This is a genomic window from Shewanella sp. MBTL60-007 (genome assembly GCF_019654915.1).
Taxonomy (GTDB): domain Bacteria; phylum Pseudomonadota; class Gammaproteobacteria; order Enterobacterales; family Shewanellaceae; genus Shewanella.
Window position 1 is genome coordinate 1 of sequence record NZ_BPET01000016.1, and the last position, 57,671, is coordinate 57,671.

At 44.9% G+C, this 57,671-nt stretch carries 49 protein-coding genes, 1 pseudogene and 1 riboswitch; of the genes and pseudogenes, 34 read left to right on the plus strand and 16 right to left on the minus strand.

From position 1 onward, the window contains the following. Window positions 1-261 precede the first annotated feature (261 nt). From K5Q92_RS07475 to K5Q92_RS07485, 3 genes are all read left to right on the plus strand, one after another. The gene (locus K5Q92_RS07475) at window positions 262-2,097 is read left to right on the plus strand and encodes a sodium:proton antiporter (RefSeq protein WP_220768386.1); all 1,836 of its coding nucleotides are present in this window, start codon (window positions 262-264) and stop codon (window positions 2,095-2,097) included. A gap of 225 nt (window positions 2,098-2,322) precedes the next feature. Beyond that, window positions 2,323-3,633 (plus strand): GGDEF domain-containing protein, encoded by a 1,311-nt coding sequence (locus K5Q92_RS07480; protein ID WP_220768387.1) that lies wholly within the window; start codon window positions 2,323-2,325, stop codon window positions 3,631-3,633. 620 nt (window positions 3,634-4,253) lie between these two features. Next, window positions 4,254-5,546 carry a serine/threonine transporter gene (locus K5Q92_RS07485; protein WP_220768388.1) on the plus strand — a complete coding sequence of 431 codons (1,293 nt, stop codon included), beginning with the start codon at window positions 4,254-4,256 and terminating at the stop codon, window positions 5,544-5,546. Between the two features lie 285 nt (window positions 5,547-5,831). On the opposite strand, the gene K5Q92_RS07490 is transcribed toward K5Q92_RS07485, so the two are convergent. Next, window positions 5,832-6,161, minus strand: coding sequence for a phage integrase N-terminal SAM-like domain-containing protein (locus tag K5Q92_RS07490; protein ID WP_220768389.1), 330 nt, complete (start codon window positions 6,159-6,161; stop codon window positions 5,832-5,834). A gap of 137 nt (window positions 6,162-6,298) precedes the next feature. Here K5Q92_RS07490 and K5Q92_RS07495 point away from each other — a divergent pair, with 137 nt between their 5' ends. From K5Q92_RS07495 to K5Q92_RS07510, 4 genes are all read left to right on the plus strand, one after another. Then, window positions 6,299-6,613: an Imm58 family immunity protein gene (locus K5Q92_RS07495; RefSeq protein ID WP_220768390.1), complete on the plus strand. Its 315-nt coding sequence runs from the start codon at window positions 6,299-6,301 to the stop codon at window positions 6,611-6,613. Window positions 6,614-6,814: 201 nt separating this feature from the next. Further along, window positions 6,815-7,525, plus strand: coding sequence for an HAD family hydrolase (locus K5Q92_RS07500; RefSeq protein ID WP_220768391.1), 711 nt, complete (start codon window positions 6,815-6,817; stop codon window positions 7,523-7,525). Between the two features lie 108 nt (window positions 7,526-7,633). Continuing rightward, window positions 7,634-8,143 carry a ClbS/DfsB family four-helix bundle protein gene (locus tag K5Q92_RS07505; RefSeq protein ID WP_220768392.1) on the plus strand — a complete coding sequence of 170 codons (510 nt, stop codon included), beginning with the start codon at window positions 7,634-7,636 and terminating at the stop codon, window positions 8,141-8,143. 111 nt (window positions 8,144-8,254) lie between these two features. Further along, window positions 8,255-8,557: a hypothetical protein gene (locus tag K5Q92_RS07510; protein ID WP_220768393.1), complete on the plus strand. Its 303-nt coding sequence runs from the start codon at window positions 8,255-8,257 to the stop codon at window positions 8,555-8,557. Window positions 8,558-8,614: 57 nt separating this feature from the next. Here the strand turns inward: K5Q92_RS07510 and K5Q92_RS07515 are convergent. Further along, a pseudogene (locus K5Q92_RS07515) lies at window positions 8,615-9,013 on the minus strand (tyrosine-type recombinase/integrase); the annotation flags it as partial. A 129-nt stretch (window positions 9,014-9,142) separates the two neighbouring features. Between K5Q92_RS07515 and K5Q92_RS07520 the strand changes: the two are divergent. From K5Q92_RS07520 to K5Q92_RS07535, 4 genes are all read left to right on the plus strand, one after another. Continuing rightward, on the plus strand, window positions 9,143-9,526 hold the full coding sequence (locus K5Q92_RS07520; protein ID WP_220768394.1) for a DUF2750 domain-containing protein: 384 nt from the start codon (window positions 9,143-9,145) through the stop codon (window positions 9,524-9,526). A 161-nt stretch (window positions 9,527-9,687) separates the two neighbouring features. Continuing rightward, entirely contained in the window at window positions 9,688-10,011 is a 324-nt protein-coding gene (locus K5Q92_RS07525; RefSeq protein WP_220768395.1) for a hypothetical protein, read from the plus strand. A 217-nt stretch (window positions 10,012-10,228) separates the two neighbouring features. Next, window positions 10,229-10,531 carry a hypothetical protein gene (locus K5Q92_RS07530; protein ID WP_220768396.1) on the plus strand — a complete coding sequence of 101 codons (303 nt, stop codon included), beginning with the start codon at window positions 10,229-10,231 and terminating at the stop codon, window positions 10,529-10,531. A 148-nt stretch (window positions 10,532-10,679) separates the two neighbouring features. Then, on the plus strand, window positions 10,680-11,162 hold the full coding sequence (locus K5Q92_RS07535; RefSeq protein WP_220768397.1) for a cupin domain-containing protein: 483 nt from the start codon (window positions 10,680-10,682) through the stop codon (window positions 11,160-11,162). Window positions 11,163-11,481: 319 nt separating this feature from the next. On the opposite strand, the gene K5Q92_RS07540 is transcribed toward K5Q92_RS07535, so the two are convergent. Beyond that, complete coding sequence (locus K5Q92_RS07540; RefSeq protein ID WP_220768398.1) at window positions 11,482-13,434, minus strand: radical SAM protein; 1,953 nt, start codon at window positions 13,432-13,434, stop codon at window positions 11,482-11,484. 804 nt (window positions 13,435-14,238) lie between these two features. Then, window positions 14,239-16,686, minus strand: coding sequence for an acyl-CoA dehydrogenase FadE (fadE, locus tag K5Q92_RS07545; RefSeq protein WP_220768399.1), 2,448 nt, complete (start codon window positions 16,684-16,686; stop codon window positions 14,239-14,241). A 245-nt stretch (window positions 16,687-16,931) separates the two neighbouring features. Here fadE and K5Q92_RS07550 point away from each other — a divergent pair, with 245 nt between their 5' ends. Further along, complete coding sequence (locus K5Q92_RS07550) at window positions 16,932-17,717, plus strand: class II glutamine amidotransferase (protein WP_220768400.1); 786 nt, start codon at window positions 16,932-16,934, stop codon at window positions 17,715-17,717. 87 nt (window positions 17,718-17,804) lie between these two features. Here K5Q92_RS07550 and K5Q92_RS07555 read toward each other — a convergent pair whose 3' ends face one another. Together K5Q92_RS07555 and K5Q92_RS07560 are read right to left on the minus strand one after the other, a co-directional pair. Then, window positions 17,805-18,590, minus strand: a complete 786-nt coding sequence (locus K5Q92_RS07555) for a DUF3108 domain-containing protein (protein ID WP_220768401.1) — start codon at window positions 18,588-18,590, stop codon at window positions 17,805-17,807. A 21-nt stretch (window positions 18,591-18,611) separates the two neighbouring features. After that, on the minus strand, window positions 18,612-18,965 hold the full coding sequence (locus tag K5Q92_RS07560) for an MGMT family protein (protein WP_220768402.1): 354 nt from the start codon (window positions 18,963-18,965) through the stop codon (window positions 18,612-18,614). A 211-nt stretch (window positions 18,966-19,176) separates the two neighbouring features. On the opposite strand from K5Q92_RS07560, the gene K5Q92_RS07565 reads away from it, so the two are divergent. Beyond that, a complete protein-coding gene (locus K5Q92_RS07565) occupies window positions 19,177-19,848 on the plus strand; it encodes a hypothetical protein (RefSeq protein WP_220768403.1) in 672 nt (223 codons plus the stop codon). A 93-nt stretch (window positions 19,849-19,941) separates the two neighbouring features. Here K5Q92_RS07565 and K5Q92_RS07570 read toward each other — a convergent pair whose 3' ends face one another. After that, on the minus strand, window positions 19,942-21,663 hold the full coding sequence (locus K5Q92_RS07570; RefSeq protein WP_220768404.1) for an MFS transporter: 1,722 nt from the start codon (window positions 21,661-21,663) through the stop codon (window positions 19,942-19,944). Between the two features lie 255 nt (window positions 21,664-21,918). Here K5Q92_RS07570 and def point away from each other — a divergent pair, with 255 nt between their 5' ends. The 5 genes from def to K5Q92_RS07595 all read left to right on the plus strand — a co-directional run bounded on the left by def (window position 21,919) and on the right by K5Q92_RS07595 (window position 29,308). Continuing rightward, entirely contained in the window at window positions 21,919-22,410 is a 492-nt protein-coding gene (gene def, locus K5Q92_RS07575; protein ID WP_220768405.1) for a peptide deformylase, read from the plus strand. A 303-nt stretch (window positions 22,411-22,713) separates the two neighbouring features. Beyond that, window positions 22,714-23,778: a translesion DNA synthesis-associated protein ImuA gene (gene imuA, locus K5Q92_RS07580; protein WP_220768406.1), complete on the plus strand. Its 1,065-nt coding sequence runs from the start codon at window positions 22,714-22,716 to the stop codon at window positions 23,776-23,778. 22 nt (window positions 23,779-23,800) lie between these two features. Continuing rightward, complete coding sequence (locus tag K5Q92_RS07585) at window positions 23,801-25,483, plus strand: DNA polymerase Y family protein (RefSeq protein ID WP_220768407.1); 1,683 nt, start codon at window positions 23,801-23,803, stop codon at window positions 25,481-25,483. After that, complete coding sequence (locus K5Q92_RS07590) at window positions 25,483-28,716, plus strand: error-prone DNA polymerase (protein WP_220768408.1); 3,234 nt, start codon at window positions 25,483-25,485, stop codon at window positions 28,714-28,716. The genes K5Q92_RS07585 and K5Q92_RS07590 overlap by 1 nt, the downstream gene beginning before the upstream one ends. A gap of 64 nt (window positions 28,717-28,780) precedes the next feature. Beyond that, a complete protein-coding gene (locus K5Q92_RS07595) occupies window positions 28,781-29,308 on the plus strand; it encodes a DTW domain-containing protein (RefSeq protein ID WP_220768409.1) in 528 nt (175 codons plus the stop codon). 122 nt (window positions 29,309-29,430) lie between these two features. On the opposite strand, the gene K5Q92_RS07600 is transcribed toward K5Q92_RS07595, so the two are convergent. Beyond that, window positions 29,431-30,126 (minus strand): hemolysin III family protein, encoded by a 696-nt coding sequence (locus K5Q92_RS07600; RefSeq protein ID WP_220768410.1) that lies wholly within the window; start codon window positions 30,124-30,126, stop codon window positions 29,431-29,433. A gap of 333 nt (window positions 30,127-30,459) precedes the next feature. Between K5Q92_RS07600 and K5Q92_RS07605 the strand changes: the two genes are divergently transcribed. The 7 genes from K5Q92_RS07605 (at window position 30,460) to thiH (ending at window position 38,592) form a co-directional block, all read left to right on the plus strand. After that, window positions 30,460-31,566 (plus strand): hypothetical protein, encoded by a 1,107-nt coding sequence (locus K5Q92_RS07605; protein WP_220768411.1) that lies wholly within the window; start codon window positions 30,460-30,462, stop codon window positions 31,564-31,566. 163 nt (window positions 31,567-31,729) lie between these two features. After that, window positions 31,730-31,828, plus strand: a riboswitch (TPP riboswitch). Between the two features lie 144 nt (window positions 31,829-31,972). Beyond that, complete coding sequence (thiC, locus tag K5Q92_RS07610; protein ID WP_220768412.1) at window positions 31,973-33,970, plus strand: phosphomethylpyrimidine synthase ThiC; 1,998 nt, start codon at window positions 31,973-31,975, stop codon at window positions 33,968-33,970. A 2-nt stretch (window positions 33,971-33,972) separates the two neighbouring features. Next, window positions 33,973-35,586 carry a thiamine phosphate synthase gene (gene thiE / locus K5Q92_RS07615; RefSeq protein WP_220768413.1) on the plus strand — a complete coding sequence of 538 codons (1,614 nt, stop codon included), beginning with the start codon at window positions 33,973-33,975 and terminating at the stop codon, window positions 35,584-35,586. Further along, window positions 35,573-36,466 (plus strand): HesA/MoeB/ThiF family protein, encoded by an 894-nt coding sequence (locus K5Q92_RS07620; protein WP_220768414.1) that lies wholly within the window; start codon window positions 35,573-35,575, stop codon window positions 36,464-36,466. Before thiE ends, K5Q92_RS07620 begins: the two co-directional genes overlap by 14 nt. Continuing rightward, complete coding sequence (gene thiS, locus K5Q92_RS07625; RefSeq protein WP_220768415.1) at window positions 36,459-36,692, plus strand: sulfur carrier protein ThiS; 234 nt, start codon at window positions 36,459-36,461, stop codon at window positions 36,690-36,692. Before K5Q92_RS07620 ends, thiS begins: the two co-directional genes overlap by 8 nt. A gap of 1 nt (window position 36,693) precedes the next feature. Then, window positions 36,694-37,461 (plus strand): thiazole synthase, encoded by a 768-nt coding sequence (locus tag K5Q92_RS07630; protein ID WP_220768416.1) that lies wholly within the window; start codon window positions 36,694-36,696, stop codon window positions 37,459-37,461. 24 nt (window positions 37,462-37,485) lie between these two features. Continuing rightward, window positions 37,486-38,592, plus strand: coding sequence for a 2-iminoacetate synthase ThiH (gene thiH, locus K5Q92_RS07635; RefSeq protein ID WP_220768417.1), 1,107 nt, complete (start codon window positions 37,486-37,488; stop codon window positions 38,590-38,592). A 199-nt stretch (window positions 38,593-38,791) separates the two neighbouring features. Here thiH and K5Q92_RS07640 read toward each other — a convergent pair whose 3' ends face one another. Beyond that, a complete protein-coding gene (locus K5Q92_RS07640) occupies window positions 38,792-39,154 on the minus strand; it encodes a two-component system response regulator (protein ID WP_220768418.1) in 363 nt (120 codons plus the stop codon). Window positions 39,155-39,377: 223 nt separating this feature from the next. On the opposite strand from K5Q92_RS07640, the gene K5Q92_RS07645 reads away from it, so the two are divergent. The 3 genes from K5Q92_RS07645 (at window position 39,378) to K5Q92_RS07655 (ending at window position 41,461) form a co-directional block, all read left to right on the plus strand. Further along, window positions 39,378-39,626: a chemotaxis protein gene (locus tag K5Q92_RS07645; protein ID WP_220768419.1), complete on the plus strand. Its 249-nt coding sequence runs from the start codon at window positions 39,378-39,380 to the stop codon at window positions 39,624-39,626. Window positions 39,627-39,885: 259 nt separating this feature from the next. Further along, the gene (locus K5Q92_RS07650) at window positions 39,886-41,256 is read left to right on the plus strand and encodes a diguanylate cyclase (protein ID WP_220768420.1); all 1,371 of its coding nucleotides are present in this window, start codon (window positions 39,886-39,888) and stop codon (window positions 41,254-41,256) included. Further along, entirely contained in the window at window positions 41,240-41,461 is a 222-nt protein-coding gene (locus K5Q92_RS07655) for a hypothetical protein (protein WP_220768421.1), read from the plus strand. The genes K5Q92_RS07650 and K5Q92_RS07655 overlap by 17 nt, the downstream gene beginning before the upstream one ends. Before the next feature lie 217 nt (window positions 41,462-41,678). On the opposite strand, the gene K5Q92_RS07660 is transcribed toward K5Q92_RS07655, so the two are convergent. Genes K5Q92_RS07660 through cmoA form a run of 7 tightly spaced genes read right to left on the minus strand, consistent with a single transcriptional unit; the run spans window position 41,679 to window position 49,407 of the window. Continuing rightward, window positions 41,679-42,764: a DUF3541 domain-containing protein gene (locus K5Q92_RS07660; RefSeq protein WP_220768422.1), complete on the minus strand. Its 1,086-nt coding sequence runs from the start codon at window positions 42,762-42,764 to the stop codon at window positions 41,679-41,681. Beyond that, window positions 42,709-44,469, minus strand: coding sequence for a M3 family metallopeptidase (locus K5Q92_RS07665; RefSeq protein ID WP_220768423.1), 1,761 nt, complete (start codon window positions 44,467-44,469; stop codon window positions 42,709-42,711). The genes K5Q92_RS07660 and K5Q92_RS07665 overlap by 56 nt, the downstream gene beginning before the upstream one ends. Beyond that, window positions 44,435-45,388, minus strand: a complete 954-nt coding sequence (locus tag K5Q92_RS07670) for an alpha-L-glutamate ligase-like protein (protein WP_220768424.1) — start codon at window positions 45,386-45,388, stop codon at window positions 44,435-44,437. Before K5Q92_RS07670 ends, K5Q92_RS07665 begins: the two co-directional genes overlap by 35 nt. After that, complete coding sequence (locus K5Q92_RS07675; protein ID WP_220768425.1) at window positions 45,388-46,896, minus strand: UUP1 family membrane protein; 1,509 nt, start codon at window positions 46,894-46,896, stop codon at window positions 45,388-45,390. The genes K5Q92_RS07670 and K5Q92_RS07675 overlap by 1 nt, the downstream gene beginning before the upstream one ends. A gap of 14 nt (window positions 46,897-46,910) precedes the next feature. Then, window positions 46,911-47,663: an ATP-dependent zinc protease gene (locus K5Q92_RS07680; RefSeq protein ID WP_220768426.1), complete on the minus strand. Its 753-nt coding sequence runs from the start codon at window positions 47,661-47,663 to the stop codon at window positions 46,911-46,913. 23 nt (window positions 47,664-47,686) lie between these two features. Further along, on the minus strand, window positions 47,687-48,679 hold the full coding sequence (cmoB, locus tag K5Q92_RS07685) for a tRNA 5-methoxyuridine(34)/uridine 5-oxyacetic acid(34) synthase CmoB (protein WP_220768427.1): 993 nt from the start codon (window positions 48,677-48,679) through the stop codon (window positions 47,687-47,689). Continuing rightward, window positions 48,676-49,407, minus strand: a complete 732-nt coding sequence (cmoA, locus tag K5Q92_RS07690) for a carboxy-S-adenosyl-L-methionine synthase CmoA (RefSeq protein WP_220768428.1) — start codon at window positions 49,405-49,407, stop codon at window positions 48,676-48,678. The genes cmoB and cmoA overlap by 4 nt, the downstream gene beginning before the upstream one ends. Before the next feature lie 149 nt (window positions 49,408-49,556). Here cmoA and K5Q92_RS07695 point away from each other — a divergent pair, with 149 nt between their 5' ends. The 6 genes from K5Q92_RS07695 (at window position 49,557) to ruvB (ending at window position 57,421) form a co-directional block, all read left to right on the plus strand. Continuing rightward, window positions 49,557-52,367: a diguanylate cyclase domain-containing protein gene (locus K5Q92_RS07695; protein WP_259649518.1), complete on the plus strand. Its 2,811-nt coding sequence runs from the start codon at window positions 49,557-49,559 to the stop codon at window positions 52,365-52,367. Window positions 52,368-52,537: 170 nt separating this feature from the next. Then, a complete protein-coding gene (gene aspS / locus K5Q92_RS07700; RefSeq protein ID WP_220768429.1) occupies window positions 52,538-54,334 on the plus strand; it encodes an aspartate--tRNA ligase in 1,797 nt (598 codons plus the stop codon). 177 nt (window positions 54,335-54,511) lie between these two features. After that, on the plus strand, window positions 54,512-55,255 hold the full coding sequence (locus tag K5Q92_RS07705; protein WP_220768430.1) for a YebC/PmpR family DNA-binding transcriptional regulator: 744 nt from the start codon (window positions 54,512-54,514) through the stop codon (window positions 55,253-55,255). A gap of 7 nt (window positions 55,256-55,262) precedes the next feature. Further along, the gene (ruvC, locus tag K5Q92_RS07710; protein ID WP_220768431.1) at window positions 55,263-55,784 is read left to right on the plus strand and encodes a crossover junction endodeoxyribonuclease RuvC; all 522 of its coding nucleotides are present in this window, start codon (window positions 55,263-55,265) and stop codon (window positions 55,782-55,784) included. Beyond that, window positions 55,781-56,398: a Holliday junction branch migration protein RuvA gene (gene ruvA / locus K5Q92_RS07715; RefSeq protein WP_220768432.1), complete on the plus strand. Its 618-nt coding sequence runs from the start codon at window positions 55,781-55,783 to the stop codon at window positions 56,396-56,398. The genes ruvC and ruvA overlap by 4 nt, the downstream gene beginning before the upstream one ends. A 9-nt stretch (window positions 56,399-56,407) precedes the next feature. Next, window positions 56,408-57,421, plus strand: coding sequence for a Holliday junction branch migration DNA helicase RuvB (ruvB, locus tag K5Q92_RS07720; RefSeq protein WP_220768433.1), 1,014 nt, complete (start codon window positions 56,408-56,410; stop codon window positions 57,419-57,421). Window positions 57,422-57,671 lie beyond the last annotated feature (250 nt).

Here is a 57,671-nt window from a genome sequence, read left to right on the forward strand (position 1 = left end):
CACCTAGCACCTAGCACCTAGCACCTAGCACCTAGCACCTAGCACCTAGCACCTAGCACCTAGCACCTAGCACCTAGCACCTATGTTAGTTCCTTAGCTGCTTGCTGCATTCTTATCCATATGGATTATTTAACGATAATATTGATTTACTTTTCCTAGCCTTATCGTATTTTACTCAGGTTTAGCTATAGTTTTTACACTTGACCGTCTCTTTTAACAAACCAAGATTTCGATTGAAATGATTAGATAAGGATTAAAGGTATGCTTGAGCAGATCACTGCGATGCTTGCTTTGCTAGGTGTTTTATCATTGTTTTGTCAGTGGATAGGCTGGAAACTTCGACTTCCTGCAATTTTACCATTACTCCTGTGTGGTCTATTGCTCGGACCAGGGCTTGGCTTCCTTAAGCCCGATGTGATTTTTGGTGATCTGCTGTTTCCGATTATTTCACTCGGTGTCGCGGTTATTCTATTTGAAGGAGCGTTAACCCTTAACTTCAAAGAGATTAAAGAGCATGGTGTCATGGTAACTCGATTGGTGACATTAGGCACTGTGATTACCTGGGCCTGTATTGCTGTAGGTACCTTTTATCTACTCGACTTTGAATGGTCTATGGCGTTGCTATTTGGTGCGCTGGTGGTTGTGACGGGGCCAACGGTAATCGTGCCCATGCTTCGAAGTGTCAGGCCTAAAACTGAGCTTGCCAGTATTTTGCGCTGGGAGGGCATTGTTATCGACCCTATTGGTGCGCTACTTGCGGTATTAGTATTTGAGTATATCGCGGTGGCTGCGGATCCTACTACCCATGTTTTGCATGCTCTGAGTGCCATGCTGGCTGTAGGTCTAGGTTTTGGTGTGATAAGTGGCTACTTAGTAGGCCTCGTTCTGCGCAACAACCTACTGCCCCATTATCTTCGTAACACCGCTGTACTGACCATAATGCTAGCCGTGTTTGTTGGCTCAAATCTATTACAGGAAGAGGCGGGTTTGCTCTCTGTGACCGTGATGGGCATTTGGCTGGCGAATATGAAGGGCGTCGACATTGCCGATATTCTCGAATTTAAAGAAACCCTTACTGTGCTGCTGATCTCTGCACTGTTCATCTTGCTGGCAGCGCGCCTCAATGCCGACGCCTTGTTAAGTCTAGGCTGGGAAGGCTTAGCACTGTTAGCCGTGGTTATGCTGATCGCAAGGCCATTAAGTATCTGGTGCTGTGGTGTCGGAACCTCATTATCTAATGGCGATAAATGGTTTTTAAGCTGGGTCGCACCCCGAGGTATCGTCGCCGCAGCTGTGTCATCCTTATTTGCCATAAAACTTGAAGCGCTTGGTATTAAAGGCGCCGAGCTTATCGTGCCTTTGGTATTTTTGATTATTATCGGTACCGTGGTGATCCAGAGCCTAACAGCAGGCAGTTGGGCTAAGGTGCTCGGCGTTACCGCAGACTCCTCCCAAGGTCTGCTAATTTTCGGGGCCTCGAAGTTTTCACGCGCACTGGCAAAAACACTGCAAAGCAAAGGTGTGACAGTGCTGCTGGCAGACAATAACTGGGACAATATTCGTCTCGCTCGTATGGATAATATCCCCGTGTATTTTGGTAACCCAGCATCCGAACATGCTGAAAACCATATGGATATGGCGGGAATTGGCCGAGTCCTAGTGATGTCTCCGTACCGTCAACTTAATCCCTTAGTGAACTTCTATTTTCAAGATGTTTTTGGTGAAGAAAAGGTCTATGGCCTTAATAATGGCGATACGTCCAGCGCACGCCACCAACTTTCTGAGTCCTATATGAAGCGCTTGTGTCTATTTGGTGACGCGATCTCATACTCAAAGCTCGCCAGTTTAATGGCCAAAGGTGCCACGATAAAGAGCACCCGTCTGACAGAAAGCTTCAATTACGGCATGTTTATGGAACAGTATTCTCAAGCAGCGATTCCGCTTATTTACCTGCAAGAGGGTAAGGTGAGGGTGATTAGGGGGCAAATGGAGAGTGAGTTACCTGTAGGTGTTGAGCTGATCAGTTTAATTCCGGCCGATGCAATTAAATTGGGTGACAGCAGTGATACGGTAGCCGAAGCGCTAATTGACTCGTGAGGTTGCTAGCAAAGTAGCGATATTTGACCTCCATGGATGGAGGTTATGTTAAATCAACATGGAGTTTTAGTGGCCGTAAAAGTGCATTAGCTTGCTATGAGCTAAACCGTATCTACAATTGATATAGAGCATAACATTATAGTTTCCAGTTGATTACAATGGTTGCCAAATTGTTTTGAATAATGTTGGCATCGAGCTACATAGTTGAATTCAAATGTAGGTACAATGATTAAAGAAAAATCCGAAATCGAAAAGCTAATAGCAGAAAATGAACGTTTAAAAGATGAAAATAAACGTCTTAATTTTATTTTGGATCATATTGGAGCCTGTGTATACACGAATGATACTGATGGGCGATATACCTATGCAAATCATCAGACATGCCAAGTTTTTGGTTACCCAGCAGAAGAGGTTATTGGAGAAACTGATGAAAAGTTCTTCGATCTTAAGGCCTGCGATGAGTTACGCCAAAATGATTTAATTGTCTTACAGACTGGTAAACGTATTGAAAGTGAAGAAAAATCAGTCATTGAAGGCTCTGAAGAAGAGCGCACCTACTGGTCTGTAAAATTACCAATATATGATGAAAATGGTGATATTACGGCCTTATGTGGGATCTCCTCTGACATTACTGAAAATGTTCAGATGAGAAAGGAAATGGAAGAGAAAGAAGAACTCCTTAGCCTTGTGCTAGAAAATATCCCTTCCTGCGTATATATGAAGGACGCACAAGGAAGGTATCAATATATCAATTCCAATGCTGCTTCATTGCTGGGGATAAACGCTGACGACATTGTCGGTAAAAGCGATAAAGAGATAACACTTTCATATATTTCAGATGAGACCATCCGGCTCGACTCCCAAGTGTTGCGAACTGGAGAAAAGATGATAAGCGAAGAGAGTGCCACCGGAGCCCATGGCGAAAAAGTTCATTTTTGGGTTGCTAGGGCACCCTTTAAAGTCAATAACAAAGTTTCTGGTTTAATTAACATCTTTACCGACATCTCAGAGGTTGTATCTCTTAAGAATAAGTTTTTCGAACAAGCACGCACTGACCAATTAACGGGAGTGTTATCTCGTCGATTCTTACTCGACCTCGCACAAGCGCAGTTAAAACAGGTTCATCGAAGTGCGTTACAAATGGCTATTATGGTGATTGATATTGACTATTTTAAGGGAGTAAATGATACCTATGGTCACGTCTTTGGCGATCTTTTACTTCAAGCTTCCGCCAAATCGATGAGCCTAGTGTTACGAGAGAGTGATTTGCTGGGACGGATCGGCGGGGACGAATTTGTGATAGTCCTTAACGGTATTACTGAGGAGGGGATAGGGATTGTTGCAGAGCGATTGCAAGAAGTGATGTCCAAGACTTATCTTAAAGCCTCAGACGGAAAAAGCATACGCGTCTCGGTCAGTGTTGGTATTTCTCTGTCATCGCCTGATTGCACGCTAGACTCGATGATAGAAAAAGCTGACATTGCTCTGTATCAAGCAAAAACAAGCGGTCGCGGATGCTGGCGCTTAGCTAACTAAGCACTAAATATAAGCACTAAATATAAGCACTAAATATAAGCACTAAATATAAGCACTAAATATAAGCACTAAATGATGCGTTGAAGACAAGCATTGCACTGCTACATTCGTCCCAAGAATCGTGAGGCATGTTTGCCAAGTAGCAGGGGAAATATGGCGGTGAGCTCAAGTGTACCTTAGTAGGAGAGTTGCTCCTTTGATTTAGGCAGGGAAACTTCGAATCCCTGTTACTCCCACAGTTGACAGGCCTCCTTAGTTTATTAAGTCTGGTTGAAATTCAAAAGTCCTTATTTCGCCTTCCCAGCATCATTGCGCCACGAGTTGTGCTCCTAGCCATTACACAGCCCTTGGATGGTCGAAAAACCAACGAACAGGTTCGTTTATTTGTAAAACCTAAATAAGTTTGTCCGAAATCACATTTATCGCCAGATCTCTCCCCTATACTGCGCGGCCTTTATTAGGTTCTGCTAGTTTTTCATTCACTCTTTGTGGGTAAACTCCCTATCTTATGTCGTTTGTGTAGTTGAGGTTGATATTTTCGGCGGCTGCGTGGTGTGACTTAGGTATGAAAACAGAACCCTTAAAAGGTCATATAAGAACCGTCTAAGGAGATGTCCATAATGGACTCTGTAATTAACAAAACTGAAAACACCTCGGCACAACTGAAGGTAAAATCAAGCTGGAGCAAGAGTGATACTCTGTGGGTATTAGGGCTCTATGGTACAGCCGTTGGGGCTGGTACACTTTTTCTGCCGATTAATGCAGCCCAAGGTGGCTTAATCCCCCTCATCACCATGGCACTGCTAGCACTGCCAATGACTTTCTTCGCTCACCGTGGATTAACACGCTTTGTGCTTTCGGGTTCAAATCCTGAGGGTGGGATCACCGAAGTGGTAGAGGAGCATTTTGGCGTAGGTATGGGCAAGGTGATCACCTTACTTTATTTCTTCGCTATCTACCCAATTTTGCTGGTTTACAGTGTTGCACTAACCAATACTGTCGAAAGTTTTATGCAACATCAGCTAAGTATTACTCCGCCTAACCGTGCAACATTGGCTCTGATCTTGATTATTGGCTTGATTGCAGTGGTTCGGTTAGGAGAACAGTTAATTATCAAGGCGATGAGTTTGCTGGTTTTCCCATTCGTTGCCGTCCTTTTGCTGCTGTCATTTTACCTAATCCCTTACTGGAACACGTCAATATTTAGCAATGTGATACCAGCTGAAGGTGGTGTCAGCACCATCTTAATGGCATTGTGGTTAATACTGCCGGTGATGGTTTTTTCGTTTAACCACTCTCCGGTTATTTCCTCTTTTGCAGTAGACCGTAGGAAACTTCACGGTGCAAAAGCCGAGAAGCAGTGTTCACGGATCTTAGCTTTTAGCCATATTTTGATGGTTGTCACTGTGATGTTTTTCGTGTTCAGTTGTGTGTTCAGCCTTTCTCCTGCCAATTTAGCGGAGGCGAAAGCGCAAAATGTGTCGATATTAACCTATCTGGCCAACCATTTTGATACGCCTATCATCGCCTATGTGGCGCCAATTGTTGCGATAATCGCCATCACTAAGTCATTCTTTGGTCATTATATCGGTGCTAGTGAAGGTTTTAATGGTTTAATCATTAAGGCTGCACGTGGCAAGGGCAAAGAGGTTAACCCTGTCATTCTTAACCGCATTACCACAGTGTTTATGCTGCTAACTACTTGGGCGGTAGCCACAATCAATCCGAATATTTTGGGAATGATTGAGAGTCTTGGCGGTCCAATCATCGCACTTTTGCTGTTTATCATGCCGATGTACGCCATCCTGAAAGTGCCTTCGATGAAGCAATACTCAGGCACCATAAGCAATGTTTTTGTGGTGATTATCGGATTAGTCTCAATCTCTGCAATCTTCTATTCATTGGTGCAGTAAAATGAGAAAGAGGGCAAGAACTATGGTTTTTGCTCTCTTTATCGGCAATACGCTTTATTGAAAGTACACCTTTCGACAGTGCTCCTCATAAATAGTACTGTCCCTCAACCTCTCTGATACAGCCTCACCGGATTTTAACCTCTCTTTTGTTATTTATTCTTTATTCGCGCACTCTGTTGTCACTCTTTGGCTCATCGGCCACTCTGTTCGTTTTAAACTCAATTTTTATTAGCATCCTAGAGCTGAGCTTTATGTTCGGATTAATAATGGCAGGTTATTGATTTTTCACAGTATATTGGGCAGTTGCTTCATTTGTGGAGGCGTCACGATGTTGAGCCACTCCCAGTTTTGGTTTAGCACATGTCGGTAGAAAAACTGTAAACCATTACGCTCAAGCTTAACCTTGCCCCATGAGTGTGACGCTATCAGTTGAGTGACGTAGCGCTTCAAATCATCGCTTGTGAGGTTGTCGCGGCAACAGTCAAAATAGGCAGCAATACGTCTAACAGCTCGGTTACCTGCATTGATGATGGCGGGTCGTTTGCCTTGCAGTGGTAAGTTGGTAAGATGTTGTTCATAAAGAGAATCAAAGCGTTGTTGTTTGAATGTGTTCATGAGGATACTCCTAGATTTGCGACCAAGGCTCGCTGCCTCTAGATAGTATTCAGGATGAGGAAGGAAAGAGGCTTGTTACCGCTTTTGCCGCACAGCGACTTCGTTCAAGAAACTGTTTAAAAGTAATCGAGCACTAAATGAATAAATGGAAAATATCATTTTTTGTAACCCTCTCACTATTGCTAGCGAGCAATCTATTCTGGTTCTACGCTGCAATAGATTCAGGAGTCACTTACACATATCAGCAAGTGAGCCTTGAAGACCTCGGCGATGCTCATAAGTTCTTAGGTGAGCTAGTGGTCAAAGGTGGCCAAGAGTACTCACAAAAAGATATATTGCACTTTATTAGGCAGTCGTACCCCGATGCCTTTATCGTAGAAGAAGGCAATCAAATTAGGGTCAACAAAGTTACTTTCATGTTTGAAAACGGAAAATTGAGCAAGGTGTACTAGTATGGCCACTTTTAACAAAGCTAAGCAACATCGTCCGGCGGCTTCGCGGCTACATTTCGGCCGTTGCTAACGGCGTTAAGAGGGATTCGCAACACGTGGCATTTTATTATGCGTTGGTTCTGGTGTTTAGGGGGTATGCGTATTCGTCATTTTGGATTAAATTGTACGTTCAGATTTAGTGTTTCAATATATAGGTAAAAAATGAAACTAGATGCGGTGTTGTGGGACTATGATGGAACTCTTGTAAACTCAGTTCCCAAGAATATTGATATTACAAAAGCTATCTTATCCATTGTTGCACCACATTTAACTGGAGAGTTTTTGCCTAAGTATTTACGCGATGAAGAGTCGTACCATGAAGCAAACCATAGTGCTAAAAACTGGCAGGAGCTTTACGTTGACTACTATGGGTTAACACATGAGGAAATGCTGATTGCTGGGGGGATGTGGGCGGAACATCAAGAGCAGAATACAACTGAAGTAATGCTGTTTGAAGGGATCAAAGACGTAGTCACTAAGTTTTCTTATCTTCCTCACGGTATTTGCTCGCAGAACTCGCAAAACAATATTCGCCGTTTATTGGAGAGTAATGCGGTAGCCGCACCATTTAAGGCTATTGTAGGGTATGACGATGTTTCTAATGGCAATCAAAAGCCTGATGCACTTGGTGGTATTAAGTGTATTGATTCAATTTTCGGTCATACGAACAGCAAGTGTTTAATGTATATCGGAGACCATGAAGCAGACGTGAAATTTGCACGTAATCTACAAACTGCCCTTGGTGGTGAAGCTCAGGTAATTGCAGTGTCTGCAGCTTACAGTCGCTCGGCACCAGAGTCTTGGGAGTGTAAGCCGGACTATACAGCACACACCGTCAATGACCTTTTTGACATCATAGGAAAATACGCATAACAAGGCTTTAAAGTCGGACTCGTAACAGCTGCTTGGTTCTACTTCGTTTCACATTTTAGCAAGCTATTTATAACCGCTTAAAACGGCGTTATGTGAATGGAGGTCAAAATGTCTTCTGTACCAAGAAATAAGGATGAATTGGAGTTAGCAATAAACTCAATTTTCCCAAAATTGATGGCTGATTACCGTTTAATTCCAGAGTGTAAAGCTTGTAAACCTGGCGTAGAAGGGAATGTAAAAGGTACAGTCATTAGTGTAAGTGATACAGTGGCTTACTTGATTGGTTGGGGGAAACTCGTTCTTAAGTGGCATCACCTAAGATCTCAAAATCAACATGTAGATTTCCCGGAAACTGGCTATAAATGGAACCAATTAGGCTCACTCGCCGAAAGCTTCCACGAAGAGTATCGTGACTGGAAATACGATGATTTACTCATTGAACTTGAGTCTACGGTTAACGAGATACTTCTACTTATTTCAAGCTTAAGTGACCATGAGTTGTATGGTGTCGAGTGGTATGAACAATGGACTTTGGGGCGCATGATTCAGTTTAATACGTCATCCCCTATGAAAAATATGCGCACAAAAGTTCGGCGCTTCAATCGAGAGCTCACATAATAAGTTAATTAAGTGCGGGACTGCCAAAACTTGGCTCAGTTCCCGCTTCGCTACCATAGTTTAGCCAAGCATTATTAGCCACTTTTTGGGGCGTTAGGTTTTTCGGGGAATATGAATAGAATCAAAGCAATTTTAATCGCTACTCTGTTGATGCATGCAATGCTGTTTATCGCTGTAGAACATACGTTTTCTAGAGGAAGCGATTTTCAAATCATAGCGCTAATCATACTGTGGTGCATTGGCTCATTGATTGCTGCTTATCAGTTTCGAAAAGCAACTAGATCACAAAGTACAAAAACGTTTTTGGTAAAGTTGGGTAATGTCGCATTGTGGCTTATTGCACTCCTACCAATTAGTTTAGGTGCTCTTCTACTATTTCTTGCAGTGGCCCTTAATGGTGTAGATTTTAGATAAGAGGCAACCGAAAAGTGCAAATCATTCAAGTAGATTTGCTACGCTTGGCATTTTTGCTTTGAATTGGCTTTGGTATGTACGTTCTACAGCTCTTGGCAGTGAAGGGCCTATCCCTAGTTGGTTGTTATGCTGTTGAATCTTAATAGCTTTATCAATATATACTATGAGCTTTTCGGCGCATTTATGGCTGAGGATGGTTTGCCTATCTTTACGTCCTTTACCGTCTATAACGGTCAGTGTAGTTCTCTCAATATCAATGTCTTCGACGCATAACCGAAGACATTCTGAAACTCTCAATCCGCTAGCATAGAGTAACTCTATGATTAGCCTATCGCGGCCATCAAGTTGATTTAATATCGATGAGATTTCTAATGGTGTTAATACTGTGGGCAAATGTAGTTGTTTAGTTGCATGGCAAAAATCTAAATCCCCAAGCTCATGGTGCAAATGCTTCTGACACTCTGGGTGGTGTATTTAAAGTAAAGGTGTTAACTTCGTTGTAATACAATCTGTTAACAATGCGCGTTTTCTCTGGTTTAATGAGGTAAACGCGCATACGTACTAATAAGCTGTTAGGAATACCAAATGAGTAGTGGAAGCTCGCAAGCAAATAAATTCTATGAAGAAGTTTCAGAAAGTCAAAGGCTGTGGTTCGCCGAAACTGATGATGGTGATGTTTTAGAATTTGATGTCGATGGTGATGTTTTAGAATTTGATGTCGATGGTGATAAAGTGTCTTTTCCTCTTTGGTCTTCTAAATCAAGAATTATCAGACTTAAAAAGCTTAACCCTGAATTATTAGGCGAGTACTCGCCGAGAGTAATTTCTTGGCAATTCTTTAAGGACGTTTTATCTCCTATGTTAATAGAGAATAATCGATTGATTGGCGTAAATTTCAGTGGTCAAAATATTACTGGCATTGATTTAACTGTAGAGTCATTAATCAAACAAATTGAGGCTTTTGCGTAGGGTATTTCCTAACAAGCCATTACGGTGCGGGACTTTTAACAGTTGGCCTTCCTCACTGCGTTCGTTATTTTAGCCAACAATTAAAAGCCCCTGAATGGGGCGTTATGTGTTAAAGGTTTACTTAATAATTCGATTTACAATAAACACGAAAGGAGCTCGAAATGAAAAAATTAATTTTATCGATATTTTTAATAGGAATCTGTATAAATTTAAATGCAAAGGAATTAATAAACGGAGTTACGAAATACAGTGAAAGTTCTATAAAAGAGCTAAAACTGGATTCAATGAGTGATCTTCTTGTAAATTATTTCAATGAAAATAAGTTAACACCTCAAGCAGTTAATAAAATTACATATTTGGCTGATGGTCAATTAACGCAAAAGTCTTCGGAAGAAAAAAATAGTTTACAATCGGCCGAATCTGTTGAATTACTGCTCAACAATAAAACGCTAATTGTCAATGTCATCAGTCGTAAAAACAACTAACAAGATAAATCAACAAGACAAATACTGCTTGGCTTTGTCACTACGTTTCAATTGTAGCCAAGCAAACTATTTGACCTGCTTAGGGCGTTATATGACATAAGGAGGATGTCATGAGTGAATGGCAAGTGCTTGATTTACGACACGTATCAACTGAGATTTTGCCTTTCTCTGACAGCGAATTTGATTCGATATTTTTGTGTATAGGTTTTCGGGGAATATGAATAGAATCAAAGCAATTTTAATCGCTACTTTGTTGATGCATGTAATGCTGTTTATCGCTGTAGAACATACGTTTTCTAGAGGAAGCGATTTTCAAATCATAGCGCTAATCATATTGTGGTGCATTGGCTCATTGATTGCTGCTTATCAGTTTCGAAAAGCAACTAGATCACAAAGTACAAAAACGTTTTTGGTAAAGTTGGGTAATGTCGCATTGTGGCTTATTGCACTCCTACCAATTAGTTTAGGTGCTCTTCTACTATTTCTTGCAGTGGCCCTTAATGGTGTAGATTTTAGATAAGAGGCAACCGAAAAGTGCAAATCATTCAAGTAGATTCGCTACGCTTGGCATTTTTGCTTTGAATTGGCTTTGGTATGTACGGCACAATGGTTTAGGTAGGGGGGCGTTGCTCATACCTTAATAGTGCCTTATGACAATGAGAGATCACATGGATAGATACATTGTTAAGAAGTCTGAAATTGCAGAAATGGAAGGCTTAAGTAAAACACATTATCTCAATGGCAATGCTGTTCGGCTGAACAAATCTCTTGGTGATTTAACTGGCCTTAAAGGTTTTGGCTTCCACATCATTGAAGTTCCACCCAATAAAGAATCAACAGAGTTTCACTCCCATAAATTTGAAGATGAATGTGTTTACGTATTAAGCGGTAACGCCACTGCAAAAATTGGTTCTGAAGAGTTCGAAATATCAGAAGGAGACTTCCTTGGTTACCGAGCAAACGGTTTAGCTCATACTATTTTAAATACAGGTAGTGAAATGTTACGCTGCATTGTAGTTGGTGAGCGTCTAGCTCATGATGTAGCAGATTATCCTAATTTAAATAAACGACTTTACCGTAACAAAGGCGAAAGTTGGGACTTGGTTGATATTAACAATGTTCAGCATCCTAACGCTGGAGGGAAGTCATAACAAGTGAAGGCGTTCCAGCATATCGGGTTGCAATACTTTCGCTAATGCCGATAGTCATTTCAAGAGCTTTAGCGCTAACGCATTTCTGTCCAAAAGCGAGTTGGATTATTTTGGGTGATTGCTGTTTTCGAGAGTGAAATGGGGTATACAACGCTATCTATGCAGCGAGTTTGACTCTATAGGGTTTAAGACCACTTTCTTTTTAATAGGAAAGTGGCCTTGTTGATAGGCTAACGTTATTGCTACTAAGCAGGCGATTTACAGCTTAGGGCTCCGCATTGCTGAAGGCTCTTAACTGCTGAAGGCTCCTAACCACTAACTACTCTTCATTGCTGTCGATGAGGTTGTTAATCGCTCTTGAGATCAGGTCTTTTTTCATCTGCGTGGGGGCAACTTTCTGGTTAAACCAGAAGCTCATTGGCTGGTCAAAGCCGATGCCATGCATATAGTTGTAGATTGCCTTTCGTAGCCCCTCGCCAAGCATCTCATGATCAGTATCGGTTGGGTCGGTGAACTCCACATCGTTTTCAGCGAATAAGATCTCAGGGCGCTCGGTAAGCGTGATACCAAATTTTTCAGGGTTCATGCCAACAGGGCTGTGAACCGTGGCTACAAAACGGTGCCAGTAGGCTGACTGGAAACAACCTTGCTGCATCATCTGACGCACCATCTCCAGCGAATCGACAGTTTCTTGCTCTGTCTGGGTTGGGAAACCATACATCAAATAGGCGTGAACCAATATTCCTGCATCACTAAATGCCTTGGTTACTTGAGCGACTCGCTCAACACTGACGCCTTTCTTCATCAGTTTTAATAGACGATCCGATGCCACTTCAAGGCCACCGCTAACAGCGATACAACCTGAATCCGCTAGTAATTGGCAGCGCGCTTGGCTAAAGGTTCTCTCGAAACGAATATTGCCCCACCAACTGATCACCACGTTGCGTTCAATGAGTCGTTTGGCAAGCGCAAACAGAAGCTTTGGCGGCAGCGCTTCATCGACAAAGTGGAAGCCAGTCTCGCCAGTTTCTTCGATGAGTTGCTCGATTCTATCCACTAGCGCATCAGCGCTTGCGGCGTCAAAACGGCCAATATAATCCAGACTCACATCGCAAAAACTGCACTTACGCCAATAACAGCCATGGGCTATGGTCAGTTTGTTCCAGCGTCCATCACTCCAGATGCGGTGCATCGGGTTGAGCATTTCACATAACGACAGGTATTCTCCCAATGGCAGGCCGTCATATACTGGGGCTCCAACATCGGTTTGTGGAATATCCTGCAGCGCTGTATTTTCATTGAAATGGACGTAGATCTCACCATCTTCACTGTTACTGTCACTGTCGTTTTGGGCGAGGAAATAGGTGCGTACTAGCTCATCGACCCCACGTTTACCTTCGAAGTATTCCAGCAAGGTGATAAAAGGGCGCTCGCCATCATCGAGACAGATAAAATCGACAAACTCAAACACTCTAGGGTCTTTAAGCGCACGTAGCTCGGTGTTAATAAATCCGCCGCCCATTACGATAGGGAGTTCAGGGTTTATTGCTTTACAGGTTTGCGCAATACGCAGGGCGCCTAACATATTGCCCGGGAAGGGCACGGTTAGCGCAACCACACTCGGTTGTGTCTCTTCCAGGTACTGTTCGACTAGCTGTTCTAAGATCTCAGAGCTGAAACTGGGTTCATCCATCAAGGTGTCGTAGAGGTTGTCAAAGCTCGGGTTGGCCGCCGCTAATTGTTCGCCATAACGACTCACTTCAAAGTAGGGATCGACCCCCTGAGTAATGACACTCGACAGATCGTTGATGAACAGGGTCGCTAGGTATTTGGCCTTATCTTGCACCCCTAGGTTACCAAAGGCTGCTTGCAGTACATCGCCAGATACTGCTTCCATCTGGGCAATCGCATCAAATGCTGGGCCTTCAGGTAAAAAGCGGCGGGAGTTAATACGCAGTGCTAGGCTTGGATCTTTGCCCTGCAAAAAGCGAATAGCAGGTTCTACGGCTAGGTGGTAACGGTCAAACTCTGCAAGAAAGTTAAAGATAACATCAGGCAGTTCATCATCTTCAAAGTGTTCGAAGTTTTGTTCTACATGTTGACGAATGATCTCCAGCGCTGGGGCTGTCATCATCTCTAGGAAAAGCTCAATAGCAGGATCTCGCTGAACCGCCTCATAACCTTGAGAGCGTAAAAAACCCGTTAAATACGCTGTCGCCGGGTAGGGCGTATTCAGCTGGGTCATAGGTGGGGTCATTAGAAGAACGGTCATAGCCTGCCTTTAAATAGTAATACCAAAATGCTCTGCCTGAGAATAAACGGGGCGCAAACTTAACATTGCGAAACCATTAGCGAATAAACCGTTATTGATAACAGAGCGTGGCAGCAAGCCTCTATGTCTGGATTGCTGCCAAAAATAATGGGGGATTCTAGCAAATGTACTCAGCAAAAACCCGTAAATAAGCAAACGATAGATAGGTTTATCTGTGAGCTTTGTATGTTTTGCTAGATATCAGCAAGGATAAGTGTTGTTGGGGGAGATGATCTCATATCACTCTATGGGACTTAGGTATATTGTTTCTCGCTATGATGATTTTTTTTGTCTGCACTGTGCATCAAGGTAAAGCACAAGCCGAGTCGATAAAATCAAAACAAGTATTAAAACATTAGCTTAGATAGAAAAATCAGCGACCTAAAACTTATAAATAAGATGAAGGTGATGAAGTTATCCGGGGTATTCGTCATCTTTGTATCGATAAGCAAGCGCTAGAGGCGATAGCAGTAGAAGAGCGATTAATTTTCTTCAGCTCTGGCTGGTACAAGCAGGTGTTCTTCCATAGAACAGTTTATCGCCGTCGAAGGTTACTAAGATTTTGCACCTTGAGCGTTACTATTTAACTGCAAGTCATGAGCAACAGCTGACAGCAAATAATAAAATTGGCAGTGAATTGTACGAATGAGTATTGGTGTTGAGCGCGAGTATATGGCGTCTGTTCGCAGGTTTTTCAATTAAAAAAAGAGGCCTAAGTTATCAGCTTAGGCCTCCTATCTAGCGTTTATGTCAGTCAGCTAGCGATTACGCCGCTTGCACCTCTTTTGTGTATTCGAGCGTGCGTGCCTTTAACTCTTCAGGGTCAAAATCATCGACGTTGATAGACTTCATACGGCCGATCTCGGCGCGTTCGAGTAGCGCGACCTCTTCTTCGCTTAGTACCCCTAAGGCTTTACCTTCCGCTGCGACTTTATCTAGCCACATAAAGGGGAGGCGTTTACCTGCAGCCTTGCAGACTTTGTCGTAGATAGGCTCTGATGCCAAGATATCCTTAAAGGTTTGCTCTTGAATACCCACGGCATTATGTTCACTTGGTGTCCAAAATTGGCCTTGACCTAAGCGCTCACGGCTTGCGCATGGCGTTTGCATGATTTTGGCGACCTTGTGGTCAAGCATATCACTTGGGCGCTTAAGTGGGCGACCAAATGGGAAGATAACTGCGCGAAGAGCAATACCCAGTCCCATAGGGAAGTTATCTAACAGCTCATCGAGTGAAGACTGTAGCTTATACAGTGAATCTTCAACGGCCCACTGTACTAACGGCAGATCTTCGGTGAGGCGGCCTTCATCTTCATAACGCTTTAGTGTCGCAGATGCCAAATAAAGCTGGCTGAGCAGGTCGCCTAGGCGCGCAGAGATACGCTCTTTACGCTTCAGGTTACCGCCAAGTGTTGCCATTGCTAAATCAGATAATAGGGCCAAGTTTGCACTAAAGCGGTTCATTTGCTGATAGTAACGCTTGGTCTTATCGGAATAGGGCGCGTTAGAGAAGTAGCTAGAAGTTAAGCCCATCCATAAGCTGCGCACTAGATTGCTGGTGGTAAAGCCGATATGACCAAAAATCGCGGCATCAAAGTCACGTAGACCCTTGGTTGCATCTGGATCAAATGCCGACTCCATCTCGGCTAATACATAGGGGTGGCAACGAATCGCCCCTTGACCATAGATGATCATCGAGCGAGTAAGAATGTTGGCACCCTCTACCGTAATGGCAATAGGTGCTGCTTGATAACCACGACCTAGGTAGTTATTTGGGCCTAAACACACCCCTTTGCCGCCGTGAATGTCCATTGCATCGATAACGCACTTTTGCATCCTGTCTGTCAGATGGTATTTCACTATGGCTGAGATCACCGATGGCTTTTCGCCAAGATCGATACCAGTTGTGGTGAGCGTGGTGACGGCATCCATTAGGTAGGCGTTACCACCTATGCGCGCCATTGGCTCCTCGATCCCCTCTAGCTTACCGATAGGCAGCTTAAATTGGCGACGAATGCGAGCATAGGCCCCCGTTGCAACTGCTGCAGTCTTAATGCCCCCAGCCGAGTTTGAAGGCAGGGTGATACCACGACCAACCGATAGACATTCAACTAACATTCTCCAGCCTTGGCCCGCCATCTCCGCGCCGCCAATGATGAAGCTTAGTGGTACAAACACATCCTTTCCGCGGGTTGGACCATTTTGGAACATGCAGTTGAGTGGGAAGTGTCGACGGCCTGTTTCAACGCCTTCGATGTCTGTAGGAATAAGTGCACAGGTGATCCCTAGCTCTTCTTGATTACCAAGTAGCTGGTCAGGATCGCGCAGTTTAAACGCTAGACCCAATACTGTGGCTGTCGGTGCAAGGGTAATATAACGTTTGTTCCAAGTGAGCTTCATACCCAATACTTCTTCACCTTCCCACTCTCCTTTACAGACAATGCCGTAATCGGGAATGGCACCTGCGTCACTGCCTGCTTCTGGGCTAGTGAGGGCGAAACAGGGAACTTCTAACCCCTTTGCAAGGCGTGGTAGATAATGGTCCTGCTGAGCCTGAGTACCATAATGCTGTAGCAATTCGCCTGGGCCTAATGAGTTAGGCACACCAACGGTTGAAGCCAGCTCGCTACTCAAGCCTGCAAGCTTCTGTAGTACTCGTGACTGTGCGTAGGCTGAAAATTCTAGTCCACCAAATTTCTTTTTGATGATCATCGCAAAGAAGCCATTATCTTTGAGGTATTGCCACACATCTTCAGGCAGATCGGCTAGCTCATGAGAAACTTGGTGTTGGTTTACCATGCGGCAAACTTCTTCCACTGGACCATCGAGGAAGGCTTGCTCTTCGGCACTTAGGCTGGCTTTGGGATAGTTGTGCAATTTGCTCCAATCTGGCTTGCCAGCAAATAGGTCCGCTTCCCACCATGTGGTACCCGCTTCGATAGCTTCTTTTTCTGTCGAAGACATTTCAGGCATGATCCCACGATACATTTTCAGTAATGGACGGGTGATGACATTTTGTCTGAACGAGCTGATATTAAGGGGGAGAGCAATGGCAAGAAAAACTACCCATAGTAATGGGCTTAGGCTAGCGGCGCCGGTTCCGATTGCCAATACAATCGCGGTGCCTAAGGTGGCGGTAAGCAGAGCGACTCTTAGATAAGCGAAGGCGCCTATCGTAAAAATCAACGCCAAGATCCATAGTAGGGTAGTCACTGTAATTCTCCTTTTATGTGTGACCTATAGTTAACCTAAAGGCACTTATTTTAGGGTTCACATCACAATTATAGTGTGTGGTCAGACCTGTGTCTCATAAAATCTAAACCTTAGTTAATTTTAATACAAGATTTTTTTAAACAAATGTTTAAATTTATTTCTCATTCGCTAAACATTCCACTGCAGCGTCCAAGTGGTTAGAATATAATGATATAGAAGTCGTTGATTGAACGGGATTGAGATTAATGTGCGAGTTGCTGGCCATGAGTGCCAATGTTCCGACAGATATTGTATTTAGTTTTACAGGATTAGCACAAAGAGGTGGTGTCACAGGGCCTCACGTCGATGGCTGGGGGATCACGTTTTATGAAGGTAAGGGTAACCGTACCTTTAAAGATGCACGCCCTAGCAGTGAGTCCCATGTTGCACAGCTCATTAAGTCCTATCCGATAAAGAGCGAAGTGGTCGTGAGCCATATCCGCCAAGCTAACCGTGGCTGTGTGTCATTAGAAAACACCCATCCTTTTACTCGGGAGCTTTGGGGGCAATATTGGACCTACGCTCATAATGGCCAGTTGAGCGACTATGAGCAAAAGTTTGTTTCGACACGCTTTACTGCCGTTGGGGATACCGATAGCGAGATGGCTTTCTGCTGGATCATGGACAAAGTGGTAGAGAAGTTCGGCGATAAGGCTCCCGATGATAGGTTGGCTGTGTATCACTACATTTCAACTCTGGCCGATGAAATTCGTGCCTTAGGTGTGTTCAACATGATCTTAAGTGATGGCGAACACCTCATGAGTTATTGCAGTAACAATCTTTGCTATATCACTCGCCGCGCGCCCTTTGGTAAAGCTAAGCTTATCGACACCGATGTGGTGATTGATTTCGATAAAGAGACCACCCCGAACGATGTGGTAACGGTTATCGCCACACGTCCATTGACTAATAATGAGCAGTGGAATGTGTTGACCCCTGGCGAATGGAAGTTATTTAAAAAGGGTGAGCTTATCAGTTCATCTGTCAGCTAATCTACTGCAGAATCAAAAAGCTCGCTAAGTATGCCTTAGCGAGCTTTATGTTTGTCTTACCCTAACAGCTTTGATGCAGGCTAAACGCTAACCTTCTTCATTACTGGCATCATCGATCACTTGTGCTTGCTCTGTGGTGGGTACCTTGGTTGGCGCGGCTGGTTCAAAATGATAATTGAGCAGCTTAATATCTAGCTGCTTACTGCCTTTTTCGAAATGGGTTAACCGTATTGGCAGGTAACTTAAATCCGGCGCCATCCAGAAGAATGTCTGGCGTTTTTTGCTATCGCGTACGACCTCAATCTTGACGGTTTGATAACTACCACTCTCGATATTAACCCGTTCTTTCCCCACAACCTTAAAGGCATAATCATCGACTTCGCCCTCTTTGACCATGGTGTAATGCAGCTCATCTTTATCGGCCTGCATGTCTAGCCTAAACTGAAGTTGCACCATCAATGGGTCAAATAGCTCGCTATCGTAGGGAAACTGAGCACGCTCCTCTCTATAGCGACTATGAACCACATTTTGCCCTTTAGCGAAGGCCGCTTGCTCTCTAAAGCTTGGGCCCGTTCCGGTTCGCTCGACAGAGTAGCGCATAGGTGCCAGCTGATTGTCAGCTTCTAAGGTAAAATCACTACGGATATGGCGTCTATCGGACAGCATTAGCAGACCGACATCGCTGTCGAAACGATACCGAAAGAAGTTTCCTTGGGGGGCATCGAGAATATAGCGGGCTCGGCCGAGCTCTATGCTGCCGTAATAGACTTGATATTCGGCAGTATGAGGCGTTAGTGCCGTGGTCTCTGCAAGTGTTGAACCGCTTGCAAATAACAGGCTCACGGCGAATAGAGTCGGTAAATTTTTAGGCAAATATAACTCCTTACTCGCTTTCTAATATGGCAATGAAAGCACTAACGTTGCGATATCGGGTTGCCACTCATAGTCAGACAACTTAATTTTGCCACGGTTCACTATAATTCCCTCTGCACGTAGACTCTGCATCTGCTCTATAAATGGCTGCGTATGCTCAGCAAAGGATATTTTTCCCTGACTATTGATAACTCTATGCCAAGGAAGCGCCATCTCGGGGGGCGCTGCGCGTAATGCTTTTGAGACCAAACGCGCTCGACCGGGCAGGCCTGCCAAATCAGCTACCTTACCGTAAGAATAGACCTTACCTTCAGGGATCATAGACACTATGTGCCAAATTTGCGCCATAGGTGAAAGTTTATTGCTGGTTTGCATCCAGTTTGCTTCCTTTTGTTACCGTAAATTTTAACGCCATTAAGATCAACTCATCGACCCGTTTGTATTAACTAGCCTGTATATGTCAGTAGCATCTGTTAATTTGATGGTTGAAATGCGGTTCAAGGTTAATGCGTTGTAATATAAAGTAAAAAACCTTGCTGAGTCTTGACGCTAAAGTAATAATAGCGCTTTTTTACCGGTATATATAATGTCAGTAAAGGCGTTCACTCCTTTTGTAGGCTCTCTATTATTACTCTCAGCTATCTCTACGCCTACTTATGCCAATGATTTCAGGCATATTGCCGATCCACTGAATTTAAATGATTCGCTCTATTTAGGTTTCGATGGTGATGTTTTTAAACTCGGTGGTAGTTTTGCCACGAGTCATCAAAAGTTTTCTGCTAATACTAACCTAGGCGGCGATAAATGGCATTTGGGCTACTTGTATTCAACGGATCAGGTGAATGTGAGAGCATCGGTTCAACATGGTAAAACAGATACGCCGCAGGGCAAAGCCAGCCATTATCAGTATCAGCTAGGTTTAATGACAGAGCACCAAGGTTGGTTTTCGACTCAGGTCTTTACTGAGCTGGCAGTAAATCACTTGGCGGTTAAATCCTATAAAGATAGCACTGCTGCGAATGTGAATATGACACTACTTAAGCCGATGACTGAACATTGGTATAGTGAGTTTTATGCGCAGGGCAATATGGGGATCGATGGTGTAGAGCGCTATGAAGCGAGAAGTTGGCTAGCACTGGGGTATCAGATCAATCCGCAGTGGTCTTGGGTTGTACGTTATCAGTATGATTGGGAAAAGCTTGAGCGTTTTGAAAGTGAAGACACACAATGGGTATTTGCAGTGCGCTCGCAATTTTAAATTCTCGACTCTAAGCCTTAGCTTGGTATCTAAAGACAATGCCCGTGTAACTTAGTACACGGGCATTTTTATTGTTACCGCTTTAAAACGGGGTTAGCTTGCCTGAACAAGCGTTGCTTCAGCTTCATCATCTGCTTGTGGCGTGGTTCCAAATTTATGGAACATCACTAAGCCCAACGCGGTGAGTAGACCGAATCCGCCAATGATGTACCACATCATATCTGGACGCTCTGCACCCTTGGCCACCTCAGCGTATAGGTAACCCGATAGCGGACCTGCGAGCAAAAAGCCAATTGCCGAAGAGACGAAGTAGTAACCCATAAACATGGCCTTCTTGTCATGTGGTGCAAAGCTTGCGACATACTCTTGACTCTTAGGTGAGGCGACCATCTCTCCGATAGAGAAAACCAAAATTGAGGTCAAGACCATAGCACCGCCCATGATAGCACCGTGGGCAATACCGCCAATGGCGGTGCCTAGTGCGAGAATGATGGTGCCACCCACGAGGACTGGCAGGGCTTGGAAACGCTCAACAAAACGGCTGATCATCAACTGCATCACCACAATCGATAAGAAGTTAAGGCCAATGAGGTACTCAGGGTTAATTTGGCGATATTCGCTAGCCCAAGTCTGTGCGTATTGAGCCGCAACCGCCGGCGTTTGTGCAATAGCGGCAAAGGCTTGGCTTAATTCTGCAGTCGGTACCATCACCTTAGTATGCACCAATTCAAAATAAGCTTGTTTCACATCGATTGTGCCGGCGCTGACCTCTAGGCTTAAGCGGGTTAACTCTGCCTGCAACAGGCCTAAATCGACAGGTGCAAAGAACTGCAATAAGTCAGGGTAGCCTGCTAGCATCAAGACCAGATCTGAGGTATCGACAAAGTCACGTATATAGATAGGCAAGGTAATAAAGATCTGTTGGTAGACCATCCACATGCCAGACAGAATGAGTAGATAGATCACGAAGGGTTTATTACCTAGGCTGATCTTTTGTGCATACCAAGGCGCTTGTTTCTTAGAAGAGGCGAGCTTGTTCCAGATGATATGAGCACTGAACCAAACGGCATAGATAATTAATGTGGTTTCTCCTGAGATCCATTTTGCGCCGTAAGACATCAAGATGATTAAGGTACCGAAGAATAAGATGGCAAAGCGGGCATTGCCTAATACTTCTTGGATATCTTGAAATACCGCTTTAAGAGGCTTACCTTTTTGTTGATTCTGATCTGTAGGCTCTTCATAGAAGAAGTAAGCGGGTATGAAGTTAACCGCAATCCAAAAAGCTGACATGATAAATACCCAGTCCCAGCTAATAGCCCTGACATAACCTGCGATAAAGGGGCCTAAGAAGCCGCCGATATTGACCATCATATAGAAGATCCCAAAGCCTAAACCGCGGTTGGTCTCATCTGTGGTACGCGCCACGGTGCCAGTTACGACGGGCTTAAAGCAGGCTGCACCTACCGCAACCCCCATAAAGGCGACAAAAAATCCCATAAAGCTATCAACTTGACCGAGTAGATAATAACTTGGACACATAATGGCGTAAGCAACCAGGAACATCTTCCGATAGCCATAGCGGTCGGCAAGGGCGCCTGTTAATACGGGGAATAGGTAGAGAAAGAAGGGGATCATCCCCTGAAGTAACCCACGCTCTTGCTCAGAGAAACCTAGACCACCTTGATTCTGTGGGGAGGTCATATAGAGGGAAGAGAGGGCAAAAAAACCATACCAGGCAAGGCGTTCAAAAATCTCCATGGTATTGGCAACGAAGAATGTAGGGGGCAGCGCAGTGCGTCCTGCTCGAGTCATATTATAATCCGTATATTTTATACATTTTGAGCTATGCTAACACATGTTATGAAAAAGTGGAGCTTATTGTGCAAAATAGCAGCTGGTTGGCGCAGTAAATAGAGCTGAAATATTGGCAAATAGCCCGCAGCAAGGGGAGTCAGTGGAAATATGTCGCACAGAGATGAAGGTTAAATTCCTGTTAGAGTTGCCTTTGTGCTTGATTCGGTCATAATAGCGCGAAAATTTTTAGTTTACTTTTAGTGTGATAATAATATGGCAGTGTTAGACATTTTAACGATCCCCGATGAGCGTCTAAAACGCAAAGCGGTTCCTGTAACAGATATTGAGTCTGTTCAAGGTTTTATCGATGATCTGATTGAGACTATGTATGACACCGAAGACGGTATCGGCCTAGCAGCAACTCAGGTTGGTAGCTTGCACGCTATCTTAGTTATCGATCTGTCAGATGAGCGCGATCAGCCAATGGTACTGATTAACCCTGAGATCCTTGAGTCTCGTGGTGAATACCAAGGCGAAGAGGGCTGTTTATCTATTCCTGGTTATCGCGCCAAAGTGAATCGTCACGAAGGTGTGAAGGTGACGGCACTGGATCGCCATGGTAAAGCATTTGAAATCGACACCGATGAGTTCCTAGCGATCGTGTTACAGCATGAAATGGATCACCTTAATGGTATTGTTTTTACCGATCACCTTTCGATGTTGAAGCAGCAGATAGCGTTGAAGAAAGTTAAAAAATACCGATAGCCAAAAGCGATATGGCTAGGCTTTGGTAATCAGGCTGTAACCAGTAAGCTTGTATTCTGAGCTTCGATAGAGATTCGATTAAGCGCCCCGCAATTGTGGGGCGCTTTTTTTTGCCTAAATTTTAAGAGTTTATCAATCTAAGAGGGAGCTCTTTGAGCTAGATCGCTTGCGATCTAAAGAAAGATATCTATACTGTATAAATATACAGTTAAGTTGTGAAGTACCTGTTCGCAGTTCTTATTTTACAGCACTATATTTCTATCGGTTTGGCTCCACCCTCAGTAGGTGGATAAAAGAGGCAAGATGATGAGTTACGCTAAAGTAGCCAATGATTCGCTCGCTGGCATTGGGGGAGAGTTCGAGTTAGCTGGTGGTTTAGAGAGCCAGCCAAACTCTGTTGCTGTGGAGCCAAATGCGACAGCTGCAGATCCACTTAAGTCGCTGCTCGAGCGTAAAGATTTGTGGCGAGCTGGCCTGTGGCAAGGAGAGCATCAAGCTAAGCAAGTGGGTTATCCGAGTGGTTTTGCTGAACTAGATAGGCATTTAGCCGATAGTGGCTGGCCACAGCAGGGAGTTTGTGAATTCTTATGTCATGGTACAGGTCAGGGGGAGCTGAGCATTATCTTGCCGTTGTTAAAGCGTCTAATAAACCGTACTCAAGCTAACATGATTGATAGCAGCGAGCTTGCCGACCCTCTGGTACTCATGGTAGCACCGCCTTTTGTTCCCTATCCTCGAGCATTTGAGTTACAAGGTATCGATGTTGAGCGCTTAGTTTGGGTCGATAGTCATGACAGAAAAGAGCAGCTGTGGGCGATAGAGCAAGCTCTTGGTAGTGGTACCGTCCCCTTAGTATTAGCTTGGTTAGATCATTTGTCGATCACTGAGTCGAGGCGGCTACAGCTGGCGGCAGAAAAAGGCAAAGCCTTATGTATCTTATACCTGCCGTCAAAGGTGGCTAATGACTCTCACCCAGTGACACTGCGGCTATCACTTAGACGAGAGCATTACAGTGCACACAAGGCTCAAAATCAGCCGCTTCGAGCCGTTACCTCTGTGGGGGACACGAGAGTGGATATCATTAAACGCCGTGGCGGTTGGCCTAGTGCGGAGTTTAGTTTGTCATTACTGCCAGCTCACCTAAAACAGAGCTTACTGGGCGTAGAGTCTTTCTTGGCTAATAGCTCAGGCTATGATTCGGATAAGGAGTCTGTAAGTGGTTTAGGTTCTAAGCCTAACCTAGAGGGGGCTCATGATAAAAGTGGCAGCTCGAAAGCGGTATTAACTCTTGTGACTAAGTGTTCTATTTCTGCAGATGAAGAGGCGACTTTAGCGTTGCGACCACGTCATCAACTTAATTTTAATTAAGTTTTATTCTAGGTATATAAAAATGTTATGGCTTGCAGCCTATTATCCCCAATGGGTATTTCAATACTTAAGGTATCACCATGATCTGCAGTCGGTTCAAGGCTGTTTGTTATTTGAGCCTGACAGCTTGCGGGTGCTAGCCCAAGATGAGATTGCAGAGCAAGTTGGGATCGGTAAGGGAATGAGCATTAGTACGGCTCAAAGCTTACTGCCAGATGTGGTGTTGATAGAGTTTGAGCCCGGTTTATGTCAGCAAGCATCAGACTGGTTATGCCAGTGGAGTTATGCCTTTAGTGCCCGTGTTGTGCCGCTGCATTGCGCTTTAATGCCGCCACCTTATACAACCTCAAATAGCAAGTTCGCAGTGACTGACTCTGTCAGTGATTGTTTGTTACTTGAGGTGAGCTCAATGGCGCGGATATTTGGGGGGCTCGACAGTCTTGTGGCTCAATATGCACAAAAAGCCCAGAGTTTAGGGTTAGAGTTGCAGCTTGCGATAGCCAATACTCCACTTGGGGCACAGCTACTTGCATTGCAGGCACCTAAGTACAGCCCCTTGAAGACAGAAGCACTAGATGAGCGAAATGAACAAGATCCTGCTGTTTTATGTGGTAAGAAGGAAGGAATATTAGTTAGAGATCCAGTCGTTAACCCAGCTCCTCTTAACCAAGAAAAGCTTAGCAATACTGTTATTGCTCAAACATCCTTTACCCAGACGTTAGGGATGCAGTCTCGTTATCTGCAACATGAGCAAAGCAGGCATTTACTCGCAAGTTTACCTATAAGTCGTTTACCCATTTCGGCTTATTTAATTGAAACTTTTACCAATATTGGCCTAGTTACGCTTGAAGATATCATGGCTCTACCCGATAAGGAGTTGGGGCAGCGCTTTGGTCAAGCCTTGCTGCAGATGTTAGCTAAGATCACGGGCAAGTTGCCGCAACCTATGGTGTACTTTGAACCAGCGGAGCATTACAGGCAGAAGTTGAGCCTACTATACGAAGTCGAGTCTATGCCTGGGATCATTTTTCCTTTAAGGCGGATGATCAACGAGATGGCTGATTATTTACTACTGCGGCAGTTGGCAGTGCAAACCCTAAACCTAACATTTCGTTATAGAGATTTAGAACTTGCGCCACTGCAGATAGTGATCCATTACCCTTTTGCCGAACACAGAGCCGAAGCTTTACTAAGCCTGTGTCATATGCAGTTAGCCCGCATGACCTTATATCAACCTATTGTTGAGATCATCATTAGCGCCGATAAGTTTGTGCCACTCACGCTCGGGCAAGAGGCTTGGCTTAGTGAAGGTGCCCAGTCGGGGGCACGCCAGCGTTTATTGTCACAGCTACAGGCAAGGCTAGGCAGTGATAAGATCAAGGGGCTACGTAGCGTACCGAGTCAGCTGCCAGAGCAAAGTTGGCAAAGTGTTGAGTTAACTTGTTATCCATCCATTCAAGCTAAAGCGACTGCGACAGCCGAGATGATCATTGGTGCGTGCCGACCGCTTTGGTTACTCGAACAGCCTCAAGCGCTTTCATTGGCAGAGTTTGAGTTAATTAAAGGACCAGAGCGACTTCAATCCCATTGGTGGCAAGATGAGAGTACTTGTCGAGATTACTATATTGCCAGTTATATCGATGGTGGGTTGTGTTGGGTATATCGTGATCAACAAGGTTTCTATCTGCATGGTTGGTTTGCCTGATGTACGCTGAGCTGCATGCAATTTCCAATTACAGTTTTCTGCGTGGCGCCTCCCATCCCCATGAGCTGGTAGAGCAGGCGGCAAAACTGGGCTATCAGGCTATCGCCATTACCGATGAGTGCTCCTTGGCCGGGGTTGTTAAAGCCTATGAGGCGGCAAAAGAGCACGAGATCAAGCTGCTAGTTGGCGCCGAGTTTAGGCTTGCTGAAGGCCTCTTCGTGTTATTGGCGATGAACCGTAAGGGCTATGGCCAAATTAGCCAGCTTATCAGTACGGCGCGCTGCAGAGCAGAAAAGGGCGAGTATAAGCTGGAGTTTACCGATTTGTTACTGGGGTTGGAGCAGTCGATTTTACTCTGGCAACCCTCTTCTCCAGAAGCGATTGATATCTCCAGTGGTGAACTCTCTGAGCAGTTGCAGCAATATCAAAGTCAAAACTTAGTGATTGGGCGCAAGATAAGCGATGTGTTTCAGGAGCGTTGCTACTTGCTTATGGAGCGAAACCTGCTGGCAGGCGAAGCGTTAAAAATTGAGATCTGGCGTCATCTTGCTAAGCAGCTGAATATTGAGTGTGTTGCTGCGGGGAATGTGCGTATGCATACCCAGTCGCGGCAGAAACTGCTAGACGTGCTGAGTTGCATTCGTTATGGCACAGAGCTACAGCAGGCGGGCTCGCGGCTGTTGGCAAATGCCGAAACAGCGCTAAAACCCATTGAAGCCACCATTAAACGTTATCCAAAATCTTGGATTGATAACACGTTGACCATAGCCAACCGCTGCAGCTTTAGCTTAGATGAACTTAAGTATGAATATCCTAGTGAAGTGGTGCCTAGCCATCTCAGCGCCAGTGAATATTTGGCTGAGGAGGTTTATAGGGGAGCCTTGTGGCGCTTTGGGAAAGAGATCCCAACTAAGGTCAAGGCGCAATATGAGAAAGAGCTGCAGATCATCAAAGAGATGCAGTACGAGTATTTCTTTTTAACCATCTATGACATTGTCCAGTTCGCGAAGTCTAAGGCGATTCTGCACCAAGGGCGGGGCTCTGCCGCGAACTCTGTGGTGTGTTACTGCTTGGGGATCACCGAGGTGGATCCGACTAAGGTGAATATGTTGTTTGAGCGCTTTGTGTCGAAGGAACGTAATGAGCCACCAGATATCGATGTGGACTTTGAGCACGAACGACGTGAAGAGGTGATCCAGTATATTTACGCTAAATATGGCCGTGACCGTGCAGCACTAGCCGCAACCGTGATCAGTTATCGATTTAAAAGTGCCATGGCCGATGTAGGTAAGGCGCTGGGCATCGATAAGCAACATATTGAGCATCTGCTGCACAGTATCGACAGGCGAGACACAAAATTTGATTGGTTAGCCCAGTTAGAAGCTAAGTCTTTAGTGCCTCAAGAGGGCGTTGCACGTTATTTATTGCCCTTAGTGCAGGAGATCTTGGGTTTTCCACGGCACCTGTCGCAGCATGTGGGTGGCTTTATTATCTCTGCAGGGCCTTTGAGTGAGCTAGTACCGGTGGAGAATGCGGCCATGGCAGATAGAACTGTGATCCAGTGGGACAAGGACGACTTGGAGAGCTTAGGCTTACTTAAAGTGGATGTACTGGCATTAGGTATGTTGAGCGCAATTAGAAAGTGCTTTGAATTGCTCAGCACTTCAGAGCGGGCATTTTCTATGGCCGATGTGCACTGGGAGCAAGCCGAGGTGTATCAGATGCTGCAACGGGGCGATAGCATGGGAGTCTTTCAGGTTGAGTCTCGTGCACAAACTTCGATGTTGCCTAGGCTCAAACCCCGTTGTTATTACGATCTTGTAGTACAAATCGCCATTGTAAGGCCAGGCCCTATTCAAGGTGATATGGTGCATCCCTATTTAAAGCGCCGTGATGGACTGGAAAAGATCAGTTACCCCAGCGCTGAGGTGGAGTCGGTACTTTCACGTACCATGGGAGTCCCTATTTTTCAGGAACAGGTGATTCAGTTAGCTATGGTTGCAGCGGGCTTTTCGGGGGGAGAAGCCGATCAGCTTCGTCGAGCGATGGCCAGTTGGAAGCGTTCAGGTGAGTTGCAGCAGTTTGAAGATAAACTGCTTCGTGGGATGCAAAGCCGTGGTTACTCAACGGAGTTTGCCGAGCAGATCTACAGGCAGATAAAAGGCTTTGGGGAGTATGGTTTTCCAGAGTCTCACTCGGCCAGCTTCGCTTTGCTGGCTTATGTATCGGCCTATTTAAAGTATCACTATCCTGCGGCCTTTTGCTGCGCGTTACTCAATAGCCAGCCTATGGGATTTTATAGTCCTTCGCAGCTGTTGCAAGATGTGAGGCGACATGGTGTCACTGTTTTAACTGTGTGTGTTAATCACAGTCAATGGCAACATACACTTGAGCCGACAGCTGAGGGTGTGGCTCAAATTCGTCTAGGTTTTAGGTTAGTTAAAGGTTTACATGCCAAAGAGATAAACCGTCTCATTGAACTGAGGCCTGCGACAGGGTTTAGCCAATTAGCACAGCTCTATCATCTAGGCATTGCCCGTCATGAATTAGAGACTTTAGCCAGTGCTAACGCCTTTGCATCTGTAGCTGGTCACCGGCACCAAGCGCGCTGGCAACTATCTGCTTGTGAGCCGAGTTTACCTCTGTTTGCTCAGGCTGAGAGGGAGGCTGAGCAGCTTAGCTTTGATAAGCAGCTTTTCGATACGGGCATAATTGATACAAACCAGAATGAAAAAAAACAGCATCAGTCTCAAACAGGCAGCCTGAGTAATAGTCGAAATCGTCAATATACACAGGTGCAGCTGCCTGTGCCCAGCATCGCCGAGTCGATGTTAGCCGATTATAGCTATACAGGTGTGACATTAGGTTTGCATCCGATGGCCTTACTAAGGGGGAAGCCTCATTTACGTCATTGCCTAACGGCTGAGCAACTTGAGTGTTGCCGTAGTGGGCAACTGGTGACCGTGGCTGGTCTTGTTGTGGGGAGGCAAAGGCCGGGCACTGCATCGGGGGTGACTTTTATCACCTTAGAAGATGAGACTGGCAATGTTAACCTTGTGGTGTGGAGCGCCACCGCTAGGGCGCAGCGTCAAGCCTATTTGGTATCCACTATTATGAAAGTGACGGGAATATTAGAGCGAAAGTCTGATGTTATCCATGTGGTTGCGGGGAAGCTGTATGATATCTCAGATGAACTCGCCAAGCTCAGTGTGCATTCAAGGGATTTTCACTAGTGCTCTGCATCTTTATCTGAATTGAGTATATAATCTTTGCCTTGTTAACTTTTGAGTCTATCTATTGCAAGTTATATTGTTAACCCATGAGCGGGAAGCCACTCGAGCAACCAATACCGGTAATATCGCTCTTGAGTATTTTCCCGAGTTTTGTCAAAGAATTATCTGGTCACGGGTTGCGCCATCTGAATTATTGCTCGCCAAGTTAAGTGAAAGCGGGAGTGCGCTGTTGTTTCCAAAGGAGCTTCCCAACGATGAAGCCGAACAGGGCGCAGAAAGTGGCAGTATATGTGGTAATGAATTAACTCGAGAGAGTCATGGCGATTTAGTACCGCCACCGCTGCCCAAGACGTTAATTATCTTAGATGCGACCTGGCAAGAGGCGCGTAAGATGTTACGCCAAAGCCCCTACTTGAAAACAGCAAAAAGGTTTTCCCTAGCGGAAACTCCTAAGTCTCAGTTTAGCTTACGGCGCAATCAAATAGAGGGGGGATTATGCACCCTCGAGTGTATTATTGAGCTGTTTAAACAAGCAGATATGTTTGATGAGGCGGCACGATTAACAAAAGCGTTTCAAGATTTCTGTCAGTGATTTTGCTTAATAGGCAGCGCTGTGTACACAAAAATGAATAGCCAATATAAAAAAATGCACTTAATGTGCATTTTTTTATTGGAGTATTTTTCGCGCTCGCCTATGTCCTAACGCAAAATAGCTCAAATCACCGTTAAGTAGACACATAGGAAATGACAGAACGCTCCCCCTAAAACGAACAGGTGCCAGATAGCGTGATTAAAGGGAATACGTTTAGCCACGTAAAAAATTACCCCTAGGCTGTAAAACAGACCGCCGGCAAGCAAGAGATTAAAGCCCAAGTCAGACATATTAGCGATCAGCTCTTGCATAACCGTTACGCATAACCAGCCCATCACCAAATACAGCACTAAACTAAATGCCTTAAAGCGACCAATAAATAGTGTTTTAAATAAGATCCCGCCAATTGCCAGTGACCAAATCGCCATTAACACCAGATCGGCATCACTGCTGTTTAGGGTGATCAGCATCAGGGGGGTATAAGTACCAGCAATGAGCAGATAGATAGCGCAGTGATCGGCAATCTTAAGTCGGTGCTTTAGCAAGGGAGAGGTGGCGCTATGATAAAGGGTCGAGCAGAGAAACAGTAAAATGATGCTGCAGCAATAAACAACCACACCTGTTAACTGAATAAAACTCAAGTGATCATAACCTTTTAACAGGCACAAAATCAGTCCAATGATCCCCGCAACGACACCAATACCATGACTAATGCTATTAGCCCGCTCTTCATTGACACAGTAACTTGCAGTCGTGAACTGCTTAGCTCCTTGTTGAGGAGTTTGCTTGTTTGAAACTGTCGCTTGTTCTACTGACATCGTATAAAAGACTTCTGGTTTGACCACAATTAAAAGCAGTTTAACAGTTTTGATTTGAAAAGCTACAGGTTAAGCTAACACGTGTACGCTTAATTTTACTTTTTCTTTAGAAGGTTTAGGAACCCTGAGGTAGCGAGCATTTTTAAAGTGTGGAGTCGCCTTATATTGAGGGGACTTTAAGCCCCTTTTTGTAGAGCCTTGTTGCTAATTAAGGCATAAGTTAAAAGGTATAAGAAAATAGGAACTAAACTCGCTTGAAAATAATGTTGAACCAATGTGAAGACCTTTTGTTCTAAGTTATTGCGCTATAGGGACAAGAGAAGGGATGAGCGATTGAAATTAGCTAGGCGGGAAGCAAAACAGCTTGAAAAGAAGAGTGATGACGACATCAGCCTTCCTGTCGCTATGCCAATCGCGAATAATTTTGTCGCTCAAAGGTCGAACTTGATAGAAGGTGATGTGATTACGGTCGGTTACGGGGCTCAAGTAATCGAGGTTAATGAAACCATCACTCTATTCAACAGGCTATTAGAAGGTAAAGTAGAGGCTGAGTTTGAAGATAATAATCAAGTAGCTCATTCATTCAAAAACTTACCTTTAGATAATAACTCCTCGGGCTTGAGTAATAGCCTCGCTGTGATCATATTTGTGTTGCTACTGCATTTGCTTGCAATTTTGCTGCTGAATGAGTTTTGGACTGGTGCGGTGTTGATGACAAAAGAGGTATCGCCTGTAAAAATTCACTCTTACCTCTATCAGCCGCCACAAACCGTTAGCGAATTAGAAACTGGCGCAGACGCCGCGGCTACGCGAGAGGTAACGTCTCGCACAAACTTAGACATGCCACCAGAGTTACAGGCAAAGCCCTTGAAAGAGGTTGAGGCTGAGCGGGAAGGGGCGATAAAGCCTTTAGCGAAACTTGAGCCATCAGAGAAATCTAAGCCTTTAGCGAAACTTGAGCCATCAGAGAAATATAAGTCTTTATCAGAGCTTAATCTACAAGCCCCATCGAATGTTTCAACCCTGCCTCGGGTTAGCACTGAAGAGCGTAAACACCCTAGAACGAGTGTGAGCCAATTTACTCAATCTTATTTAGAGAAACAAAAAGCCAGTCAACTCGATGCATTGATCATCGACAAAGCTGAGCAATATACCCAAAAGCGTTCTCTCAGTGAGATGGACGCTGATATGCAGGAGCTAATTTTTCCTGAGGTGGAGAAGTACAGCAAGGTGATCACCACAGATCACAGGTTAGACCCTAACCGCATCGTGAGGCACGGTGATACCTGCTATCGGATCGTAAAGGTGCCCACTCAACTCAACCCCTATGCAGAAAACATAGGTTATCCATTTAATTGCGGTGGCGATAAGATAAAAAAAGCGATTAATGATGCGATATCTGCGCGGTTGGAAAAGCGAATGTTGCCAATAAAAAAATAAAATTCAGTTGATAAATATTCATCTAAATTTTACGTATAATAGATTTATATTTTAATTTTCTTTAAATACATATGGTTATGGCTCATAGTTTTTGAATGATCCGCTGGTCCGCCTTGGTGATTTGAGTCTTGTATCCTGCAAGCTGAACGGTCTATACTGCCTGCTCATCTTGTCGGAGTGCCATATGGCTGAGACCGTTAATTCGGGATCCGTTGAACCTGATCAGGCTAGAACCTGCGAAGGAAACAAGCGAAATACTGCACAAAAAGCCTATTTTAAAGACGCTTTTGCAGTTTTCGGTAGTTACGTATCACTGGCGTTTATTCGCTAAGGGATCCGTTCAACTTTTCACATTCTCATTTCTCCTGACAAGCAACTTCATTTCTTATAAAAAGTGAGTTTGCTAATGTCAAATCGTCGCGAAACCCGAGCACAAGCTCAACAATTTATTGATAACCTAAAGCCGTTACAGCACCCAAATTCTGAGAAGGTTTACCTTGAAGGCAGTCGAGCAGATCTTAGAGTGGGCATGCGTCAAATTTACCAAACAGATACCTTGGTGGGTGGTACTGAAGACGCTCCTGTTTTTGAAGCTAATCCTCCCCTAAAAGTCTATGACTGCGCTGGAGCATACTCAGATCCCGATGCAAATATCGATGTACGCAGAGGCCTAGATAAGCTGCGTGATAACTGGATTGCAGAGCGAGATGATACCCTGCAACTTGCAGGTGCAAGTTCGGGTTTTACTCAGCAGCGTTTGGCCGATGATGGTTTAGATCATCTAAGGTTTGAGTCTCTATTACCGCCGCGCCGCGCTAAAGTCGGTAAACGAGTGACCCAACTCCATTATGCTCGTCAGGGGATCATCACCCCAGAGATGGAGTATATCGCCATCCGTGAAAATATGGCGATGGCTGAGGTACAAGATCCGCTTTTGACCCAAAAAGATAGCGGTGAAAGCTTTGGTGCGGTTATTGGAGAACCGATCACACCAGAGTTTGTTAGACAAGAGGTCGCCCGCGGCCGCGCGATTATCCCACTCAATATCAACCACCCTGAAGCCGAGCCTATGATTATCGGGCGTAACTTCCTAGTCAAAGTGAATGCCAATATTGGTAATTCGGCGGTGACTTCATCCATTGAAGAGGAGGTTGAGAAGCTGGTTTGGTCCACTCGCTGGGGCGCCGACACCGTAATGGACTTGTCGACAGGTCGCTATATTCACGAGACTCGTGAATGGATTATTCGTAACTCGCCAGTGCCTATCGGTACGGTTCCAATCTACCAAGCTCTTGAAAAAGTGAACGGTGTTGCAGAAGAACTTAACTGGGAAACCTTCCGTGATACCTTGATAGAGCAAGCTGAGCAGGGGGTCGATTACTTTACCATTCATGCTGGTGTATTGCTGCGTTACGTGCCGATGACGGCAAAACGCTTGACCGGAATCGTCTCTCGTGGTGGCTCTATCATGGCCAAGTGGTGCCTGTCGCACCATAAAGAGAACTTCCTTTACGAACATTTCAGAGAGATCTGTGAGATCTGCGCTGCCTATGATGTATCACTTTCATTAGGCGATGGCATGCGCCCAGGTTCGATTGCTGATGCTAACGATGAAGCGCAATTTGCAGAGCTGGAAACCTTAGGTGAGTTAGTGAAGATTGCTTGGGAATATGACGTGCAAACCATCATCGAAGGTCCCGGTCATATTCCAATGAACCTTATCAAAGAGAATATGGATAAGCAGCTTGAGCTTTGCGATGAGGCGCCGTTTTATACCTTAGGGCCGCAAACGACCGATATTGCACCGGGTTACGACCACTTTACTTCGGGCATAGGTGCGGCGATGATTGCTTGGTATGGCTGTGCAATGCTTTGTTATGTTACACCAAAAGAGCATCTCGGCCTGCCAAACAAAGAAGATGTAAAACAAGGGCTAATCGCTTATAAGATTGCTGCCCACGCCGGCGATGTGGCTAAAGGCCACCCGAGCGCGCAGATCCGCGATAATGCACTGTCTAAGGCGCGTTTCGAGTTTCGCTGGGAAGATCAATATAACTTAGGCTTAGATCCTGAAACCGCGCGTGCTTTTCATGATGAGTCTCTGCCTCAAGAGTCCGCTAAGGTTGCTCATTTCTGCTCCATGTGTGGCCCCAAATTCTGCTCGATGAAGATCACCCAAGAGGTGCGAGATTACGCCGCAGCCAAAGAGCGTAACGAGCAAGCTAACGCTATTGAAGTTGAACCCGCCTCAGCCTATGAATCTTATGGTGTAGAGCCTAGACAAAGTCTAGCCGCTCAACAAGCGCAGGGGATGGCGCAGATGTCGGCCGAATTCAAAGCCAAGGGCGCTGAGCTTTACCATGAAGCGACCGATAAGCACCCCGATGCCGTATTAGAGGATTAGTCATGATAGATGCTAATCAAACTAGTATAGATAGCCGTCCTATCGTGTGGACGATTGCTGGTTCAGACAGTGGTGGCGGCGCAGGCATACAGGCCGATCTCGCGACCATGTCTGATCTTGAGTGTCATGGCTGCAGCGTGATCACCGCAGTCACGGCGCAAAGTTCTATCACAGTGTCGTTAGTTGAGTCCGTTTCTGAGAAGATGCTGCTATCTCAGCTCGATACTCTGGCCGCGGATCTAAAACCTGCTGCAATTAAAATTGGATTGCTTGCACAGCAGTCACAAATTTGTTGCTTAGCTAAGTGGCTTAAGCGGCAGCAACAAATTTGGATGCAGAAGGGGACATCTGTACCTGTTATCTTAGATCCAGTTATGGTGGCAACCTGCGGCGATCCTTTGGCCATGGGGACTGCGCTGGATTTTAGCCCCTTTAAAGGTTTGCTGACATTAGTGACCCCTAATGTCAGCGAGTTGCAAATAATGTCTGGCAAAACACTCGACAAGCTTGAGGACTGCATTAGCGCAGCAAAGCAACTCTCTGTACAACTTGCGACCTCAGTGTTAGCTAAGGGCGGTGATAAAGGCCCGAGCTGGAGTCGTGCTCAGGCTAATGACTTGCTCGTTTGCTGCGAAGTCGAAGGTATATCAAGTCAACATCAGCACCAAAGTTTTTGGTTATCTAGCCCGCGAATCGATAGCAACAATAGCCATGGTACAGGTTGTACTTTGTCATCGGCGATTGCCGCCGTGTTGGCTCATGGCTTTGTGCTTAACGATGCTGTTGTGGTGGCCAAAGCCTACGTCAGTGCGGGGCTATTGGCGAGCTATCAGCCGGGCAGTGGAGCGGGTTGTTTAGGCAGAACGGCTTGGCCAAGAGAATTACACCTGTTTCCATATATCAAACAAGTCACAGCTCAATGCTCACTGCCGAGCTCTGCGATTGAAAGCGAGCAAAAGGTGACTGCTAAAATGGCAGGCTTTACGAAGATAGATGAACCTTTGGGCTTGTATCCAGTAGTAGCCGATGTCGCGCTGCTTGAAGTCTTACTCAAAGCGGGCGCTAAAACCATTCAGCTGCGGATAAAAAACACGAATGAGCCAACGCTTGAAGAGCAGATCATCAAAGCGGTGGCTCTGGGGCGAGATTATCGAGCGCGAGTGTTTATTAACGATCACTGGCAGCTCGCCATCAAACATCAGGCTTACGGCGTGCATCTAGGCCAAGAAGACTTGTTTGATAGCAGTCTAAAGCAGCTTGCTGAAGCTGGCATAGCGCTTGGGTTATCTAGCCATAGCTACTTTGAGATTTTATTGGCAAAACAACACCAGCCGTCTTATATAGCCTTTGGACATATCTTCCCGACAACCACCAAGCAGATGCCATCTCAGCCTCAGGGGCTTGTAAAGCTAGGGCATTATGTCTCGTTGATGAAAGGCGAGCTACCAATAGTGGCTATCGGTGGTATTGATGCGGAGCGCATTAAAAGCGTTAAAGCCACTGGCGTGGATGATATTGCCGTGGTGCGGGCGTTGACCGAGGCCGAGGATCCCGCAACTGCTTTTAAAACGCTAAATAGCGCATGGCTCGAGGATAATAGTTATGTCACTCAGTGATAGCGATTTTATCCGTTATTCGCGTCAAGTGCTGTTGCCTGAAGTTGGCGAGTCTGGCCAGCTGACCTTTGCCAATTCTCATGTCGTGATTATCGGTGTCGGTGGGTTAGGTAACTTAGCAGCACAGCAGCTTGCCGCAGCGGGCATAGGTAGGCTTACCCTTGTAGATGGAGACAGGGTAGAGCTGTCTAACTTACCGAGACAACTGTTATTTGATGATGCCGACTTAGGACACAACAAGGCTGACGTTGCCGGACGAAAGTTGAATCAGTCCTACCCTCAGACCCAAGTGAATTGGGTTGGGCAATTTCTTACAGACGATAATATTGTGGCAGTACTGGGGGATGGTGATAAGCATTATGATCTGCTACTCGATTGCAGCGACAACTTTGCTACCCGCCAGCGAGTTAATCGGTTTGCGATAGAAAACCAGATCCCATTAGTTTCGGCTTCAGTTGCACATTTTAATGGGCAGTTACTCAGTATTGACCAGCGCCACAAGCCAAATACAGGCTGTTACCACTGCTTGTTTCCCGCTGATATGTCGGTAAGCCAAAGCTGTCAAACCGTCGGTATTCTTGGGCCTATGGTGGGGGCGCTAGCTTCTATGCAGGCCCTAGTTGCGCTGCAGCAGTTGATTGGCCATAAACAGGCCGTGGGTAAGCTGTTTAGGTTTGATGGTAAACATTTTAGTTGGCGCGAGGTTAACTTACCACGCAATCAGGCCTGTAGCGTCTGCGGCGTTGCTGAAGGCGATAATTCCTCAGAGTTAGGTGACAAGTTGGTGACGGAGCTAGATTTAAATTTAAAGCAAGCTTCAGTCATAGGTTCTGAGCGCGTGAAAACAGGCTTTCAGTCTGCGGAGAAAGATTATGTATAAAGGAAATGACAGTATCTCAATCATTGTAAATGATGAGGTAAAACAGGTTGCGGTCAACGTGACGCTGCAAAGCGTGATTGAAGTATATTGCGAGATCCGTGGCGTCGATATGAGTGCTATTGCGGCAGCGCTAAATGGTGATGTTATCACACGCAGTCGATGGCAGAGCCAAGTTTGTCAAGCTAACGATAAACTAGAACTCTTCTCAGTTGTTGCGGGAGGCTAATATGTTAACGATTGCCGATCATCAATTTCAATCAAGGTTATTCACTGGCACAGGCAAATTTGCAACGGCTCAGAATATGTTAGCTGCGGTGGCCGCTTCAGAGTCTCAATTAGTGACCTTGGCGGTAAAAAGGCTGGATCTGAATACCGGCAGTGACAATATTCTTAAGCCTTTGCTTGAGAGCGGGGTTAAATTGCTGCCTAACACTGCGGGAGCGCGTAACGTCAAGGAGGCGTTATTCGCGGCTCATCTTTCACGAGAAATGTTAGGTACTAACTGGGTTAAACTCGAGATCCACCCCGATCCTAAGTACCTGATGCCCGATCCCATCGAAACCTTAGAAGCGGCGCGCATTTTATGTGAGCAAGGCTATGTGGTCTTGCCCTATGTTCATGCCGACCCTGTGCTGTGCCGCAGACTCGAAGAGGTTGGCTGCGCAGCTGTGATGCCATTAGGCAGTCCTATTGGGTCTAATCAGGGGCTAGCGAGTGAACCTTTCTTAAAGATTATCATTGAGCAGGCCAAGGTGCCTGTGATTGTCGATGCGGGTATTGGCGCGCCATCTCAGGCAACCCATGCCATGGAACTCGGTGCCGATGCCGTGCTGGTTAATACTGCTATCGCTAGCAGTCGCGATCCCGTGGCAATGGGGCGCTGTTTTGCGCAAGCCGTTAGCACAGGACGACAGGCATATATTGCAGGATTGGGGGCTGTGAGTCATCAAGCTCACAATACTAGTCCTCTTACGGGTTTTTTAAATGATGCGTAGTTATTTAGCCTTGAAGGAGTGGTTATGAGCTTTGTCGATGTTTTTCAAAAGCTGTCACGCTCTGAGCTTAAGCTAAAGCTGTATTCTACTACTGCAGCAGATGTGGATCGGGCATTACAGCACCCCTCGGGTAACTTAGAGAGTTTGCTCTCGCTACTGTCACCAGCTGCAGAGCCGTATCTTGAAAAGATGGCGCAACAAGCGGTTGCATTAACTCGTCAGCGTTTTGGGGCGAGCATAGGCATGTATATCCCTTTATACCTGTCGAATCTCTGCGCCAATGAGTGTGATTATTGCGGCTTTACCATGAGTAATAAAATTAAGCGTAAAACCTTGTCTTGTGACGATGTTTCTAATGAGATGCGTCAAATTAAGGCGATGGGCTACGATTCAATTCTACTGGTTTCTGGTGAGCATGAGTCTAAAGTGGGTGTTCCGTACTTTAAGCAGATCTTACCATTAGTCACTGAGCAGTTTAGTCACGTGGCCATGGAAGTTCAGCCTCTTGAGGAGCAGGATTATCGAGAGTTAGTGGACGCAGGTCTCGATGCGGTGATGCTGTATCAAGAAACCTATAACCCCATTACATATAGCGAGCACCATACTCGCGGCAAGAAGAGAGATTTTAGCTTTCGACTTGAGTCTCCCGACAGAGTCGCCAGAGCTGGCGTTGATAAAATAGGTTTAGGGGTGTTACTCGGTCTAGATGATTGGCGTTTAGATGCGCTGTTAATGGGGCACCATTTAGATTATTTAGAAAAAACCTATTGGCGCAGCCGCTATAGCATTTCACTGCCAAGACTTAGGCCTTGTACGGGTGGTGTAAGCCCGAAAGTTGAGCTTACCGATAAAGGTTTAGTGCAGATGATTTGCGCATTTAGGCTGTTTAATCAACAACTGGATATTAGTCTATCGACGCGAGAAAGCCCAAAGCTGAGGGATAACCTGTTTGCGCTAGGGGTGACAAATGTTAGCGCTGGCAGCTCGACACAGCCTGGTGGCTATGTTGAACCTAAGACTGAGCTGGATCAGTTTGAGATAAGTGATGAGCGTGCGCCGCAGGTGGTCGCCCAAGCCTTGCTTAATCGGGGTTTAAATCCTGTATGGAAAGACTGGGAAACGGGTTGGTAGTGAGGGAAGTAAGCGTGCGAGACGTGCTTTATAGGTGTGAATTTACGCTTGCCATGTGCGAGCGTAAATCTAATGCTTGTATCATTAAAAATGGGTAGTAAATAGCACGCAAGGACGAATGCGTTTAGCACAAAGCAAGCCCAAATTAATTTGACTCGTTTGCAGCAACTCTCTCCCCTTAACTGGCGTGAAACACCTATTACAGGTACTTTTTCAGTATCGCAAAGACTTCCGTTGGGCTGATAGGTTTACTCAAGTAGCCATCGGCGCCCAGCCTGAGTCCAAGACTTTCATCGGACTCCTCTGCAAGTGCGCTGACGATAATGACAGGCAGCTTGGCGGTTTGTGGATCTTGTTTCAGATCTTTAAGGACCTGATAGCCGTTTTTCCCAGGCATCATGATATCTAAGAAGATAACGTTTGGGCGCTGGATGTTGGCAATATCAATCACATCATCACCGGAGTTAACCGTGGTAACTTGGTAGTCATCGCCTAAAATTGATAGTAAGAGACTTGAACAGATAGGGTCATCATCTACGACCAGTATTTTTGCTTTTTCCATTCAAATTATCCTCTTATGCTCACCTATAACTAGGATCTCACGTTTATTCAACAAGTCTATCATTATGCTCGGGTATTGGCTAATTTTAACATTCTTGTACATACGAGGGTTGCTCAAAATTACCACACTTTAAAGAGCGGAAAGATGGGGCAGCGTGGCTGTACTTTGTATAATTTTTAGATAATAATTGAGTGAATAAGTTCCCATTTATAAGAGCGCTACTATGCAGATCCCACCGAGTATTATCTCTGGCCAAAATGGTTTTCAGTCTGCCCAGTCAGACTTAACTCAAGCCACGGTTGATGTTGCTGGATCAAGCCAATCAGCATCTGGTACAACGATGGTTTCAAGTGGTAGCACCACAGAGCCATTAGTTGATGCAAGTCAAGCAGGCTTGCATGCTCAGGCCTCTGCAGAGGTGATACAAACCTCCTCAGATACGCTTGGAACCCTGATCAACATAAAGGTTTAAAGCCTTCAAGCTTGAGCTTGGATTTATCTTGTTGTAAAAACGCTCTACTTGAGCGTTTTTACTATCTGGCGTTTAAACTTTCTTGTTGTTTATACTCTTAAATTTAAGCAAGAGCCTAAGTATTCATTTATCGTAAACTAGGTATGATTTCTAAACCTGTTAGCTTTATTCTCTATGCAAGCAGTTTATATATAAGCTTGGACGTTACTAACATGAGTAACCTTAAAATGGAATATTTGAGAAGATTAGATGGTGAATCATGGTTGTCAAAATAAAGACAAAAGTATATTTACTGTTTGCCAGCCTTATGCTTATAGGAATTTTGAATTTTTTTTTACTCACAGAAGTAGAAAAAATTTCTGAACAAGATTATGAATTAGTCCTTCATACACACACTGTTATTAGACATGGTGAAGAGTTATTGGGTCAGGTGCGCGATGCTGAAACTGGACAGAGAGGCTATCTGTTAACAGGCGACCAAAAATACCTAGATCCTTTTTTTTCTGGTGTAAAAAACAGCGAGAATGAATTAAGTACACTCATGTATCTGACAATGGATAATCAAAGTCAGCAACAACGGCTATTAAGAATAGATAAGCTAGTAAAAGAAAAGATCTTGGAGCTGAATAGCACTATCGAGCTTTATAAGCTCGGTAAAATAGATAAATCGATAAAATTGGTTACCAGTAACTATGGCAAGACTCTCATGGATGAGATCCGAATTGAGATGAGCGACTTTCAAAATGAAGAGCAAAGTCTTCTGCAAAAGCGCAGAAAAATATACTCCGATAGGCGAGTTGCGATTCATTATACATTTATGCTGGAGTCACTCGTTTTTATTCTCTCGCTTATTATTATCCTCTGGTATGTAAACAGAAGCATGCTAGCCCCACTTTCAAAATTGACAGAGTCGGCCAGAAGTTATCGCTTTAATGAGGACTTTAACCCTGTTCATATATCCGGTGAAGATGAGATTAGTGAGCTTGGAGCTGCTTTTAATCTAATGGGAGAGAGAGTCACTCAATCAAGAGATGCGCTAGTGGATGATAATCAGAAAACTCTTACTAAGCTTGACGATGCGCTTTATGAGGCGACGACGGACACTCTAACGGGATTGAAAAATCGTCGATTTTTGCTTGAAGAAGCTAAGCTGCAAATAGCAGCTTGCCAACGTTATAAACATGACCTAAGTATTATTATGCTTGATGTCGATCATTTTAAGCGTATTAACGATAACTATGGACACGCTTCTGGTGATGAGGTTTTAAGGATCTTAGGACACTATGTTAGAGATAATATACGCTCGTCAGACTTGGGGATTCGCTATGGCGGAGAGGAATTTCTCATCCTCTTGCCATACACCTCACTTGAAAGTGCAGTTATGATGGCGGAGGACTTAAGAAAGACTGTCGAGTCTATGGTATTTAATGTGCTTGATGGTCACTCGATAACAATTAGCCTAGGTGTAGCCCAGTTAAAAAAGGATGAAAAGGCACTCGATACGTTAATTATGCGTGCTGATAAGGCCTTGTACCAATCTAAAGGTTGCGGTCGAAACCGAGTCACAGTTTCGGAACATGATGAGCTGAGCTCTGTGAGGAGTATAGTCGCAGATGAGTTTCAAATTTGATGTTTTTGGAAAACTAATGTTTGTTGAGCGTATAAATAATGAATGGTTGCTCTTTCATGTTTCCGTCAGTGGTATGCGTTCCAGAGTCTATGACGTTGTCATTCCATCTGAACTAAAACATGATGAACTTGCTGTTTATCTTGATGATATTTTCCACGAGCAATCAAGCAATAATTACCCATCAGTAAGGGCTTTGAGCGAGTAAGCTTTTGCGACATTCTATTTAGAGCAGCTGTACCTATTTATAGCGGTATCTATTGACTGTTGTGACGAAGGGGAAATATCTGATTATTTACGTAAAAATATTAGTCAATGAATCGTTAAAACTTACTGGTTTACTATAAGTAATCTAAGTATTAAGTCTCTAGCTATTTAATGGATAAGCAAACAAGAGGCCTATTTTAAGGCCTCTTCAAGATGGGTTAGTTTTTGATTGGCGTGACCTGCTTAGGCAAGTATTTTTTCGTTGCCTTAAGCTCTGATAGGTAAGGGCCTTTGTGTAGCTTATCTGGCCAATCTAATAACATCATAGCCAATACATTACGGTGCTCACCGATAACTAAGTCAGGGTTACCTCGCGGAGACGGAATTATCTGCTCTTTGGTGTCGAAGGCATTAATTATGTGTTGCTGTGTTTTTTTCACCACAGGGTGATCAGCTTTGCCCGCAAGCAAGAAGCTTATTCCCACTTCGGCAATAATATCGTCTGTAGCGTCTTCTAGAATGCGGTCAATGTTGTGCTCGAAATGATCCAAAATCCAAGCAAACTCTTTGGCATCGACATTATGCTGGTAGTATTCGCTGGCAGCGAAGATAAAGTGAGTCATGCCGTATAGCTTGTTGCGGTACTGTTTTTTATTGAGTTTATTATCTTTACTGTCTGGGTAGACTTCGATAAAGGCTTGCTTGTAATCTGCGAGGTAATCCCCTACGCCAATCTGCTTTGCCCAGTATACGTAGTTCACTAGTTGAGCCGCCCAAGTCTCTATCATGGCTTTATCGGTTAGCCCGGTTTTTAAGTCGGCACTCTTCAGTGCGGCGGTTAGCTTGTCGTGACAGGGCCCTTTAAATCCGAACTCATTGATTCGGCTAGAGAATCGTAGTAGTACATCTGTGTAGAAGATAAACTCAGGAAAGGGCTGTAGTGCCTTCTTACGTGCTTTAGCGCGGGGGCCTTTGCCAAGTACTGAGATCGCTTGTTCGGCTTGGTCGCTAATAAAGCCGGGCTTATCGAGATTACAGGCGTAGAAAGCTTGCGATTCGGTAACCGCATAAAGATCGACAAGTGCTGCGTTGGCATACTTACTATCACCAGTCATACGGTATTGGCGTATGCCGTAATGCCCTTGTACGCGAGGGGGAAGTTCAAATAGATGTTCTTCTAGATTGTTTTTGATCCCTTGATACACTTGGGCTTTTGATGACTCTGTGACAGCAAGGTCCGCGGCAAAGCTATTTGCGCAAAAGAGTACAGCGGCGAGGGTGCTGATCTTGATGATTGAAGGCATGTTGAGTCCTTTTGATGAGTGAGTCATTAGTTATCGGCTCACCTAATAACAGCTGCAATCTATCTGCAAGCTTGTTAGATGATTCATTAACCACTAAATAATCGAAAACAAGTTTTTGATTCTGACAGTCTTTTGTCGATTGGTAAATATAGTTTGCTAAGGCTTTTTGCCACAAGCTTTGGTAATAAACAGGCCCTTCATAGGCTATGGCACTATAGGTATAAGGGGCATCATTTATATTGTCCCAACTTGCACCAAACGCCTCTGTAAAGGCACTTTCAAGGTTGAACTTTAGCGGGCTATCACTTGCCAAGTAAGTATTGAGGGCGACTTTAGCTCTAAATACCTGTAATTGACGTGCATATTGCTGCAATAGCGCTTCTCTGCTGTCTTGCTTTAATACTGGCAGAAGTTTGCCTTTAAGGTATTGCTGTAACCAGAAGATATCGATTTGGGCGGTATCTTGCGTTTCGCCTATGGTGTTTGCTAAGTAATATTTCTGACCACTTGCAAGTTGTTTGATGATCCTTGCCATCGCATCAATCACTTCGCTTTGCTGCTGATAGCTTTTTAACTCGGCTTTGAGCTCCAACTCAATCTGCCCAAATTGCTGACCCACAACTTGTTGGCGAATAGGTTTTACTTGGGTTTTAGTACTTGGCGTTATGTAGATATCACCAAGTAAGCGCCCCGCTAACCACATCCGATAAAGCTTGTCGTTAACTGGCGTGATCGTAATGGCAAAGGTATCCAGTTCAGTCGCTATCTCTTGTAGCCACAGTTTAGCTGAAATAGCTTTCACCTTAGTCGGCAGAGCCTCAGCTAGGGTAGGACCTAAGTTCCAAGGTGCGATATTAATTGCTTGGGTTTGGCCATTAAGAAATTGAGCAACAGACTCTGGTGTTGATAACCATTGTTCATGGAGTTGCTGGTGGCTGTAGTCGAGAAAACCTGATTGCCTTGCCTGTTGCTGGCGTAGAGTGAGGATCCTTGTTAATGGGGCTTTGTTGCGACTTGATGCCCTAGCTTGGTATGCCTGCCATACTTGCTGGCGGCAGGTCTCATTCGGCTGCTTAATTAAATAGCTAGCGAGTGAGCCATTGAAGTCGATTATAGCGGCTTTATCACTGTCATTATCGGTAAGCTTACACTGTTCATTAAGAAAATTAAGGCTCAAGGATTGGCTGCTGATCCCTTGCTTGAATGCAGCCTGCGCGGTGTGCAACTGCGCCTTGTACTTGGGAGAGTCGCTATTTTTAGCGAGGCGCCTAAGGCGCATTGCTAGGGCATTGACTGATGGATCATCACTTCCTGCTAAGCTGAATTGAATCGATTGGAACTTAGCCGAACTAAAAAATAGCGCTAACTCATCGGCTAAGTAAAGTTGGCATTGTAGCAATAGCTCACGGTCGCCATAGTTAAGCGGGAATTGGCGATAATATTTAATTCTGTCGTTAATGTTGAAAAAACCGATTAAATCGCGCTCAAGTTCAATGGCTTGAATGTCGCTACTTTGGCTTTCTCTGTGTTGGACTGATGCGGTTGAGAGTGTTGGCAACTGGTAGCTTAAACACTGTTCTACCAAGAGTGGGATTGGTGATACGGCAGCATGAGCTGCCGTATTAAACCAACAAGTAATAACTATAATTACAGTTAATAGGCTGGTGAGTTTACGAGTTGCTGGCACTGAAGTGTATTTTTGCATAGGCCACGCGTTCTTCCACTGACATGTTGTGATTACCCATTTTTTCAACATGGCGCAGATTAGGCAAAATACCACGGCCGTTGGCGATTTGAATCGCCAATCCCGGACGTGCGTTAAGCTCAAGTAAAAGCGGGCCCTTATTCTTATCTAGCACCATATCAGTACCTAGATAACCTAGCTCCGACATCTCATAGGCCATAGAGGCTGTATGTAGCAAAGTATCCCACTGCGGCACAGCAATAGAGATCAGCTCTTTTTGGGTATCAGGATGCAGATCAATCGGTTGATCGAACTGCACCGCATGCAAGCCTTTACCGGTCGCGATATCGATGCCCACTCCGACAGCGCCTTGGTGAAGGTTAGCTTTACCATCAGATGCTGCCGTTGATAATCGCAGCATGCCCATGATCGGGAAACCTTTAAAGATAATCAGACGAATATCCGGTACACCTTCATAGGAATAACCATCGAACACGGGATCAAATTGAATAAGACCTTCAACAATCGCCACATCTGGCTTGCCGCCTAGGGAAAACAGACCACTGAGAATGTTAGAAACATGTCGATCGACTTCAGATGGCGTAACCTCTTGGCCATTAGGCTTATAGTAACGCCCATGTTCGACCTTGGTGACCACTAGAATGCCTTTCCCTCCAGAGCCTTTAGAGGGCTTAATGACGAAGCCCTCTGTGTCATTGACCATAGCGGGAATGCTCGCGATATCATGCTGTTCGCAGACCGTTCCGATCAGATCTGGCACCGCGATATTATTTGCCAGTGCCAACTGTTTGGTGGTTAACTTATCATCGACTCGTTTGTAATACTTACGCGGATTATATCGACCTATGTAGTCGATATTTCGCTTGTTCATACAAAGGACGCCGTTACGCCTTAAGTCTGAAGGATTAGCTAGGAACATTATTTATCTCCAGCTAGCGGCTTAAAGCGCTTAAGCTCTAGTAAGCGATAGCCTGTGTATTGGCCCATTAATAACACAAGAGCCAAAATCACTAAGTGAATACCTAAGAAGTTAAATACCCAATGCTGTACCCATGATGCACTCATAGCTAGGTAGGCGAGGGTTGCAACAAACAAGCTACCACCACCTTGAACAAACACCTCTTTTGGACCTTCCTCTTCCCATAGGATAGACATTCTTTCGATGGTCCATGCCAGGATAATCATTGGGAAGAAGGTGATTGTTAACCCTTCGCTGAGACCAAACTTGTAAGAGAGCAGGGTAAATAAGCCGATGATGCCGATCACCACGATAATCACCGCGGAGATCCGGGAGATCAGCAAGAGGTTGAGCTCCGATAAATAAGAGCGGATCATCAAACCGAACGCAACAATCAGTAGGAAGCCAATCAAACCTGTGAGTAGTGTGGTCTGAATAAAGGCTAAGGCAATCAATACAGGCATAAAAGTGCCCGATGTCTTGATACCGATAATCACTCGCAGGAACACCACCATCAATACGCCGATAGGGATAAGTAGGATACCTTTAAATAGGCTTTGCTCTTCTAATGGTAGTTGATACAAGGAGAAGTCTAGTGCGTTGTCATTCTTCATGACATCGATAGCGGTGGCTAGGGCCGAACGCGTATCTTGCAGCATGGAGAAGTTAACTTGTGAATTGACGCCCCCGATCACATCAAGCACAGAGGTGCCAGAGCGATCCCATAATAGCAAGTTATCTGGGCGGCCTTGGCTGCCATCTTCGGCATTGAATAGGTGCCATTGACCGTCATGGTAAACTTCAACGAAGTTGGCTAGTTGCTGTCTGCGGCGCTGGTCTTCTAGATAGAGGCCACTGACCTCTTTTGCAGGGATCCCTTTGCTGTGCAGCATTCTGATAAACAGCTTGCTTGGGGAGTTGCTTGTTAGTAGTAGCTCAATATTTTGGCTGCGCTCGTTGGCGTTTAACGCCTTGTTGAGTTGCTGTGCAAATGAAAGGCTGGTTGCACTTCGAGACCACACCTCTTCAATCGCTTGCTGTGCGGCGGCTTCCTCTGTTGCAGGCCAAGTATAGGTGCTTGGTGTGGCTGGGATACCATCGGCCTTAAGTATACTTTGGCCAGTTGGGATCAAGGTGACCTTGTAATAGAGATCTTGAGTGCCAGTGGCTCTTCTTATCGACCAAATTGCGCGACGGTCGATCTCGTTATTGGTAATGGTTAATCCGTAACCTGGAGATGTTGCGTTTTCGACTAGGATTTCATATGCAGGATCTTCAGGCAGTGAAAAAGAAACTTCTGCTGGCTCGCCTGTACCTTGAAAGCTGACTTTAGCATCCACAGTCCAGCTTTGAACCTGTTTACCCGGTAGGAATGGAACATTATGCTCAATGCCACGGTAAACGCTGGCCGCTATCCCGGCGATAAACAGTAAAGCGACTAAAATATAAAAAGGCTTTCTAGAATGCATTTGCAATTATCCTATTATTTCGTTTTAGACGCTTTAGCGTCTTGTTTTTTTCCGTGGACATAGGTTTGCCCTACATCGACAACCGCGATGTCTTGCATAAACTTGCGACCAAGTAGTAACGGATACTCCAAATGGCTGCGATCGCTTAAATTAAGATCGGTCTCGGCTTTATATTGGCCAATCTCTAAGTGAGCGTGAATAACTGGGCGACGATCGCTTTTATTGTCTGCGTCTTGTTTGATGCGTACGAAACGTTCAACTTTTGACTCGAAGGTTTTAGCTGGCTGTTTCTCGCCTTGGGTAAAGACGTCAAATCGTACCCACTGACTGCCGTCTCTCTCAAATAGGATGATGTTGCGTGCATCCAATGATGAAGATTCTGCGCCAGTATCGATTCGGGTATCAAAGCTGGCCTTAACTTCATCAACGTAAACATGTTCGACAGCACCTAGCATAAACTTGTCACCGATAGGCGAGGGGGGGCACTGCACTGGCGCGACAACAGGCACTACTGCGGCTTCTTTTTTCACTTCTAACTGAGCCACTTTGGCATTGAGAGATTCTATTTGACTGCTTAGTTGGGCATATCCTGCAGACTGAGCTTGGTTACAACTATCAATTGCTCCAAGAATATTTGTTTCTTGTTTCGTTAGACTGGCTTCGAGCGCTGCCGCATCAACAGGGATCGGTGCGTTAGTGTCTTTGGTCGTTGCACAACCTGAAATAAAGGCTGAAATTGCGGCGATACAAATTATCTGCTTGAACATAGTGCTTCCCATTTACTATTTGGCTAGATCAAATCTTTGTTAGGCTGATTCTTGGTGGCAATGATGGTAGCTCTCTTTGGTGCCGGGTAACCTTCCACGGTTAAGCTAACATCATTAGGGTCTAAATAATCGACTAGTGATTCATTTGGCATCCAAGGGGTGCTTCTTTGCTCTGCTAAAGAGGTGACATCGACATCAACACAACGTATGTCAGTGAAATCGCATTTCTTAAGCCAAAGCATCAGTGCATCAACAGAGGGCAAGAACCAAACATTATTCATCTTGCCATATCTATCCTTAGGCACAAGTACGGTGTTTTCATCACCGTCTATGACCAATGTTTCGAGTACAAGTTCGCCGCCTGTGCGCAACTGATCTCTTAATTGATAGATATGATCGATAGGGGAACGGCGATGATATAAAACGCCCATCGAGAAAACAGTATCAAACGCATCTAACGCTGGAAGCTCTTCAATTCCCAGTGGTAAGAAGTGAACAGGATGTTCATTACCAGCTAAGCGTTTAACCGCTTCGAATTGGCACATAAATAATGGTGAGGGATCGATGCCCACAACGTGTTTAGCGCCTTCACCCAGCATACGCCACATATGGTAGCCGCTGCCGCACCCAACATCGAGTACGGTACGATTTTGTAATGGAGAAATATGGGGAACAACCCGTTCCCACTTCCAATCGGAACGCCACTCTGTATCGATTTCGATTCCGTGTAGAGAGTAGGGCCCTTTACGCCAAGGCTTGAAAATTCCTAAAAGATTTTCAAGCTTTTGTCTTTCACCATCGCTTAGCTGTTCACCTGATCCAATCTTTACGCTGGTCTTAAAATCGATGATATCGGCTTCAGGGTAATGCAGTTTATTGAGTACTTTTTCCCACTTTGGTAGTGAGCCATGTTTATGCTCACGTTGCCATTGACCGAGAATAGCAGGAAGGGTCTCCAGCCAGTGTTGAAGACTAGAGTCAGAAATCTGTTTGTAAAATGAGCTAAAGCTAATCACTTAATTGCCACCATTGATGCGAAGTTAAAACATTGGAACCAAACGCTGAACTGACTAAATCCTTGTGCTCTGATGCGATTCTCATGTTCGATGAGTGTATCAGGTTTCATCACATTTTCTAACGAACTACGTTTTTGACTGATCTCTAACTCACTGTAACCATTTGCTCTTTTGAAATCGAGGTGTAAATCATCTAATGTCGATTGGATTTTGTCCTCTTTAAAGTAAAGTTTTTCAGAGAGCACTAATAAACCACCGGGTAGTAAGCCTTGGTAGATATTGTTGAGCAGGCTTTCACGATCGCTTGGCGCAAGAAATTGCATCGTGAAATTAAGCACGACTAAAGAGGCGTTTTCTATCTTAATATCACGAATATCACCACAGACCAGCTCAACAGGGGTTTCACTCACATAAGCCGATAGGTTCTCACTGCAGCGTTCGATCATCGATTCGCTATTATCTATGGCGATGATCTGACAGTTTCGGCCTTCTACGCGACGGCGAATACTTAATGTTGCTGCGCCTAGTGAGCAGCCTAAATCATAAATTTTACTGTTAGGCGTAGCGTACTTTTGGGCTAAATCGCCAATAGTATTGATTATTTGACCATAACCAGGAACGGAGCGCCTGATCATATCATTAAATACACCTGCTACTTTGTCATCGAATTGAAAGTCGCTGACGCGTTCGTATGGTTTGGCAAAGAGATTGTCTTGAGAAGAGTTCATGTGATCAAATAGTGAGAGTTCAACTCTTCATTCTAGCTAAACATGTCTATAACCAGCAAGACTAGCACTAGAATTTCCTCATAAAATTTTGTCTAATAGCAATAATGAAACAAAATCAATTCAGTTTGTTAACTTAGTGGAAGATGTAATTGAAAACTATCACTTGTTTATTGCGACTTTTTGCACTGATGTTTATCGCGTTTCCAGCCTTTTCGGATGCCGAGAGAAAAGAAACACCCTTAACCATTGCAATGAGCAACGACAGTTACCCCTTTCAATTTGTTGATGAAAATAATCAGCCAAGCGGTCTTTTGGTTGATATCTGGCTGGAATGGTCGAAGCAGACCAATAGGCAAGTTGTCTTTAAGCCATCTAACTGGGATATATCATTAAAAGATGTAGATATGGGCGTAGCAGATGTTCATATCGGTATGGCCAATACTGCCGCGAGAGAAGACGACTATGAGTTCTCTGAAGAGATTGCCAGTGTAAGCAGTTACCTCTACATTAATTACCAATTACCTGTGGCGAACAGTTTTGCCGATATCATTCCTTATAAAGTTGGTGTCGTTAAAGGTGCGGCGCAAATAGCCATTTTAAAAAAGCTGCAGCCTAAGCTGACATTCACTTACTTTGATAATCGCAGTGAGCTCATTAAAGCATTGATTAATGAGGAGGTTTTTGTATTTGTGGGCTTAGAGGGCTTTTTACGTCAAAGCCAGATTAACAATATCATCTCAGTTAATTTTCCCGTTGAGAATCGTAAACTTATCTCGGCATTGTCAATTTCACCCGCACTAAAAAAAGGAAATCATCACCAAGCAGCCATGATTGCCAAAGGGTTTAGTGATATTGACCCCGGGGTGATTGAGGGGCACCAGCGTAGGTGGCTTGGTAATTTGCGCTATCAAAATGATATCGTGATAGCAATGCAAACAGGCGTTGAGCCTTTTGCTGATATTGGCTCTGATGGTTTACCCCACGGATTATTAGTCGATATCTGGAAGCTTTGGTCTGAAAAAACAGGGCTGCCGATACGATTTGTAGCCGGTAGCATGAAACAGAGTATCGATAATATTAAGCGCGGTATTGCCGATGTTCACTTAGGCTATCCAGAATCGGTTGCAATGCAGACGGGTCTTAACCGCACTCACACGATATATCGTGTGGCCAGCCGTCTATTTTCATTTGAAAAACCGCTGCAAAGTTTGGACGATCTTAAGGGAAAAGTCGTGGCGGTTGCTCCAACGGCACCTTACTTACCTGAATTAGTCGATGCCTTGCCAGATTCGGATATTCGTTACTATCACTCTGTCGATAGCATGATTGAAGCCGCTAAGAGCGGCGAGATCAGCGCGTTCGTTGCTGCAGCAGCTTGGACTCAACATTATCTGCTTTTAAATCATAGTTGGGATCAATTTCATCAGTATATTGACTTGGAATTTAAGACGGATCTGTTTGTGCTCAATCGCGGCAGTGAGCAGGGCTTCGCCCAGCGGGTTGCGGCGGGATTTAACCTTATCACTCAGGGGGAATTGGCGAGCATTGAACGCAAGTGGATGTTAAACCCTGAGGATAGGATCTATAAGAATAAACGGGGCTTAATTGATTTAACGCCTGTTCAGCAGCGACTAATCGAAGACGTTGGTACTGTAAAGGTGGGATATTTGCGTAACTGGCGACCGATGGAGTATCAGCAAGAAGGCCAGTATGGGGGAATAAACAGTGATATTGTCAATATTATTGCTGAAGAGTTAGGCCTTAATATTCAAACGCAGGTGTTCGATGAATGGCAAGATTTACTTGATGCACTAATAAGTGGTGAGGTCGACATGGCGGGCTCGGTGGCTAAGACGCCGGAGCGAGAATTTCAATTAAGCTTCACCGATTCATACTGGCCTGCGCCATGGGGGTTAGTGACATCATTTAATCACGTTAACGTTTTTAGCCTAGATGATCTCAAAGGACAGAGAGTCGCCGTGGTTGAGGGCTATCATATTATTAGTCAGTTAATGCGTGAACATCCAAGGTTAAAGCTGATTTTAGTACCCGACAGTCAAGCTGGATTAAAAGCGGTAGAGCAGGGCAAGGCGGATGTGTTTATCGATAAGGTGGTGAACTTAAGCAGTAACTTGCGCAATGATAAATATGCCAACTTAAAGATGTCGATGTTGGTTGGTTTTGCCCAGCAGCGTAGTCACTTTGGAGTCCATCATAGTAAAAAAGAACTGCTGCCGTTAATCAACGCAGTTTTGGCTAATATCGACTCCACTCGGCAGCAACAGATCCATCAGAAGTGGGTGTCGCAGACAGTTGAGTTTGGGCGTGATGAATATGAGAACAAACTCAAAATAGGGATAGCGACATTTTCAATTCTGACCTTAGTTATTATCGTTTCCTTACTGGCTATTCGGCGTTTACGTAAAGAGGTCGCGCTGCGTATTGAAGCCGAGAATAAGATGGCACACTTTGCCAAGCACGATGGGTTGACACAGCTACCTAATCGAATGTTAATCGAAGACAGGCTAGAGCAGGCAATATTATTGCATGCCCGCGATACAGCTCAGTTTGCGGTGATCTTTATTGACTTAGATGGTTTTAAATTGATCAATGATAAGTATGGCCATCAAGTTGGCGATAAGTTTTTGGTGCATGTGAGCGAGGTGCTCGCTAACAGCATTCGTCGTTCAGATACCGTAGGGCGCTTTGGTGGGGATGAGTTCGTCGTAATTTTAAATGATATTAAAGATGTTAAATCGGTTTATGATGTGACCGAAAACCTACTAAGCAACCTATCAACGCCCTTTGTGATTAATGAACAGAGTGTTAGCGCATCGGCGAGTATCGGCATTGCCGTTTATCCGAAAGATGGTGATTGTATCGATGCACTATTGAAAACAGCAGATAAACAGATGTATCGTGCAAAAAATGCGGGTGGCAGGGCATATCGAAGCACCTAGTTTTGCTAAGATAAGCCAAACTATATAATTTTTAATCTAAATTGATTGATAGTTAGCCGACTAATCGAGAAGTTATTTGGAAAACGGCAATATTTCTCTATAATGCCGCTTTTGTCTTATTTTGAACCAGATCCTCAAGCATCGCTTTGCGGAATAAAGGAAAGAGTTAAATGCGCAGTCATTATTGTGGAGACGTCAACAAGTCTCACGTAGGTCAAGAAGTGACCCTAGTGGGTTGGGTTAATCGCAGCCGAGATTTAGGCGGCGTTGTTTTTCTCGATCTTCGTGATAGAGAAGGTATCGTTCAGGTTGTTTATGATCCAGACCTTCCGGAAGTTTTTGATGTTGCAAGCACACTACGCAGCGAATTTTGTGTTCAGATTAAGGGCCTTGTAAGAGCAAGACCTGATAGCCAAGTTAACGCTGATATGCGTACTGGTGAGGTTGAGATCTTAGGTCTAGAACTAACCATTTTGAACAGTTCTGCGCCATTACCGATCAATATGGACAAAAATCAGCACAACACTGAAGAGCAACGTCTAAAGTATCGTTACTTAGATCTACGTCGTCCAGAAATGGCAGACCGCATTATCTTCCGCTCTAAAGTGACGAGTGCAGTAAGACGTTTCCTAGATGGTAACGGCTTCTTAGATATTGAAACGCCAATTCTGACTAAGGCGACACCAGAAGGTGCGCGTGACTACTTAGTACCAAGCCGTACTTACAAAGGTCAGTTCTTCGCATTGCCACAATCACCACAGTTATTTAAGCAGTTGTTGATGATGTCTGGTTTTGACCGTTACTACCAGATCGTGAAGTGTTTCCGTGATGAAGACTTACGTGCCGATCGTCAGCCAGAATTTACTCAGATCGATATCGAAACTTCATTCATGACCTCTGATCAAGTCATGGATAAGACTGAAGAGATGGTTCGCGGTCTATTTAAAGAGTTATTGAATGTTGATTTAGGCCAGTTCCCTAAGATGACATTCGAAGAAGCGATGCGTCGTTTTGGCTCTGATAAGCCAGACTTACGTAACCCGCTTGAGCTGATTGACGTTGCCGATATCGTTAAAGATGTTGAGTTTGCAGTATTTAATGGCCCGGCTAACGATCCTGAAGGCCGCGTTGCGGTACTGAGCATTCCAGGTGGCGCTAAGCTTTCACGTAAGCAGCTAGATGAATACGCTAAGTATGTCACTATTTACGGTGCCAAAGGCCTAGCTTGGATGAAGGTTAATGACCTAGACCAAGGTATGGAAGGTATCCAGTCTCCGGTGCTTAAATTCCTAAGCGAAGATGTCGTTAAGGCACTACTTGAGCGCACTGGCGCACAAACTGGCGACCTGATTCTATTCGGTGCAGATAAAGCTAATATCGTTGCCGAAGCTATGGGCGCACTTCGTCTTAAAGCGGGAGAAGACTTCGACCTATTACAAGGCGAGTGGAAACCACTTTGGGTTGTAGACTTCCCAATGTTTGAACGCACGTCTGACGGTGGATTACATGCAATGCACCACCCATTCACCGCGCCAAGCAACATGACACCTGAAGAGTTAGAAGCTAACCCAACGGGTGCGATTTCTGACGCTTACGACATGGTATTGAATGGTTGTGAATTAGGCGGTGGTTCTGTACGTATCCACGATAGCAAAATGCAGTCTGCGGTATTCAGAATTTTGGGTATTAACGATGAAGAAGCGAGCGAGAAGTTCGGCTTCTTATTAGAAGCATTACGCTACGGTACACCACCTCATGCTGGTCTTGCATTCGGTTTAGACCGTATCATCATGTTAATGACTGGCGCGAGTTCAATCCGTGACGTGATGGCGTTCCCTAAGACAACGACTGCAGCTTGTCCGTTAACCAATGCACCAGGTTTTGCTAATCCTGAGCAGTTAGCCGAGCTTGGCGTCAGCATTGTTGAAGCCGAAACGAAAGATGCTGAAGCAAAAGACGCTGAATAAATAAAACGCATTAAGAGCCGAGTTAAGACTCGGCTTTTTTTTCGACTTAATTAGTACCAATTTAGCACCAACCCAGTATTAGAATTAGCCCTATACCCAAGTCACTTGCATATTAATTTAGTTATTTCTTACGATTTTTCAGGTAGTTTTGGTATAAAAGGCATTTAGGAGAAAGATATGGCAGGACACAGTAAATGGGCCAACATCAAGCATCGCAAAGCGGCTCAAGATGCAAAGCGTGGCAAACTTTTTACCAAGTTCATTCGTGAGCTGACAGTCGCCGCTCGTGAAGGTGGCTCTGACCCTGACTCAAACCCACGGTTACGTGCAGCTATCGACAAGTCTCTTTCAAATAACATGACCCGAGATACGGTTGAGCGCGCAATTAAGCGCGGTGCTGGTGAGTTAGATGGCCAAGTATTGGAAACCATTATTTATGAAGGCTATGGCCCAGGTGGCACCGCGGTGTTAGTTGAAACCATGACCGATAATAAAAACCGTACCGTATCAGGCGTACGTAATGCATTTAGTAAGTCTGGCGGTAACCTAGGTACCGATGGCTCGGTGGCTTACCTGTTCGATAAGAAAGGCATCATCTCTTATGAAGGTGTTGATGAAGACACTGTGATGGATGCGGCATTGGAAGCGGGAGCCGAAGATGTGGTGACCAATGAAGATGGCTCTATCGACGTACTCACATCCCCTGAAGATTTTGGTAGTGTGAAAGATGCATTAGATGCAGCAGGACTCGAGTCTGTCAATGCGGAGGTAACGATGATCCCATCGACTAAAGCCGAGTTAGATGCCGACACTGCGCCTAAATTCCTACGTCTAATTGATAACCTTGAAGATCATGATGATGTTCAAGAGGTTTATCATAATGCAGAGATTTCTGACGAAGTGATGGAAGGTCTGGAATAAAGCTTATATGGCAATAATTTTAGGAGTCGACCCTGGCTCTAGGATCACTGGATATGGCGTAATTAATTGCGTCGGTCGTCAGCAGATCTATGTCGGCAGTGGTTGTATTCGTACAACCTCTGACGAGCTCCCCATACGCTTAAAGCAAATTTTTGATGGCCTTTCTGAGATCATCAGGCAATACCAACCCGATGAGTTTGCAATTGAGCGTGTATTTATGGCAAAAAATGCCGACTCAGCCCTTAAACTCGGACAGGCACGCGGCGCAGCAATCGTAGCGGCAACCGCGGCAGACCTGCCCGTCGCTGAGTATAGCGCGACGCAGATTAAAAGTGCGGTGGTGGGGACGGGCCGTGCACAGAAAACTCAAGTACAGCATATGATCCAGCAGCTACTTAAATTACCTAGCGCCCCGCAAGCCGATGCCGCCGATGCCCTAGGTGTAGCGGTGTGTCATTATCATACTTGCCAGAGTTTGGTCGCCCTTGGTGGCAGAGCCAATGTAAGAACATATGGACGATATAAATGATAGGTCGTATTCGCGGATTATTAATAGAGAAGCAGGCACCCGAAGTGCTAGTGGATGTTTCTGGAGTGGGTTATGAAATTCAGATGCCCCTTACCAGCTTTTATGAACTACCTGAGTTAGGTCAAGAAGCGATTATTTATACGCATTTTGTTGTACGTGAAGATGCACAGTTGCTATATGGTTTTGTCTCTAAACAAGAGCGAAGTCTCTTTAGACTACTCATTAAGGCCAATGGCGTTGGTCCTAAGCTTGCGTTAACGATTTTATCGGGTATGACTGCCGGCGAATTTGTGGCGTGCGTGGAACGTGACGATATCGCGACATTAGTCAAGTTACCAGGTGTTGGTAAGAAGACGGCTGAGAGACTGTTAGTAGAGATGCGCGATAAACTTAAGAGCCTGATGGAAGCTTCAGTTGGATCTGAGCGTGAGTTTATGCTGCAATCCAATTATAAGATCCCTGAAGCGGTTAATACCGCAGAAGAAGACGCAATCGCTGCGCTACTCTCTTTAGGTTACAAACCTGCACAAGCAAGCAAAGCTGTTTCGGCGGCTTATACAGATGGCATGAGTTCAGAAGAGCTGATTAAATCAGCACTGAAGTCGATGCTTTAAGGAAAATAGATGATTGAAGCTGACCGACTGATCCAGCCCAATATTTTAGATAGAGATGAAATAGAAGCTGTCGATCGCGCCATGCGACCTAAACTGCTGGATGAGTATACTGGTCAAGATGATACTCGTGCACAGTTAAAAATCTTTATCGAAGCGGCGCAGAAGCGTGGCGAAGCGCTGGACCATATGTTGATTTATGGCCCGCCAGGTCTCGGTAAAACTACATTGGCGATGATCGTTGCCAATGAGATGGGCGTGAATATCAAGTCGACATCGGGTCCAGTGCTTGAAAAGGCAGGAGACTTAGCGGCATTGCTAACGAACCTTGAGCCAAATGATGTGTTGTTTATCGATGAAATTCATCGCTTAAGCCCTGTGGTTGAGGAGATCTTATACCCAGCGATGGAGGATTATCAGCTGGATATCATGATTGGAGAGGGACCTGCCGCTCGCTCTATCAAGCTGGATCTGCCACCATTTACCCTAGTTGGCGCGACAACCCGTGCAGGCGCACTGACATCGCCATTAAGAGCGCGTTTCGGTATTCCACTAAGACTTGAGTTTTATAACGTTAAAGACTTATCAAGCATTGTGACCCGCTCTGCTAAGGTGATGGAGCTTGAGATAGATGATGAAGGCGCTATTGAGATCGCCCGCCGCTCACGTGGTACGCCGCGTATTGCTAACCGTTTACTTAGGCGGGTACGAGACTTTGCGGAGGTCAAACATAGCGGATCGGTTTCCAAAGTTGTCGCCGAACAAGCATTAGACATGTTAGATGTTGATGCTGAAGGTTTCGATTATATGGACAGGAAGCTGTTACTCGCCATCATAGATAAGTTTATGGGCGGTCCTGTTGGGTTAGATAACCTTGCGGCAGCGATTGGCGAGGAGCGAGAAACGATTGAAGATGTGTTAGAGCCTTTTTTAATTCAGCAAGGCTTTATCCAAAGAACGCCAAGAGGGCGGATTGCCACACCTCGAGCCTATGACCACTTCAATATTATTCAGCCGAATATTTGATCCAGTGGCTATGACTTCTATTCTTTTATAATGTTTTGCCCTTTATGAATTCGGGGCCTGGGGTCCCGAATTCCATCAGCACTTTGATTTAACCTCTCTTTATTTCCCTTGCTCAAGATAATGCTTTAGGCTCGCGCTCTTTCGGTTGCGCCATATTCACTGCTATTGTTCTGTGATGCTTATAGATGAGCGTAATCGAAATTTCTGAGTTTTATCCTGTCTATCAATTTGTCAAAAAACCAACACCAAC

Excerpts from the sequence above, each read along its gene's own strand:
- K5Q92_RS07475 (WP_220768386.1), top strand. The coding sequence starts at position 262 with ATGCTTGAGCAGATCACTGCGATGCTTGCTTTGCTAGGTGTTTTATCA.
- K5Q92_RS07480 (WP_220768387.1), top strand. The coding sequence starts at position 2,323 with ATGATTAAAGAAAAATCCGAAATCGAAAAGCTAATAGCAGAAAATGAA.
- K5Q92_RS07485 (WP_220768388.1), top strand. The coding sequence starts at position 4,254 with ATGGACTCTGTAATTAACAAAACTGAAAACACCTCGGCACAACTGAAG.
- K5Q92_RS07490 (WP_220768389.1), bottom strand. The coding sequence starts at position 6,161 with ATGAACACATTCAAACAACAACGCTTTGATTCTCTTTATGAACAACAT.
- K5Q92_RS07495 (WP_220768390.1), top strand. The coding sequence starts at position 6,299 with ATGAATAAATGGAAAATATCATTTTTTGTAACCCTCTCACTATTGCTA.
- K5Q92_RS07500 (WP_220768391.1), top strand. The coding sequence starts at position 6,815 with ATGAAACTAGATGCGGTGTTGTGGGACTATGATGGAACTCTTGTAAAC.
- K5Q92_RS07505 (WP_220768392.1), top strand. The coding sequence starts at position 7,634 with ATGTCTTCTGTACCAAGAAATAAGGATGAATTGGAGTTAGCAATAAAC.
- K5Q92_RS07510 (WP_220768393.1), top strand. The coding sequence starts at position 8,255 with ATGAATAGAATCAAAGCAATTTTAATCGCTACTCTGTTGATGCATGCA.
- K5Q92_RS07520 (WP_220768394.1), top strand. The coding sequence starts at position 9,143 with ATGAGTAGTGGAAGCTCGCAAGCAAATAAATTCTATGAAGAAGTTTCA.
- K5Q92_RS07525 (WP_220768395.1), top strand. The coding sequence starts at position 9,688 with ATGAAAAAATTAATTTTATCGATATTTTTAATAGGAATCTGTATAAAT.
- K5Q92_RS07530 (WP_220768396.1), top strand. The coding sequence starts at position 10,229 with ATGAATAGAATCAAAGCAATTTTAATCGCTACTTTGTTGATGCATGTA.
- K5Q92_RS07535 (WP_220768397.1), top strand. The coding sequence starts at position 10,680 with ATGGATAGATACATTGTTAAGAAGTCTGAAATTGCAGAAATGGAAGGC.
- K5Q92_RS07540 (WP_220768398.1), bottom strand. The coding sequence starts at position 13,434 with ATGACCGTTCTTCTAATGACCCCACCTATGACCCAGCTGAATACGCCC.
- K5Q92_RS07550 (WP_220768400.1), top strand. The coding sequence starts at position 16,932 with ATGTGCGAGTTGCTGGCCATGAGTGCCAATGTTCCGACAGATATTGTA.
- K5Q92_RS07560 (WP_220768402.1), bottom strand. The coding sequence starts at position 18,965 with ATGCAAACCAGCAATAAACTTTCACCTATGGCGCAAATTTGGCACATA.
- K5Q92_RS07565 (WP_220768403.1), top strand. The coding sequence starts at position 19,177 with ATGTCAGTAAAGGCGTTCACTCCTTTTGTAGGCTCTCTATTATTACTC.
- K5Q92_RS07570 (WP_220768404.1), bottom strand. The coding sequence starts at position 21,663 with ATGACTCGAGCAGGACGCACTGCGCTGCCCCCTACATTCTTCGTTGCC.
- def (WP_220768405.1), top strand. The coding sequence starts at position 21,919 with ATGGCAGTGTTAGACATTTTAACGATCCCCGATGAGCGTCTAAAACGC.
- imuA (WP_220768406.1), top strand. The coding sequence starts at position 22,714 with ATGATGAGTTACGCTAAAGTAGCCAATGATTCGCTCGCTGGCATTGGG.
- K5Q92_RS07585 (WP_220768407.1), top strand. The coding sequence starts at position 23,801 with ATGTTATGGCTTGCAGCCTATTATCCCCAATGGGTATTTCAATACTTA.
- K5Q92_RS07590 (WP_220768408.1), top strand. The coding sequence starts at position 25,483 with ATGTACGCTGAGCTGCATGCAATTTCCAATTACAGTTTTCTGCGTGGC.
- K5Q92_RS07600 (WP_220768410.1), bottom strand. The coding sequence starts at position 30,126 with ATGTCAGTAGAACAAGCGACAGTTTCAAACAAGCAAACTCCTCAACAA.
- thiC (WP_220768412.1), top strand. The coding sequence starts at position 31,973 with ATGTCAAATCGTCGCGAAACCCGAGCACAAGCTCAACAATTTATTGAT.
- thiE (WP_220768413.1), top strand. The coding sequence starts at position 33,973 with ATGATAGATGCTAATCAAACTAGTATAGATAGCCGTCCTATCGTGTGG.
- K5Q92_RS07620 (WP_220768414.1), top strand. The coding sequence starts at position 35,573 with ATGTCACTCAGTGATAGCGATTTTATCCGTTATTCGCGTCAAGTGCTG.
- thiS (WP_220768415.1), top strand. The coding sequence starts at position 36,459 with ATGTATAAAGGAAATGACAGTATCTCAATCATTGTAAATGATGAGGTA.
- K5Q92_RS07630 (WP_220768416.1), top strand. The coding sequence starts at position 36,694 with ATGTTAACGATTGCCGATCATCAATTTCAATCAAGGTTATTCACTGGC.
- thiH (WP_220768417.1), top strand. The coding sequence starts at position 37,486 with ATGAGCTTTGTCGATGTTTTTCAAAAGCTGTCACGCTCTGAGCTTAAG.
- K5Q92_RS07640 (WP_220768418.1), bottom strand. The coding sequence starts at position 39,154 with ATGGAAAAAGCAAAAATACTGGTCGTAGATGATGACCCTATCTGTTCA.
- K5Q92_RS07645 (WP_220768419.1), top strand. The coding sequence starts at position 39,378 with ATGCAGATCCCACCGAGTATTATCTCTGGCCAAAATGGTTTTCAGTCT.
- K5Q92_RS07650 (WP_220768420.1), top strand. The coding sequence starts at position 39,886 with ATGGTTGTCAAAATAAAGACAAAAGTATATTTACTGTTTGCCAGCCTT.
- K5Q92_RS07655 (WP_220768421.1), top strand. The coding sequence starts at position 41,240 with ATGAGTTTCAAATTTGATGTTTTTGGAAAACTAATGTTTGTTGAGCGT.
- K5Q92_RS07660 (WP_220768422.1), bottom strand. The coding sequence starts at position 42,764 with ATGCCTTCAATCATCAAGATCAGCACCCTCGCCGCTGTACTCTTTTGC.
- K5Q92_RS07665 (WP_220768423.1), bottom strand. The coding sequence starts at position 44,469 with ATGCAAAAATACACTTCAGTGCCAGCAACTCGTAAACTCACCAGCCTA.
- K5Q92_RS07670 (WP_220768424.1), bottom strand. The coding sequence starts at position 45,388 with ATGTTCCTAGCTAATCCTTCAGACTTAAGGCGTAACGGCGTCCTTTGT.
- K5Q92_RS07675 (WP_220768425.1), bottom strand. The coding sequence starts at position 46,896 with ATGCATTCTAGAAAGCCTTTTTATATTTTAGTCGCTTTACTGTTTATC.
- K5Q92_RS07680 (WP_220768426.1), bottom strand. The coding sequence starts at position 47,663 with ATGTTCAAGCAGATAATTTGTATCGCCGCAATTTCAGCCTTTATTTCA.
- cmoA (WP_220768428.1), bottom strand. The coding sequence starts at position 49,407 with ATGAACTCTTCTCAAGACAATCTCTTTGCCAAACCATACGAACGCGTC.
- aspS (WP_220768429.1), top strand. The coding sequence starts at position 52,538 with ATGCGCAGTCATTATTGTGGAGACGTCAACAAGTCTCACGTAGGTCAA.
- K5Q92_RS07705 (WP_220768430.1), top strand. The coding sequence starts at position 54,512 with ATGGCAGGACACAGTAAATGGGCCAACATCAAGCATCGCAAAGCGGCT.
- ruvC (WP_220768431.1), top strand. The coding sequence starts at position 55,263 with ATGGCAATAATTTTAGGAGTCGACCCTGGCTCTAGGATCACTGGATAT.
- ruvA (WP_220768432.1), top strand. The coding sequence starts at position 55,781 with ATGATAGGTCGTATTCGCGGATTATTAATAGAGAAGCAGGCACCCGAA.
- ruvB (WP_220768433.1), top strand. The coding sequence starts at position 56,408 with ATGATTGAAGCTGACCGACTGATCCAGCCCAATATTTTAGATAGAGAT.